The organism is Thioalkalivibrio sp. ALJ7 (genome assembly GCF_000376865.1).
GTDB lineage: Bacteria > Pseudomonadota > Gammaproteobacteria > Ectothiorhodospirales > Ectothiorhodospiraceae > Thioalkalivibrio.
Genome location: NZ_AQXQ01000008.1, coordinates 113,587 through 169,880 on the forward strand (window position 1 = coordinate 113,587; position 56,294 = coordinate 169,880).

At 64.5% G+C, this 56,294-nt stretch carries 55 protein-coding genes and 2 tRNA genes (1 of these 57 running past the window's edge); 14 read left to right on the plus strand and 43 right to left on the minus strand.

Annotated elements, in window-relative coordinates; all coding sequences use genetic code 11:
* Positions 1-111: 111 nt before the first annotated feature.
* Positions 112-1,257, minus strand: coding sequence for a GTP cyclohydrolase II RibA (gene ribA / locus D002_RS0103485; protein WP_018140524.1), 1,146 nt, complete (start codon positions 1,255-1,257; stop codon positions 112-114).
* A 149-nt stretch (positions 1,258-1,406) separates the two neighbouring features.
* On the opposite strand from ribA, the gene D002_RS0103490 reads away from it, so the two are divergent.
* A complete protein-coding gene (locus D002_RS0103490) occupies positions 1,407-2,192 on the plus strand; it encodes a RibD family protein (RefSeq protein WP_018140525.1) in 786 nt (261 codons plus the stop codon).
* 51 nt (positions 2,193-2,243) lie between these two features.
* On the opposite strand, the gene thrC is transcribed toward D002_RS0103490, so the two are convergent.
* The 3 genes from thrC to alaC all read right to left on the minus strand — a co-directional run bounded on the left by thrC (position 2,244) and on the right by alaC (position 6,034).
* Positions 2,244-3,386: a threonine synthase gene (gene thrC / locus D002_RS0103495; protein WP_018140526.1), complete on the minus strand. Its 1,143-nt coding sequence runs from the start codon at positions 3,384-3,386 to the stop codon at positions 2,244-2,246.
* A 38-nt stretch (positions 3,387-3,424) separates the two neighbouring features.
* A complete protein-coding gene (locus D002_RS0103500) occupies positions 3,425-4,738 on the minus strand; it encodes a homoserine dehydrogenase (protein WP_018140527.1) in 1,314 nt (437 codons plus the stop codon).
* Between the two features lie 72 nt (positions 4,739-4,810).
* The gene (gene alaC, locus D002_RS0103505; RefSeq protein ID WP_018140528.1) at positions 4,811-6,034 is read right to left on the minus strand and encodes an alanine transaminase; all 1,224 of its coding nucleotides are present in this window, start codon (positions 6,032-6,034) and stop codon (positions 4,811-4,813) included.
* A 211-nt stretch (positions 6,035-6,245) separates the two neighbouring features.
* Between alaC and D002_RS0103510 the strand changes: the two genes are divergently transcribed.
* Positions 6,246-6,629 carry an Mth938-like domain-containing protein gene (locus D002_RS0103510; protein WP_018140529.1) on the plus strand — a complete coding sequence of 128 codons (384 nt, stop codon included), beginning with the start codon at positions 6,246-6,248 and terminating at the stop codon, positions 6,627-6,629.
* A gap of 27 nt (positions 6,630-6,656) precedes the next feature.
* Here D002_RS0103510 and rpoS read toward each other — a convergent pair whose 3' ends face one another.
* The 5 genes from rpoS to surE form a co-directional block, all read right to left on the minus strand.
* Positions 6,657-7,730 (minus strand): RNA polymerase sigma factor RpoS, encoded by a 1,074-nt coding sequence (gene rpoS, locus D002_RS0103515; RefSeq protein ID WP_018140530.1) that lies wholly within the window; start codon positions 7,728-7,730, stop codon positions 6,657-6,659.
* Positions 7,731-7,753: 23 nt separating this feature from the next.
* Positions 7,754-8,512, minus strand: coding sequence for a peptidoglycan DD-metalloendopeptidase family protein (locus D002_RS0103520; RefSeq protein WP_018140531.1), 759 nt, complete (start codon positions 8,510-8,512; stop codon positions 7,754-7,756).
* A complete protein-coding gene (locus D002_RS0103525; protein WP_018140532.1) occupies positions 8,512-9,096 on the minus strand; it encodes a YqaA family protein in 585 nt (194 codons plus the stop codon). Before D002_RS0103525 ends, D002_RS0103520 begins: the two co-directional genes overlap by 1 nt.
* A 74-nt stretch (positions 9,097-9,170) precedes the next feature.
* On the minus strand, positions 9,171-9,836 hold the full coding sequence (locus tag D002_RS0103530) for a protein-L-isoaspartate(D-aspartate) O-methyltransferase (protein WP_018140533.1): 666 nt from the start codon (positions 9,834-9,836) through the stop codon (positions 9,171-9,173).
* Positions 9,826-10,596, minus strand: coding sequence for a 5'/3'-nucleotidase SurE (gene surE, locus D002_RS0103535; protein WP_018140534.1), 771 nt, complete (start codon positions 10,594-10,596; stop codon positions 9,826-9,828). The genes D002_RS0103530 and surE overlap by 11 nt, the downstream gene beginning before the upstream one ends.
* Positions 10,597-10,707: 111 nt before the next feature.
* Between surE and D002_RS0103540 the strand changes: the two genes are divergently transcribed.
* From D002_RS0103540 to D002_RS0103550, 3 genes are all read left to right on the plus strand, one after another.
* Positions 10,708-11,265 (plus strand): Smr/MutS family protein, encoded by a 558-nt coding sequence (locus D002_RS0103540; RefSeq protein WP_018140535.1) that lies wholly within the window; start codon positions 10,708-10,710, stop codon positions 11,263-11,265.
* 255 nt (positions 11,266-11,520) lie between these two features.
* Positions 11,521-12,129, plus strand: a complete 609-nt coding sequence (locus tag D002_RS0103545; RefSeq protein WP_018140536.1) for a DUF3365 domain-containing protein — start codon at positions 11,521-11,523, stop codon at positions 12,127-12,129.
* Positions 12,130-12,317: 188 nt separating this feature from the next.
* Positions 12,318-12,749 carry a PAS sensor domain-containing protein gene (locus D002_RS0103550; protein WP_018140537.1) on the plus strand — a complete coding sequence of 144 codons (432 nt, stop codon included), beginning with the start codon at positions 12,318-12,320 and terminating at the stop codon, positions 12,747-12,749.
* A gap of 6 nt (positions 12,750-12,755) precedes the next feature.
* Here D002_RS0103550 and truD read toward each other — a convergent pair whose 3' ends face one another.
* From truD to mrcB, 5 genes are all read right to left on the minus strand, one after another.
* A complete protein-coding gene (truD, locus tag D002_RS0103555; protein ID WP_018140538.1) occupies positions 12,756-13,808 on the minus strand; it encodes a tRNA pseudouridine(13) synthase TruD in 1,053 nt (350 codons plus the stop codon).
* A gap of 26 nt (positions 13,809-13,834) precedes the next feature.
* Positions 13,835-14,518 carry a tRNA (adenosine(37)-N6)-threonylcarbamoyltransferase complex dimerization subunit type 1 TsaB gene (gene tsaB / locus D002_RS0103560; RefSeq protein ID WP_018140539.1) on the minus strand — a complete coding sequence of 228 codons (684 nt, stop codon included), beginning with the start codon at positions 14,516-14,518 and terminating at the stop codon, positions 13,835-13,837.
* Positions 14,509-16,497 (minus strand): ATP-dependent DNA helicase, encoded by a 1,989-nt coding sequence (locus tag D002_RS0103565; RefSeq protein WP_018140540.1) that lies wholly within the window; start codon positions 16,495-16,497, stop codon positions 14,509-14,511. Before D002_RS0103565 ends, tsaB begins: the two co-directional genes overlap by 10 nt.
* Positions 16,490-16,978 carry a tetratricopeptide repeat protein gene (locus D002_RS0103570; protein ID WP_018140541.1) on the minus strand — a complete coding sequence of 163 codons (489 nt, stop codon included), beginning with the start codon at positions 16,976-16,978 and terminating at the stop codon, positions 16,490-16,492. The genes D002_RS0103565 and D002_RS0103570 overlap by 8 nt, the downstream gene beginning before the upstream one ends.
* Positions 16,979-17,064: 86 nt before the next feature.
* On the minus strand, positions 17,065-19,419 hold the full coding sequence (gene mrcB, locus D002_RS0103575; protein WP_155996097.1) for a penicillin-binding protein 1B: 2,355 nt from the start codon (positions 19,417-19,419) through the stop codon (positions 17,065-17,067).
* 141 nt (positions 19,420-19,560) lie between these two features.
* Between mrcB and D002_RS0103580 the strand changes: the two genes are divergently transcribed.
* The 4 genes from D002_RS0103580 to D002_RS0103595 all read left to right on the plus strand — a co-directional run bounded on the left by D002_RS0103580 (position 19,561) and on the right by D002_RS0103595 (position 23,410).
* Positions 19,561-21,123, plus strand: a complete 1,563-nt coding sequence (locus D002_RS0103580; protein ID WP_018140543.1) for a bifunctional aminoglycoside phosphotransferase/ATP-binding protein — start codon at positions 19,561-19,563, stop codon at positions 21,121-21,123.
* A 388-nt stretch (positions 21,124-21,511) separates the two neighbouring features.
* Positions 21,512-22,312: a hypothetical protein gene (locus D002_RS0103585; RefSeq protein WP_018140544.1), complete on the plus strand. Its 801-nt coding sequence runs from the start codon at positions 21,512-21,514 to the stop codon at positions 22,310-22,312.
* Entirely contained in the window at positions 22,290-22,853 is a 564-nt protein-coding gene (locus D002_RS13040; protein WP_018140545.1) for a C40 family peptidase, read from the plus strand. The genes D002_RS0103585 and D002_RS13040 overlap by 23 nt, the downstream gene beginning before the upstream one ends.
* A gap of 38 nt (positions 22,854-22,891) precedes the next feature.
* Positions 22,892-23,410, plus strand: coding sequence for a DUF302 domain-containing protein (locus D002_RS0103595; protein WP_018140546.1), 519 nt, complete (start codon positions 22,892-22,894; stop codon positions 23,408-23,410).
* Between the two features lie 122 nt (positions 23,411-23,532).
* On the opposite strand, the gene secF is transcribed toward D002_RS0103595, so the two are convergent.
* The 5 genes from secF to queA all read right to left on the minus strand — a co-directional run bounded on the left by secF (position 23,533) and on the right by queA (position 28,972).
* The gene (secF, locus tag D002_RS0103600; protein ID WP_018140547.1) at positions 23,533-24,480 is read right to left on the minus strand and encodes a protein translocase subunit SecF; all 948 of its coding nucleotides are present in this window, start codon (positions 24,478-24,480) and stop codon (positions 23,533-23,535) included.
* A 16-nt stretch (positions 24,481-24,496) separates the two neighbouring features.
* Positions 24,497-26,365, minus strand: a complete 1,869-nt coding sequence (secD, locus tag D002_RS0103605; RefSeq protein ID WP_018140548.1) for a protein translocase subunit SecD — start codon at positions 26,363-26,365, stop codon at positions 24,497-24,499.
* 21 nt (positions 26,366-26,386) lie between these two features.
* Positions 26,387-26,716 carry a preprotein translocase subunit YajC gene (gene yajC / locus D002_RS0103610; RefSeq protein WP_018140549.1) on the minus strand — a complete coding sequence of 110 codons (330 nt, stop codon included), beginning with the start codon at positions 26,714-26,716 and terminating at the stop codon, positions 26,387-26,389.
* An 83-nt stretch (positions 26,717-26,799) separates the two neighbouring features.
* Positions 26,800-27,915, minus strand: a complete 1,116-nt coding sequence (gene tgt, locus D002_RS0103615; protein WP_018140550.1) for a tRNA guanosine(34) transglycosylase Tgt — start codon at positions 27,913-27,915, stop codon at positions 26,800-26,802.
* A complete protein-coding gene (queA, locus tag D002_RS0103620; protein ID WP_018140551.1) occupies positions 27,905-28,972 on the minus strand; it encodes a tRNA preQ1(34) S-adenosylmethionine ribosyltransferase-isomerase QueA in 1,068 nt (355 codons plus the stop codon). The genes tgt and queA overlap by 11 nt, the downstream gene beginning before the upstream one ends.
* 90 nt (positions 28,973-29,062) lie before the next feature.
* On the opposite strand from queA, the gene D002_RS0103625 reads away from it, so the two are divergent.
* Positions 29,063-29,149: transfer RNA gene (locus tag D002_RS0103625), tRNA-Leu, on the plus strand.
* Positions 29,150-29,189: 40 nt separating this feature from the next.
* Positions 29,190-29,265 (plus strand) — tRNA-Thr (locus D002_RS0103630).
* A 107-nt stretch (positions 29,266-29,372) separates the two neighbouring features.
* On the opposite strand, the gene D002_RS13045 is transcribed toward D002_RS0103630, so the two are convergent.
* The 7 genes from D002_RS13045 to D002_RS0103665 all read right to left on the minus strand — a co-directional run bounded on the left by D002_RS13045 (position 29,373) and on the right by D002_RS0103665 (position 34,771).
* Positions 29,373-29,957 carry an RDD family protein gene (locus D002_RS13045; RefSeq protein WP_026181493.1) on the minus strand — a complete coding sequence of 195 codons (585 nt, stop codon included), beginning with the start codon at positions 29,955-29,957 and terminating at the stop codon, positions 29,373-29,375.
* 161 nt (positions 29,958-30,118) lie between these two features.
* On the minus strand, positions 30,119-30,640 hold the full coding sequence (tadA, locus tag D002_RS0103640) for a tRNA adenosine(34) deaminase TadA (protein ID WP_018875123.1): 522 nt from the start codon (positions 30,638-30,640) through the stop codon (positions 30,119-30,121).
* Positions 30,627-31,136 carry a glutathione peroxidase gene (locus D002_RS0103645; protein WP_018140554.1) on the minus strand — a complete coding sequence of 170 codons (510 nt, stop codon included), beginning with the start codon at positions 31,134-31,136 and terminating at the stop codon, positions 30,627-30,629. The genes tadA and D002_RS0103645 overlap by 14 nt, the downstream gene beginning before the upstream one ends.
* The gene (locus D002_RS0103650; RefSeq protein ID WP_018140555.1) at positions 31,133-31,804 is read right to left on the minus strand and encodes a membrane integrity-associated transporter subunit PqiC; all 672 of its coding nucleotides are present in this window, start codon (positions 31,802-31,804) and stop codon (positions 31,133-31,135) included. Before D002_RS0103650 ends, D002_RS0103645 begins: the two co-directional genes overlap by 4 nt.
* A gap of 4 nt (positions 31,805-31,808) precedes the next feature.
* Entirely contained in the window at positions 31,809-32,822 is a 1,014-nt protein-coding gene (locus D002_RS0103655; protein ID WP_018140556.1) for an MlaD family protein, read from the minus strand.
* On the minus strand, positions 32,819-33,622 hold the full coding sequence (locus D002_RS0103660; RefSeq protein WP_018875122.1) for an ABC transporter ATP-binding protein: 804 nt from the start codon (positions 33,620-33,622) through the stop codon (positions 32,819-32,821). Before D002_RS0103660 ends, D002_RS0103655 begins: the two co-directional genes overlap by 4 nt.
* Positions 33,623-33,625: 3 nt before the next feature.
* Entirely contained in the window at positions 33,626-34,771 is a 1,146-nt protein-coding gene (locus tag D002_RS0103665; RefSeq protein ID WP_018140558.1) for an MlaE family lipid ABC transporter permease subunit, read from the minus strand.
* Positions 34,772-34,903: 132 nt separating this feature from the next.
* On the opposite strand from D002_RS0103665, the gene D002_RS0103670 reads away from it, so the two are divergent.
* The 3 genes from D002_RS0103670 to D002_RS0103680 are packed head-to-tail and all read left to right on the plus strand — an operon-like array spanning position 34,904 to position 38,900.
* Positions 34,904-35,842, plus strand: a complete 939-nt coding sequence (locus tag D002_RS0103670) for a MoxR family ATPase (RefSeq protein ID WP_018140559.1) — start codon at positions 34,904-34,906, stop codon at positions 35,840-35,842.
* Complete coding sequence (locus D002_RS0103675) at positions 35,824-36,849, plus strand: DUF58 domain-containing protein (protein WP_018140560.1); 1,026 nt, start codon at positions 35,824-35,826, stop codon at positions 36,847-36,849. The genes D002_RS0103670 and D002_RS0103675 overlap by 19 nt, the downstream gene beginning before the upstream one ends.
* The gene (locus D002_RS0103680) at positions 36,846-38,900 is read left to right on the plus strand and encodes a DUF3488 and transglutaminase-like domain-containing protein (RefSeq protein ID WP_018140561.1); all 2,055 of its coding nucleotides are present in this window, start codon (positions 36,846-36,848) and stop codon (positions 38,898-38,900) included. The genes D002_RS0103675 and D002_RS0103680 overlap by 4 nt, the downstream gene beginning before the upstream one ends.
* A 154-nt stretch (positions 38,901-39,054) precedes the next feature.
* Here D002_RS0103680 and iscR read toward each other — a convergent pair whose 3' ends face one another.
* The 17 genes from iscR to leuC all read right to left on the minus strand — a co-directional run.
* Positions 39,055-39,534: a Fe-S cluster assembly transcriptional regulator IscR gene (gene iscR / locus D002_RS0103685; protein ID WP_018140562.1), complete on the minus strand. Its 480-nt coding sequence runs from the start codon at positions 39,532-39,534 to the stop codon at positions 39,055-39,057.
* 302 nt (positions 39,535-39,836) lie between these two features.
* Positions 39,837-40,412 carry a L,D-transpeptidase gene (locus D002_RS0103690; RefSeq protein WP_026181495.1) on the minus strand — a complete coding sequence of 192 codons (576 nt, stop codon included), beginning with the start codon at positions 40,410-40,412 and terminating at the stop codon, positions 39,837-39,839.
* 13 nt (positions 40,413-40,425) lie between these two features.
* On the minus strand, positions 40,426-41,934 hold the full coding sequence (gene purF, locus D002_RS0103695) for an amidophosphoribosyltransferase (RefSeq protein WP_018140564.1): 1,509 nt from the start codon (positions 41,932-41,934) through the stop codon (positions 40,426-40,428).
* A 19-nt stretch (positions 41,935-41,953) separates the two neighbouring features.
* Positions 41,954-42,502, minus strand: a complete 549-nt coding sequence (locus D002_RS0103700; RefSeq protein WP_018140565.1) for a CvpA family protein — start codon at positions 42,500-42,502, stop codon at positions 41,954-41,956.
* 73 nt (positions 42,503-42,575) lie between these two features.
* Positions 42,576-43,169: an SPOR domain-containing protein gene (locus tag D002_RS0103705; RefSeq protein ID WP_018140566.1), complete on the minus strand. Its 594-nt coding sequence runs from the start codon at positions 43,167-43,169 to the stop codon at positions 42,576-42,578.
* Between the two features lie 95 nt (positions 43,170-43,264).
* On the minus strand, positions 43,265-44,602 hold the full coding sequence (locus D002_RS0103710) for a folylpolyglutamate synthase/dihydrofolate synthase family protein (RefSeq protein ID WP_018140567.1): 1,338 nt from the start codon (positions 44,600-44,602) through the stop codon (positions 43,265-43,267).
* Positions 44,603-44,607: 5 nt separating this feature from the next.
* Positions 44,608-45,570, minus strand: a complete 963-nt coding sequence (gene accD / locus D002_RS0103715; protein WP_018140568.1) for an acetyl-CoA carboxylase, carboxyltransferase subunit beta — start codon at positions 45,568-45,570, stop codon at positions 44,608-44,610.
* Between the two features lie 36 nt (positions 45,571-45,606).
* Positions 45,607-46,440 (minus strand): tryptophan synthase subunit alpha, encoded by an 834-nt coding sequence (gene trpA / locus D002_RS0103720; protein WP_018140569.1) that lies wholly within the window; start codon positions 46,438-46,440, stop codon positions 45,607-45,609.
* Positions 46,437-47,645, minus strand: coding sequence for a tryptophan synthase subunit beta (gene trpB, locus D002_RS0103725; RefSeq protein WP_018140570.1), 1,209 nt, complete (start codon positions 47,643-47,645; stop codon positions 46,437-46,439). The genes trpA and trpB overlap by 4 nt, the downstream gene beginning before the upstream one ends.
* On the minus strand, positions 47,632-48,273 hold the full coding sequence (locus D002_RS0103730) for a phosphoribosylanthranilate isomerase (protein WP_018140571.1): 642 nt from the start codon (positions 48,271-48,273) through the stop codon (positions 47,632-47,634). The genes trpB and D002_RS0103730 overlap by 14 nt, the downstream gene beginning before the upstream one ends.
* 70 nt (positions 48,274-48,343) lie before the next feature.
* The gene (truA, locus tag D002_RS0103735) at positions 48,344-49,216 is read right to left on the minus strand and encodes a tRNA pseudouridine(38-40) synthase TruA (RefSeq protein WP_369772004.1); all 873 of its coding nucleotides are present in this window, start codon (positions 49,214-49,216) and stop codon (positions 48,344-48,346) included.
* A complete protein-coding gene (locus D002_RS0103740) occupies positions 49,201-49,869 on the minus strand; it encodes a hypothetical protein (RefSeq protein ID WP_026181497.1) in 669 nt (222 codons plus the stop codon). The genes truA and D002_RS0103740 overlap by 16 nt, the downstream gene beginning before the upstream one ends.
* 188 nt (positions 49,870-50,057) lie before the next feature.
* Positions 50,058-52,541 carry a FimV/HubP family polar landmark protein gene (locus D002_RS0103745; protein ID WP_026181498.1) on the minus strand — a complete coding sequence of 828 codons (2,484 nt, stop codon included), beginning with the start codon at positions 52,539-52,541 and terminating at the stop codon, positions 50,058-50,060.
* Positions 52,542-52,630: 89 nt separating this feature from the next.
* Complete coding sequence (locus tag D002_RS0103750; RefSeq protein ID WP_018140575.1) at positions 52,631-53,656, minus strand: aspartate-semialdehyde dehydrogenase; 1,026 nt, start codon at positions 53,654-53,656, stop codon at positions 52,631-52,633.
* Between the two features lie 46 nt (positions 53,657-53,702).
* Positions 53,703-54,776, minus strand: coding sequence for a 3-isopropylmalate dehydrogenase (leuB, locus tag D002_RS0103755; protein WP_018140576.1), 1,074 nt, complete (start codon positions 54,774-54,776; stop codon positions 53,703-53,705).
* 464 nt (positions 54,777-55,240) lie between these two features.
* The gene (leuD, locus tag D002_RS0103760) at positions 55,241-55,885 is read right to left on the minus strand and encodes a 3-isopropylmalate dehydratase small subunit (RefSeq protein WP_018140577.1); all 645 of its coding nucleotides are present in this window, start codon (positions 55,883-55,885) and stop codon (positions 55,241-55,243) included.
* Between the two features lie 3 nt (positions 55,886-55,888).
* A protein-coding gene (gene leuC / locus D002_RS0103765; RefSeq protein WP_018140578.1) for a 3-isopropylmalate dehydratase large subunit crosses the window boundary here: on the minus strand, positions 55,889-56,294 show its end. 1,007 nt of this gene lie beyond the right edge of the window; 406 of the gene's 1,413 nt are visible here — the last part of the coding sequence; its start codon lies beyond the right edge, outside the window — the gene reads right to left on this strand; its stop codon occupies positions 55,889-55,891.

Sequence of the window (56,294 nt, forward strand, 5' to 3'; positions counted from 1 at the left end):
ACCAACGCGGACGTGCGATTAAATCAGCGTCTCCTTAGGGTGTTCAGCTGGCGCCCCTGGAGATCGCCACGGCGCTTCGCGCGTCGCGATGACGGTTGGAACACGGCCGATTTAGCCGCGCTCTGCCTCCGATGCCAGGAGTTCCTGCAGCCAGTGTCCACTGCGATCGGCCTTGGTGCTGAGATAGCGCAGATTGTGCGGATTCAGCTTGCCATGCACCGGCTCGCGCGCCACAACGTCGATGCCACCGGCGCGCATGGCCTCGATCTTGCCCGGGTTGTTGGTCAGCAACCGCACGGAGTCAATCCCGAGAAACTCGAGCATCTCCACAGCCGCGTCATAGCGACGGCCATCGGCCTCGAACCCCAGTTGGCAATCCGAGTCGATGGTGTCCAAGCCCGCGGTCTGCATGGTGTAAGCCCGCAGCTTGTTGGCCAGGCCAATGCCACGGCCTTCCTGGGCGAGATACAACAACACCCCCCCGCCCGATTCGTTGATGGTCTTCACGCCCAGTCTTAACTGGTCACCACAATCGCAGCGCAGACTCCCAAAAAGGTCGCCTGTCAGACAGGCCGAGTGCAAACGCACCGGCACCGCATCCGGCCACTCGCGAGGCTCCCCGATCAGCACGGCGACGTGTTCCAGGATGCCGTTGCCTTCGCGAAACAGCATGAAGCGCGTGACCGGGGCATCCGCCAAAGGTACCGGGGCCTCGCTGACATAGGCCAGTTCCAGGCGCGGATGCTTCGCAACGGCGCGCGCCTCGTCTTCTTCCACGTCGAGGAACATTCCATCCGCAAGTGCGGAACGAATGGCCTCGGGAATGGGTTCGGGCACGGGGGCCGCGATCACCGCAGGCAGCAAGCGACCCGCGCGCACCAATTCGAGCGCGGCGACCTCGGCTGGCAGCGCCCGCATCACCTTCGGCTCACCGAGCGCGGCATCGATGTGTGCCGTCTCATTCGAGGCCTCAGGGGCGCTCGCGAGGGTAAACAGGGCCTCCGGATCGGTATCCGGAGCAAATTCCAGGGCTACGCCTTCCCAATCTTCCTGCAACGGCTGCGACCAGCCCATTGCAGAGGCCCGGTGCGCGGTTAGAATCAGTCGAGGCGCCGACCCGGTCATGTGGGTCAGGCGATCCAGCAAAACGGGGGTCAGACCCTCGACGGCCGCGACGAGTACACTCGATTGCGAACCACTCACCAGGACCGGATGGCCCCGGCGAAGATCAAAGATCCCGCGATCGGCGTTGTGCATCGGGTGCTTCCATACGGAGTTTTATTTATGACCAGCCCGCAATCCGCGAATTCCCCGACCGGGGTCCCCGGCTTGGCCGAGCAGGTGACGGACGTCGCTAGCCTACCCCAACTGACCGGTCGCGGTCCCGTAACCACGGAAATTGCGGCATGACAGCCTATCCCGTGACCGAAGAGCAGGCGTGGCGCTGGCTACTGGCGCAGCGCGACGATCCCGGCTGTTGTCCCCTGCCAGGGCCCCTTGCCCCCGGGGCACACGAGTTGCTGGATCTCTATGGCCCCATTGTGGAAGCCCCCAGTATTACCGTGGCCCAGCTCGGGCAAAGCCTGGACGGGCGCATTGCGACCACCAGCGGTGACTCGCATTACGTAACGGGGCCAGAAGACATCGAACGCCTGCACCGGCTACGAGCGCTGGTGGATGCCGTGATCGTCGGCGCCGGTACCGTGGTCGCCGATGATCCACGACTCACCGTGCGCAAGACCGAAGGCCCGAACCCGGTGCGCGTGATCCTGGACCCTGACGGCCGCATCCCGGCGGATGCCCATGTGTTCCAGTCGGCTGATGTACGCACGATCGTGTTGCACGCGGCCGGGTACGGGCCCTGCGGCCTGCCGGAGCATGTCGAGTGCCTGGAGATGCCGACCGAGTCCGATGGGCGTTTCGGTCCCGCGCGCATCCGCGGTCGGCTCGCGGAGATGGGCCTGCATCGCCTGCTGGTCGAAGGCGGCGGACAAACCGTCTCGCGTTTCCTGGAAGCCGACACCCTGGACCGCCTGCACCTGACCATCGCGCCGATGCTCATTGGCTCCGGGCGCTCGGGTGTCACCCTGCCCGAGATCGACTCGCTGGAGCAGGCCCTGCGCCCGCCCTGCCGGATCTTCCGCCTGGGGGGCGACACCCTTTTCGACCTGGACCTGCGCAGCAAACCCTGACGGGCACGGAGCTGGGTTATACCCCGCTCCGAGGTCGATCGTGCGTGAGCGTCAGCTCAGGTTGTCACGGATCGCGCGGGAGACCGCTTCCAGCTCCGCCGGGACCTTGGTCGGCTGCACCAGGCTCTGAGCAATGGCGGTATCCGGGTCTTTCAGGCCGTTGCCGGTCAGGGTGCACACCACCGTCGAGCCTTCCGGAATCTTGCCCTCACGGATGTCGCGCAGCGCACCGGCGAGCGATGCGGCGGACGCCGGCTCACAGAACACGCCTTCCTTTTCTGCCAGAAGCTTCTGTGCAGCCAGGATCTCGTCGTCCTGACACTCGTCAAACCAACCGTTGGATTCCTCGCGGACCTTCCAGGCCATATCCCAGGACTGTGGGTGGCCGATGCGGATCGCGGTGGCCACGGTGTCCGGATCGTCCACCATCGCACCGCGCATGAACGGCGCGGAACCCGCGGCCTGGTAACCCACCATGTGCGGGCGGTTACCCACCATGCCACCGCCGGCGTACTTACAGTGGCCCTTGCAGTAGGAACACGCCTCGGTCACGTCATCGCTACTCTTCGCGGCCATTTCGCTATAGCCGATCCAGTGCGCGGTGATATTGCCTGCATTGCCCACTGGCAAGCAGTGGTAGTCCGGGGCACGGCCCAGCTCCTCGACAATTTCGAAGGCCGCGGTCTTCTGACCTTGCAGACGATACGGGTTCACCGAATTGACCAGCGTCACCGGCGTATTGGACGCGACCTCCTTCACCAGGCGCATGCCGTCGTCGAAGTTCCCCTCGATCTGGATTACGGTGGCGCCGTGCATCATCGCCTGGGCCAGCTTGCCCATCGCGATCTTCCCGTCCGGGATGACGACAAACGCGGTAATCCCGGCACGTGCCGCATAGGCGGCCGCAGCCGCGGAGGTGTTGCCAGTCGAGGCGCAGACGATCGCCCGCGAGCCCTCTTCCACTGCCTTGGTCACGGCCATCGTCATGCCACGATCCTTGAACGAGCCCGTCGGGTTCAAACCCTCGAACTTCACGTAGATCTCGACCTCGCGGGAGAGCTCGCGCGGGATGTTGTTCAGGCGGATCAGCGGCGTGTTGCCCTCGCCCAGCGAGATGATGCGCGTATCGTCATGCACCGGCAGGCGGTCACGGTAACGCTCGATCAGTCCGGTATAGCGGTGTCCAAAGGCCATGGTGTTCTCTTCGTCGTTGCGGAAGGAAAGACGCTCGTCTAGCGCGCCAGACCCTCCATGCGGATACGGGTAATCGGGGTCAGCAGGTGGTCCAGCGCTTCGAGGGCAGAGATCGCCTCGTTCATTGCGCCCTCGCGGACCTTATGCGTGAGCATGATGATCGTCGCCTCGCCACGTTCCGGATCCGGCTCGCGCTGCAGGATCGCCTCGATGCTGATGCCATGTTCGCCCAGGATGCGCGTGATATCGGCCAGCACGCCCGGACGATCCTGAGTCCGCAGGCGCAGATAGAACGAGGTCTCGACATCCGCCAGCTGCAACACCGGCTTGTCCGACAGGGCATCCGGCTGGAAGGCCAGGTGCGGCACCCGGTTCTCCGGATCGGTGGTCAAAGCGCGCACAACATCGACCAGGTCTGCCACCACCGCCGAGGCAGTCGCCTCGGCCCCGGCGCCGGCACCGTAGTACAGCGTCGGGCCCACTGCATCGGCATTCACCAGCACTGCGTTCATGACGCCGTCCACGTTGGCGATCAGGCGGCGTTCCGGGATCAACGTCGGGTGCACCCGCAGCTCGTAGCCCTTCGGCGTACGGCGGGCGATGCCCAGATGCTTGATCCGATAACCCAGCTCAGCGGCAAAACCGACGTCCTCGCGAGTGATGTTGCTGATGCCCTCGACCGCGACCCGATCGAACTGCAGCGGGATGCCGAAGGCAATGGAGGCCAGGATCGCCAGCTTGTGCGCAGCATCGATACCCTCGACGTCGAAGGTCGGGTCGGCCTCGGCGTAACCCAACGCCTGCGCCTCGGCCAGTACGTCTTCGAAGTCGCGACCCTTGTCGCGCATCTCGGTCAGGATGAAGTTGCCGGTGCCGTTGATAATTCCGGCCAGCCACTCAATCTGGTTGCCCGCCAGGCCCTCGCGGATCGCCTTGATGATCGGGATACCACCCGCAACGGCGGCCTCGAACGCCACCATCACACCCTTTTGCTGCGCCCGCTCGAAGATCGTGTTGCCGTGCAATGCGATCAGCGCCTTGTTTGCGGTCACCACGTGCTTGCCGGCATCGATCGCGGCCAGCACCAGGCTCAGGGCGGGATCGGTGCCACCCATGAGCTCGACAATGACCTCGACCTCGGGGTCGTTCACGACCTCGGCGGGATCGCTGGTCAGCCGAATGTCCGAGCAGTTGCAATCACGCTCGCGGTTGACGTCCCGTGCGGCCGCGGCCACCACCTGGATGTCGCGCCCGGCACGGCGTGCAATCTCGAGCCCGTTGCGCTCCAGCACGTTGACCGTGCCGCAGCCGACGGTGCCCAGTCCCAGAATTCCGATCTTTACCGGCGTCATAGCCTTGCTGTCCTTGACGTCAGGCGCCGCGGGACGCCCGGTGTTGATTGCATTCGTGTGTAGAAGGCCGAGTCAGTTGCCCGAAGCTGGGCTGTCCTCGGTCGCCTCCGACAGGATGGAGTCGGCGCGGAACATCGCCTTGATGCCACGCAGCGCCTGGCGTGTGCGCTGTTCGTTCTCGATCAGGCTGAACCGCACATAATCATCGCCATAGTTGCCGAATCCGACACCCGGCGATACCGCCACCTTGGCGTCGCGCAGCATCTTCTTGGCAAATTCGAGCGAACCCATCTCGCGGTAAGGCTCCGGGATCGGCGCCCAGACAAACATGGTCGCCTTCGGCTTTTCCACCTGCCAGCCGAGCTTTGTCAGGCCCTCGCAGAGCACATCGCGGCGCACGCGGTACAGCTCGCGGATATCGTCCACGCAGTCCTGCGGGCCTTCCAGGGCCGCGATGGCAGCGACCTGGATCGGCGTGAACGTGCCGTAGTCGAGATACGACTTGATGCGGGCCAACGCGGCCACCAGCGTCGGGTTGCCGCACATGAAGCCCACGCGCCAGCCCGGCATGTTGTAGGTCTTGGACAGGGTGTAGAACTCCACCGCGATGTCCTTGGCCCCCGGCACCTCGAAGATGGACGGCGCCTTGTAGCCGTCGAAGGTGATCTCCGCATAGGCCAGGTCGTGCACGATCCAGATGCCGTGCTCCTTGCAGATCGCGACCACCCGCTCGAAGAATTCCAGGTCCACGCACTGGGTGGTCGGATTCGCCGGGAAGTTCAGGATCAGCATCTTCGGCTTCGGCCAGGAGTCCTGGATCGCCCGCTCCAGCTCGGCGAAGAAGTCGACATCCGGCGTCAGCGGCACATGACGCACATCGGCGCCGGCGATCACGCAGCCGTAGGGATGGATCGGGTACGCCGGGTTGGGCACCAGGACCGCGTCGCCCGGACCCAGTGTGGCCAGTGCCAGGTGCGCCAGCCCTTCCTTGGAGCCGATGGTCACGATCGCCTCGGTCTCCGGGTCCAGGTCCACATCGAACTGGGTCTTGTACCAGCGCGTGATCGCGCGGCGCAGTCGCGGAATCCCCTTGGAGACCGAGTAGCGGTGGGTGTCACCGCGCTGCGAGGCCTCGCAGAGCTTGTCCACAATGTGCTTCGGCGTGGGCTGATCCGGGTTGCCCATCCCAAAATCGATGATGTCTTCGCCACGGGCGCGCGCCTCGGCCTTCAACTGATTCACAATGTTGAAGACGTAGGGCGGGAGGCGCTCGATACGGGGAAAGACGTCGGTCACGGGTCTGGGTCCTGTTTGGCCTGGGCAGTCGCTTCGCGGGGCCGTCCCGGTAAACACCGAAAGCGTTTCGCTGGCCCCTCCGGCTGCCGCACCGGAAAGCGCGCCAAAGTATAACCCGGACCCTTCGCTGTCAACGAATCGCGCCGGAGCTCACGCCCGTGTGGGCAACGGAATCTTGAGCCAATCCAGGTCCCGGAGTAGCGTAGTCGACATGCTGTTTTCCGAAGTCACCAGCGAAGAGTCCTACATCGTCACCGGCTACGAAGCCGGACGGGTGGGCATCAATCAGGTCGCTCATTTGCAAAGTCTGATCGTGCGCCCGCACGATCTGCGCACCGCGTGGCCCGTCCAAACCGTCGCTGAACTCGAGGTGGAGCATCTCCAGACGATCCTGGACAGCCCCCCGGAGGTTTTGCTGATCGGGACCGGCGAGGTGCAGGAATTTCCGGACCGGGCGGTCTGGCGCCACCTGCGTTCGCAGGGACTGGGGGTCGAAATCATGGATACCGCGGCAGCCTGTCGCACCTACAACCTGATCATGGCGGAAGGCCGTGACGTTGCGGCCGCACTGATCATCAACGGGTCATCGGATTAGCGCCAGGCGGCCCTGCCGCGCGGCGCTTCAGGAATTTGGCAGGACCTCGTCGCCCTTCATTCCCCGCGCTTCCAACAGCTTGCGCAATCGTTTCAGGGCGTCCATCTGGATTTGGCGTACGCGCTCGCGGGTCACGCCGATCTCCGCCCCCACCTGCTCCAGGGTCGAACGCTCGAAGCCGTGCAACCCGAATCGGCGCACCAGCACCTCGCGCTGCTTGTGTTCCAGCTCGCCCAGCCAAGCATCCACCAGATGATGCAAATCCTCGTCCTCCAGCAACGTGGAAGGCTCGGGGGCATTGATGTCGGCGACGATATCCGTGAGCGAGCGATCCCCTTCCGGCCCCGAGGGGAGATCCATGGAGGTTGAGGGCTCGGACATCGCGCGTAGCTTCTGGATCTCGGCCACGGGCTTGCCCAGGCGCTGCGCCAATTCTTCCTCGGAGGGATCACGACCCAGCTCCTGAGTCAGGTTGCGCGCGATTCGAGCATGCATGCGCAGTTCCTTGCTCACATGCACCGGGATCCGAATCGTGCGCCCCTGGTTCATCAAGGCCCGCTCGATAGTCTGGCGAATCCACCAGGTCGCGTAGGTCGAAAAGCGAAAGCCCCGCTCCGGGTCAAACTTTTCCACGGCGTGCATCAACCCGAGGTTGCCTTCCTCGATCAGGTCAAGCAGTGGCAGGCCACGGTTCATATAGCGCCGCGCGATCTTGACCACCAGCCGCAGGTTGCATTCGATCATGCGCCGACGGCCATCGGCATCCCCGTCGCGAGCCAGACGCGCGTACTTGCGCTCTTCTTCCGGCGTCAACAGAGGGCGGTACTCGATGTCACGGAGATAGATCTGGATGGCATCCAGCTCGGATGCACGGGCATCACGCAGGGTCTTGGGCCGAACCGGAACAACCTCCTCGGCTTCCAGCGCCGCCTCGGGCGCCACGGCCTTCGGTTCGCCGTCCGCATCTTCCGGCTCGTTGGTCGCTTCGCCTGGAATGGCTAGATCCTCGGGAGCGCGGCCCACATCCTCTTCCGCTACTGGATCAGGCGTCAGGCGGTCTTCGTCCAATTCTGGATCCACCGGCTGCGGGGTCTTGGCCATGTAGTGGCGCGCTCCTTATCGAGTCAGCGATCCGGGAGGTATCGCGCGGGGTCCACAGGGGTCCCATCCACCCGGATTTCGAAATGCAGCATCGGACGCTCGGCACCCGATGAGCCCAGCCGTGCGATCGTGTCGCCCGCCTGCACCTGATCACCCTCCGAAACCAGCAGCTCGTCGTTGTGCCCGTAGGCGCTGAGAAAGCGGTCATCGTGTTTCAGGATGATCAATCGACCATACCCCACCAGCCCGCCACCTGCATAGACCACCTCGCCGGCCCGCGTAGCCCGGACGTTATCGCCGCGTTCGCCGCCGATGGACAGGCCACGACGAGTGCCGCTGTTGGAGTATCCACGCAGTACGTCACCATCCGCCGGCCAGCGCCAACCACCGGGATCCGAAGGCGGTGAACTGGGCGCCGACGACGAGGAGGAAGACGAGGATGATCGGGTATCTCCTCCGTCGCCGCTGGAGGAACTCCCCTGGCTCGCCGTTTGCGTGGGCGAACGCTGCGGCGCGCTGGGCGGCGTGGAACGGGCCGATCCCCGTAGCCGTAGCTCCTGACCGGGATGGATCACATAGGGGGCGCCAATGACGTTGCGGCTCGCGAGGTCCCGCCACTCCAGGCCATAGCGCTGGGCGATCCGATAAAGGGTCTCGTTGCGCTGAACCACATGGGTGTCCGGCATCGACGCGCCACTGGGCGCCCTGGCTGCACAACCGGTCATCAGGCCCACCACCAGGACCAGCGCTGCCAGCAGCCCCAGTGCCGTGCCCAACCGCATCAGTCGATTACCAGATAAATCGTCATCGCCACGACTAACAGGATAACGCCGGCCCACCCCAGCCGTTCCATATAGGGTCGCAAATGCTGTTCCGCGCGTGGCCCCGCCCAGGCCATGAACAACGCAACCAGGAAAAACCGTAACCCACGTCCCACGAGCGAGGCGATCACAAAGGGCAACAACGCCATGGAAAGCGCCCCCGCCGTCACCGTAAACAACTTGTACGGAATGGGGGAAAACCCGGCCACCAGGACCACCCATACCCCCCAGATGGCAAACCAGGCCTCGGCCTGCTGCAGTTCATCGGCATACCCGATCTGTTCCAGCCAGGGCCCGATCCACTCGAAGGCCAGCCAACCGATCAAATACCCCAGCACGCCCCCGAGTGCCGAGAACACCGTGGTCAGGGCCGCCAGGCGCCAGGCCGACTTCGGGCGAGCCGCCGCCATGGGCGCCAACATCACATCGGGTGGAATCGGAAAGAACGAAGACTCCGCAAACGACAGCCCGGCGAGATAGCGCGGCGCGTGGCGATGGCGAGACCAGCCCATCACCCGGTCGTATAACGGTTCAAACAGCTTCATCGCCGCGACATCATCCTAGCCGAGTCAAGCACAAGCCGGCCGCGAAGCCGCGTGGGCTGACATTCGGCACCGGTTCACTGTTCGGCCCCTGGCAACATCGGCACAAACATCACAGCATCCAGAATATCGCGTACATAGGCCTCATCCGTACGGGTGAAGCGCACCAGCTGCTGGCGTCCAGCCCCACTCTCCACCGGCGCGACCAGGCGTCCGCCGGGTGCCAGCTGGGTCAGCAACGCCTCCGGTACCTCTTTCGGCGCTGCCGTCAGAATGATTCCATCGAACGGCGCCTTCTCTGGCCAGCCGTCGGCGCCGTCACTGTGGCGAAGATTGACGTTGTTGATACCTAGACGGCTCAGCAACTCGCGCGCACCCCGGCTAAGCGCCTGGATGCGCTCAACGGAGTACACCCGGTCCACGATCTGCGCGAGCACCGCCGCCTGATAGCCCGAACCTGTGCCCACCTCCAGAACCGTACGGACCGGGCCACCCTCCAGCAGCGCCTCGGTCATGCGCGCCACGATGAACGGTTGCGAGATGGTCTGGCGATGCCCAATCGGAAGCGCCGTATTCTCGTAGGCGCGATGACTCAAGGCCTCTTCCACAAACAGGTGGCGCGGGATGCTACGTATCGCATCCAGCACCCGGGGGTCGCGGATCCCCTGCCCCTCGAGCACTCGAATAAGACGGTCCCGCGCACGCTGCGAGGTCAGACCGGCGCCCGCCGCGTCAGGAACCATGCCCCACCTCCGGGAGAGAGTCATCCAGCCAACGCCCAACCGTGTCGATCGCATCGAAGCGGGTCAGATCTACCTGGATTGGCGTGACCGAGACGTAACCCTCGCGCACCGCATAGAAATCGGTCCCGGGGCCGGCATCCTGTTCCGAACCGGCCGGCCCTACCCAATAGATCGGGCGTCCGCGCGGGTCTTCGTCCGCGATCATCGGCTCGGCCCGATGACGATGCCCCAGACGCGTGGCCTGCACCCCGCGGATGGCCTCGCGCGGCAGGTCGGGCACATTGACGTTCAGGATCGTCGACGCCGGGAGCGGCACACGATTGATCCGGTCCAGCAACTCCACGACGACGCTGGCCGCGGCGTCGTAATGTCGCAGCTCGGGGCCAACCAGCGATACCGCAATGGAGGGAAGCCCGAGAAACCGCCCTTCCATCGCGGCCGCCACCGTGCCGGAATACAGCACGTCATCGCCCATATTCGCGCCGGCATTGATGCCCGAAATCACGACATCGGGTTCCTTCTGTAACAGCCCGGTAATCGCCAGGTGTACGCAGTCGGTTGGCGTGCCATCAACCTGCACATCGCCACCTTCCAGATGCCGTGCGCGCAGAGGCCGCACCAGAGTCAGACTGTTGCTGGCCCCACTGCGATCTCGGTCTGGCGCGACCACATGCACCTCGGCAATTCGGCGCAGGTGGGTCGCCAGGCACTGGATGCCCGGGGCGTGGATTCCATCATCGTTGCTTACCAGAATGCGCATGCAGGAACAGGGCCGTTGAGAGGGCACTTAATATACTGGAAACGATTGCGGCCGGACGCTCGCGTATCCATCCGATCGCGTCCGCCCCGCGAAAAGTGCGAGTATCCTGCCATGAACTCCGGGGACGATCCCAACGATTTCGACGAATTCCTGCAGGCGGTTGGCAACGTTCGCCGACTGCACAGCGACCAGGCCGACGTGCGCCCACCGCGTCCGGCCCCGCGGGCACGTCAGCGCGATGCGGACGAGGCCCAGGCCCATGCCGACTGGCTCAGCGATCCTCTTAACGCCGCCGACCTGCAACCGGGCGATGAGCTTCGGTTTGCCCGCCCCGGTATTAGCCAGCGTGTCTTCCGCAAACTCCGCGGTGGACACTATCGCATCCAGGACGAAATCGACCTGCACGGACTTTTCGCCGACGAGGCGCGCCGCGCCATCGGGCTATTCCTCGATGATGCCCGCCGCGAAGGCGCACTTTGCGTACGGATCGTTCACGGCAAGGGCCTGCGTTCGCGCCAGCAAGGCCCCGTTCTAAAGGGACTGACAGACCACTGGCTGCGCCAGCGAGACGACGTCCTTGCTTTTTGCTCCGCGCGCCCTGCGGATGGCGGAACCGGGGCCGTTTACGTACTCCTTAAGCGCCCCCGTAATCCCGCCGCGACACGCTGAAAGGGGCATGCCGAACCCCTCTTCGGGCCAACAAACGACGGCATCACATGCGCCGTTCGATATATTCGCGTTTTCCGATTTAAGTGCCTAAACTGATCCGTGAACTGTGACCCATGCGGTCGTACCCGGCCACCCGGATTGATTCATGGTTTCCTTACGAACATCCTTGCATTTGCGTCATGACCGGTCCATGCTTTGTACAGGTCTTGTACACATACCAGGCTGCAACGGATACTGCTCTGCGAGGTAATTGTCATGAAGAAGTGGAAGCTCGCCCCCCTGGCCTTGGGCCTGATTGCGTTCGGCGCCGGCAGCGGCTCCGCAAGCGCCGACAGCATGCCGCAGCTGAGCCAGGACGATCTGCAAGAAAGGATTGCCGCCAATCGTGAAGCGATCCAGAAGTTCGCCAGCACATTACAGGGCGAACTCATGTCGGCGATGCAGTCCGGTGGTCCGACCGAGGCCATCCAGGTCTGTAACGAGCGGGCCCCCGAGATTGCGCGGGATATCTCCGCCGAGACCGGTATCGAGATCGGGCGCACCAGTCTGAAGCTGCGTAATCAGGACAACGCCCCGGATCGTTGGGAGCGTCTGACCCTGCAGGGTTTCGAGGCCCAGCACGCTGCCGGCACGGCCGCCCCCGACCTGCCCCCGCGCTTCGGCGTCGTCGAATCCGATGACGGCGACCCCAAGTTCCGCTTCATGGCCGCCATCCCGACCGGCGGTGCCTGTCTGGCATGTCACGGTTCCGATATTAGCGGAGACGTGAAGCACGCCCTGGAACGTCTGTACCCGGACGACCAGGCCACGGGCTTCAGCGAAGGCGACGTACGGGGTGCCTTCACCGTCACGCAGGAGATGTAGCGCCCTGTTTCCAGGGTGTTCGCCAAGGCCGCCTCCGGGCGGCCTTTTTTGTGTGCAACCGATCTCACCCGACCGTTCCGATCAACGGAGCTTGAACACGAAGCGCCCGGAACGTGCTATTTTTGTGCCTAAAGCACGAAAATGATGCACCTCCCGCATTTCCAGGCCCGAAACCCGTACCGACCTCTATGACCCGAACGATTGACTCCGAACTCCTTGCCCTCGCCGTCGATGCCTCCAACGACGGCATCGTCATCGCCGAACGCGAAGGCGACGACAACATCCTTATCTACGTGAATCGCGCCTTCGAGGAGCTGACCGGCTATCGCTCCGAGGAAATCCTCTACCGCGACTGCCGCTTTCTGCAAGGCGACGACACCGATCAGGACGTACGCACGGAGATCCGCAACGCCATCGAAGAGAACCGCCCCTGCCGAGTTACCCTGCGCAATTACCGCAAGGACGGCAGCCTGTTCTGGAACGAGCTCTCGCTAACCCCCGTCTTCAACGACGAAGACCGGCTGACGTATTACATCGGTATCCAGAAAGACATCACCGCTCGGATTGAAGCAGAACAACGTGCCGAGCGCGCCGAACAAAAGCTGAAAAGCTCGGCCTAACGCCGCTCAGCCAGGCTCCGAACGCGGCACGCAGATCGCGTCGATCACCCCGGTGGCGTACTCCCCCGCACCCAGCTCGAGCAACAGAACCAGATCATCGGCCTCCCAGCGCCAATCCACCGCGCCCGGCACCATGCGTAGCGCTCTCCGCGCCGCCTTCACATCCGTTCGCACCAAACCTTCGGCCAATTCCGGCTCACGGGTGGCCATCGCGGCCTCGAGCGCTTGAACCTCGCCGTCCGTCTGCGAGGCGCCACTCCCCCAAAGCGGGCCCGTGGGATGGATGTCCAGCGATTGGCAACGCCCCTCCAGTTCGGCACCCACCTCGGCCACGGGGAACACACTCCCCGACCCCTCGAGATTGGCAACATCACCCGGCAACAGACGATCCCAGTCGCCCCGACGAACTCGCTCGGCCAATACGGCATTGAAGATCGCGGAACGCGCAGCGGACAGCAGCAGGCTGCGCTGATTGCGACTCCGAGGGGCTCGGCCACCGCCGAGCCAGGCGCGCGCCTTGGCCAGATTGTCGCGCCCAAAACGCTGCACACCGAAGTAATTGGGGATCCCGCCACGGCGGATGGCCTCCAGGATGGTCTCCGCCGCATCCCGGTCGCCTTCCACATCGCTCAGGCGGATCTCGAATCGGTTGCCCTTCAAGTGTCCGGTTCGCAATTTCCGGGCATGGCGAGCGACCTGTAACACCCGCACGGCTCCGGGCTCTCCCGCCGCTTCACGCGCCGCATTCCAGGCGCTAGCCCGGGTTTCCCAGTCGGGTTCGGACTCCGGCGGGCACTGCACACTGAACCACTGCCGTGTGACCGCCTGACGATCCTTGCGCCCGGCGTAACTCACTCGGCCACGTCCTGCGCCGGACTCGCGCGCCAGCCACACCGCGACATCCTCGCTGTTCAGCAGCGTCTTCTCGATCTCCAGCCAGACATGCTCCCCGGAGCCCTCGGGTAGCGTCGCCGGGATCTCCTCGACCCGGAAGTCCTCCGGACGTGCCTTGATCGTCGCCGTCAGAGGCGCCTGCCAGGGATAAGGTGTCTCGTGCATTCGGGCGGAGCCTCCAGGGCAGGCGGTTACGACGCGCCCGCCGGGCGCGCCACATCATCACGGACGTAGACCGGTTGGGCATCCTCGGGCGCCACGGCCTCGCCGCGTTCCCAGGCATCCACACCCAGCAGCGCGACCTCGCGGGCATCCGGCAGGGCGTCGGCAGCAACCGCCCCTGCGGACAGTCCCTGTGAGGCGGCCAGCTCGGGAAAGGCAGCAAAGGCAGACCCCAGCGCAAAGCGCTCGCCCTCGGGCCACACCACCTCAAGGTCCTCCGGCGCACTCACCTGCTCCACCCCCAGCAACACCCGTTCTCCCTGAACCGGGCAAAGGCTCCAGTAGACCTCCCCCATGCGCGCATCCAGGGCCGCAAGAACGGCCGCCGGGCGCCGTTCGGCGGTCAACGCCTGCTGAGCCAGAACCTGAAGACTGGAGATTGGAACCACCGGGCAATCCAGTGCGAACGCAATGCCCTGGGCGACCCCCAGCCCCAAACGCACACCGGTAAACGCGCCCGGCCCCCGACCCACCGCCACACCATCCAGGCTGCCGCGCGGCACATCGGCCTCGCGCAGCAACTGCTCGATCTGTCCCAGGATCAACTCGCCATGGCGGCGGGCGGCCCGCTCACGCAGGGAGAGGATCTCGCCATCCAGATAAAGCGCCGCCGAACACTGCTCGGTCGCGGTCTCCAGCGCGATCAGGCGCATACGTCACGTCCTCGTGCCTGTTCCAGAAAGCGAAGTGCGGTCGCCGGCTCCCGGGTGCGGTAGAACGGCGGCAGACTGGCCAGGAATCGCCGACCATAGGATTTTCCGGTTAGCCGTGGGTCACAAAGCGCGAGGATACCGGCATCCTCGGCATCCCGAATGAGGCGGCCGGCCCCCTGCTTGAGCGCGAGCACCGCCTGCGGCAGGGTGAACTCCATGAACGGCGATCGCCCCTCTGCCTCCAGGGCCGATGCGCGGGCCTGGAGCACAGGGTCGTTCGGGGCGGCGAACGGGAGGCGGTCGATAATCACCACCGACAACGCCTCACCGCGTATATCCACGCCTTCCCAGAAGCTGTGAGCCCCCAACAGCCAGGCATTTCCGCTTTCACGAAAACGCGCCAGCAAATCCCCGCGTGGCTGCTCGCCCTGGACCAGAAGCTCGCGCTCCGGCGGGAGTTCGGCGCGCAGGATCGCCGCCGCCTCCTGCAACGCGCGGTGACTCGTAAACAGGAAGAAGCCGCCGCCCGGATTATCGCGCAACAAGGGCCAGGCCCAGGCGATGCAGGCCCGGGTGTAGCCCGGCGCGTTGGGGTTGGGCAGCGGTGGCTGCGGGTGCACCAGGCAGGCCTGGTTGGGGAAATCAAAGGGGCTGTCCAGGCGCTCGCTGGCGACATCGGCCGGCAGCCCCAGCCGGCGCGCGGCGTGACCAAAGTCGTCCCCCACCGCCAGGGTCGCGGAGGTAAACACCCACGCCGCCGGCCGTGCGGCCCGACGCTGTGCCAGGGGCCGCGCCGCATCCAGCGGCGTGCGATGCAGGATCAGGCTCTGGCTGAAGCGTTCGGCCCAGGCAACGGTATCCGGGGTCTCCTCGCGCCACTCGCGCAGCCGCTCCAGCAGCAGGGCACTGCGTCCACGCAGCTGCTCCAGGCCCGGTGCGCGCGCGGCCGCCACCTCCAGGGCGTCGCCCACAAACCCGAGGTTGGCGTCCATGCGATCCAGCAACGGATCCAGCTCTCGGTCGGGATTAACCGCATCCCAGCTGGAACGCCCCTCCCAGGTGCGCGAAGTCTCCAGCAATTCAGCGACACAGGCCTCCAGCTCGGCCATCCGCTGCGGGATATCCAGCATCTCCGGCGCATGCTGTTGCTGCTCGCGGCGAGCGTCCCGCGCCAGCTCGCGCAGCGCACGGGTACCGAATGCCACCCCAAAGAACGACCCAGCGATATCCGGCAGCTGGTGCGCCTCATCCACAATGACCGCATCGACCTCGGGCAGGAGCTCGCCAAAGCCTTCTTCCTTCAGTGCCATGTCAGCCAACAGCAGGTGATGATTGACCACCACCACCTCCGCCTCTTGGGCCCGCTTGCGCGCCTGGACCACGAAACAATCGTTGTAGTTCGGGCACTCACCAGCGAGGCAGTTATCCACGGTTGAGGTCACCTGCGGCCACAACACCGAATCCTCCGCGAGGATCCCGGCCTGGCCCAGATCGCCCGATTGACTCGTGCGGGCAAAGCGCTGCAGCGCCTCAATCACTTCCAGCCGATCGCGCTTTACTCCGCCCCCGATCGCCCCGCCGGCCTCGGCGGCTGCCAGCTCCAGACGGTAGTGACAAAGGTAGTTGGCGCGCCCCTTGAGCAAAGCCGCCTTGGGGCGATAGCTCAGGGCCTCGCAGACCACCGGGAGATCCCGGTCGAACAGTTGGTCCTGCAGGGTCTTGGTCCCGGTCGAGATCAACGCCCGCCGGCGCGACTGCAGGATGGGCACCAAGTACGCAAAGGTCTTGCCCACCCCGGTCGCAGCCTCGACCAGCAACGCGGTGGGTGCGGTCGCCAGCGCCTCTTCCACCGCGACCGCCATGCGCTGCTGCGGCTCGCGCGGCCGGAAGCCATCGACTGCGACCGCCAGATCTCCGCCTGGGCTGAGGGCTCGGACGGCCGCCGACCCTTCGGCTGCAAAACCCGGCGTGTCAGACAACGTCGGATTCCAGGCGACGGATCTCTTCGCGGGCCTCCTCGGCCCCAGCGGTATCCCCCTGCGCCTCGCGGGCCGCGAGGATCAGGCGCCAATTTTTCAACGCCAGTTCGCGATCTCCACTGCCGGCCACCTGCAAGGACCGACTGGCCAGCCTTTCGGCCTGTTCGTAGCGCTCCTGATCCATCCTGATAACCGCCATTTGGTGCCACAGCTGCGCATCCCGCGGAGCAATCCGCAGGGCACGCTCCAGACGCTGCTCTGCCCGGGCCGTATCCCCGGCCTCTCGTGCCGATTCCGCCTGTTGAGCCAGATTGAGGGCGGCAGCCGGTGTGGGCTCGTGTTCCGGTTCGGGTGCCCTCTCCGCTTCGTCACGGGTTGGTGAGCCATCTTCCGCAACGCCCTCATCGTCTCGCTCGACCGAACCCGAATCGCGCGGAGCCGGTGTGGCACAGGCTCCTAGCACCAGGGTCAACGCCACCATCACAAGCCATTGTGCTGGCCGCACCCGTCGCCCCCGTGTCGATGCCCGGCCCCGGGCCCGTGCTGTGTTGGTGATCCTGAACGTCTTCAACGGAATAGCCTCTCGAACCAGCCTTGCGAACCGGAATCACTGCCCAGATCACAGTCGGCGCGCGTCTCGGGGCTCGAATTCTGCCAGAACGGGAGCGTCTTCACCGCCTCGCAGGAGTGATCGTCACTCTCCACTCGCAGGCCGGACGCCAGATCAATGCCTTGGTAATCCACACCGGGATGCCCGTCCAGGCGCAGCGACTGCACGCCGATCCCCGCCATGATCTCCGCCCACACTGGAGCGGCCGATACCCCGCCGGTCAGGCCGGTCGGTTGATTATCGTCCATGCCCAGCCACACCACGGCCACATGGCGATCGTCGAAGCCGGCAAACCAACTGTCACGAAAGTTATTCGTCGTGCCCGTCTTGCCGGCCACCACCTGACCGTTCAGGCGTGCATCGATCCGGCGCCCGGTCCCTTCCCGGGTCACATCGTGCAAGGCATGTGTCAGCAACCGCACCGATCCATCCGACACCGCCCCTTGCAAGGACAATCCGTAGTGCGACAGCACCTCGTCATTCTGATCCAGCACATCGCGAATCACCCGCGTACCGGTTGCATAGCCGCCATTCGCAAGCGCCTGGTACAAGCCGGCGACCTCCAGCGGCGAAAGTTCGATCGCACCGAGCGCGAGGGACGGCAAGGGGGCGGGCGTCCGCTGCAACCCAAGGGTCTGCAGCAGGCTGACAACTTGCGAGATACCGATATCCTCGGCAAGGCGAACGGTCGCCACGTTGTAGGACTGCACCAACGCTTCCCAGGCCGTCACTTGACCCCGATACTCCCGGTCAAAGTTACGCGGCGTCCAGGGCTCCCCATGCGGCAGCTGCAGCGTCAGTGGGCTGTCGTCCAACAGTGTCGCCAGGGTATAGCGATCCGGATTGGTCAGGGCGGCGAGATACACAAATGGCTTGATGACCGACCCTACCTGTCGCTGGGACTCCACGGCACGGTTGTAGCCGGGATAGCGTGGGTTGCGATCCCCTACCACCGCCAGCACTTCACCGGCCTGCGGATCAGTCACAACCGCTGCGGCCTGCAAGTCTTCGAGGTCCCTCCCGCCCGCGCGGCGTTGCACCAGGTCGTTCACGCCACGAACCAGCCGGTCTTCAAGGCGCTGCTGGACCACTGGATCCATGGTGGTGAAGATCCGCAGGCCCTCGCTGCGCAGGTCCTCATCGGCGTAGTCGGCACGCAGTTCTCGGCGCACCAGGTCCAGGAACGCCGGGTAGCGGCTGCGCCCTTCCGGCATTACCGGCGAAACATCAAGGGCCGAGGCCAGGGCCCGATCCACTCGATCGCGCTCGGCCAGGCCCGTCTCGGCCATTGCCCCCAGCACGCGATCCCGGCGTTGTTGCGCACGCTCCGGGTAGCGCCGCGGATCGTAGTAGCTGGCACCCCGTGCCAAACCGACCAGAAGCGCTAGCTGGTCCAGCCGCAATTCGTTCAACGGTCGCTGATAATAGAACTGCGCGGCCTGACCAAACCCATGGATCGCGCGTTCGCCTGCCTGCCCCAGGAACACCTCGTTCAGATACGCCTCGAGAATCTGGCGCTTGTCGTACCGATGCTCCAGCAGCAGCGCCATCACTGCCTCGTTGAGCTTGCGGGTTAGCGTCTGATCGCGGGTCAAGTAGAAGTTCTTCACCAACTGCTGGGTCAGGGTACTGCCACCCTGCACGGTGCGGCCGGCGCGCAGGTTGGCGACCATCGCGCGGCCGATGCCCACAGGATCGACCCCCCGGTGCGACATGAAACGCCGGTCCTCGATCGCCAGCAAAGCCCCAATTAACTCACGCGGAACCTCGTCGATGTCGACCAGGATGCGATCCTCGCCGTGGGTCGGGTAAATGCTGCCAATCAACAGCGGCTCGACCCGCATCAGGTCCACATTGCGCCCGCTGGACTGTTCCGCAACCGTCTGCACGCGCCCACCGGACAGGCTCACCCGTACCGAATGTGCCGGCTCCAGGCCATCCCCGAAGGTGAAGGGCCGGGTCGTGAACCGAACCGTATTGCCGCTGCTATTGAACTCGCCGGGACCGTCACCCGCCGGCGTCTCGCGATAATTCAGCGCACGCAGCTCGGCTTCCAGCGCGTCCACCGTCAGCGACCGCCCAGCGTACAACTCCAATGGACGCGCATAGACCCGCGCGGGCAACGCCCAGCGCTGGCCTTCGAACTGTTCTCGGATCTCGCGGTCCAGTTGATGGACATAAATCCCGCCCACCGTCATGCCTGCGAGCAACAGCCCGACGAGGGTCCAAGCGCCCGCGCCAAACAGGCGCCGCAGCGGTCCCTTGCGGGACGCAGATCGCTTACGGGAACGTGTAGAAGGCTTTCGCGGCATGACGTGACGTCGACGGGGTAACCGAAACGGCTGCAATGGTAACCTGAGACCTAATCAAAAACGGGTGCATACCCGGCGATTCCAGCAAAAAGACCCCAAGCGCGAAAACACCCCCCGCGCCGCAGCGGAAGCGGAGCCCTGATGACCGAACTGCAACAGCACCACAAGCGTCTGCGCCAACTGGTCGAACACGGCGGCTTTCCGGATCCGCAGCCGGATCCAACCACCGTGCGCACAATCGAAACCCATATCTCGACGGTGATCCTCGCCGGTGAAGACGCCTACAAGTTCAAGAAGCCCCTTAATCTCGGCTTCCTCGACTTCTCAACCCTCGAAGCTCGCCGGCAGTACTGCGAGACCGAACTGGAAGTCAATCGCCGCCTGGCGCCCCAGATCTATTTGGAGGTGGTGACCCTCAATGGTGACAACGGCCACCCCCAAATCAATGGCACCGGACCGATCGTCGATTATGCGGTGCACATGCGCCGCTTTGACCGCAAGCGCCAGCTCGATCACCTGCTCGACAAGGGCCGCTTGCCGGCGGCGGCCATGGATGCGCTAGGTCACTACATTGCCGCCTTCCACGAGCGCACCGAACGCACCGATGCGCAATCCGAATACGGCACGGCCGAGGCCACCACCCAGCCCATGCTGGACAACTTCCCCGCGCTGTCCGAAACCGTCACCGGCGCGGCTGACCGGGCTCGACTGGACCGACTTGAGGCCTGGACGTCGAAGGAAATCCATCGCATGCACGATTTATTGAAGAAACGACATGACGAAGGCTTCGTGCGTCACGGCCATGGCGATCTGCATCTGGGGAACCTGGTCTACGTCGATGACGAACACGGCAACGAAGTCCCGGTCGCCTTCGATGCGATCGAGTTCGATCCCGCCCTGCGCTGGATCGACGTCATCTCCGAGATCGCCTTCACCACCATGGACCTGCTGGCGCGCAAGTCCCGTGCCCACGCCTGGCGACTGCTCAACGCCTATCTCGAAGGTCGCGAAGACCTCGACGGACTGGCCCTGCTCCCGCTTTACCAGGTCTACCGGGCCCTGATTCGGGCCAAGGTCCAGGGAATTCACGGGTCCGAGGCTCAACTGCCGTCCGATGAACAGGCCGCACACAAGGCCGAGATGGGGCGCTACCTTGCGCTGGCCGAGCGCCTGACCGAACGCGGTGAGCCGCGCCTGATCCTGATGCACGGCGTCTCCGGAAGTGGCAAGACGGTCGTCAGTACCCAAGTCCTCGAGACCCTCGGCGCCGTGCGGCTGCGCTCTGACATTGAACGCAAACGCATATCCAACTCCGTCTCGTACAGCGAATCCGCCCGCGCACAGATCTACGACCACCTGCGTGAGCGTACCAATCACCTACTGACCCTCGGCCTGACCGTGGTGGTCGATGCCACCTTCCTCACCCGTGCCCAGCGGACGCCATTCCAAGACCTCGCCCGCGAGCACGGGGCGGGGTTTGCCGTGGTGGCCTGTCAGGCCAACGAAGCCATCCTGCGGGACCGGCTGAAGGCGCGCGCCCAGGCCGGTACCGACGCCTCCGATGCCGGCATCGAGATCATGGAACAACAACAACCGACACAGGAATGGCCAGCCCCCGAAGAGCACCCCATCGAGGTTGCCCCGGAAGCCCCCCTGGACCCGGACGCCCTGGCCCATCAGCTGTTAAAACCCGTCACGCCCTGAGCGAAGGGATACAATGGCAACCAGGGAAACACTGATGAATGTACACACTCGCGTTGGTACCCCAGGTTTTCCGAGACAAGGCGCGTCGCGTAGCGGGTAGTGGTTCTACCCGCCCGTTTTTGATGGACTGGGGCGCAACGCCGGATCGGGGAACCTGGGGTACCAACCCCTCAAACCATTGAAAGCAGGGGCTCGGCCGCCCTTTGTTGTCGAAAACGGGCATGCGCACGGCGTTGCGGCTCCTTTGTGCAGAATGACTGCACGGCAGTCACCTCGCCTTGTTCGCACGCAAAAGCGACTCGAGCGCGAGCGTGTACATTAATCAGTGTTTCCCTGGGGTGGACATCCTCCCGCCGCAGACCGACACCGACCGATCGTAGGAGCCTTCATGCCTCATCACTGCCAACGCCCCGCGTCCCGCATCCGTCACGCCCTCCTGGGTCTCGCCACCTGCGGCTTGCTGGCGGTCGGCTCCAGCGCGCAGGCGGACGCCATGCTGCATTATGTGGATGACGAAGGACTGGAAAGCCAGATCCTGGTACGGGGCGAAATCGTGCGCATGGAGCTGAACGAAGCCATCAGCGGCACCTCCGGATACATGCTGTTCGATGCCACGACCGACACCCTCACGGTGGTGGACGACAGCGAACAGACCTTCACCCCGCTGACCCGCGAGGTCATGGACGAACAGATGCGGGCGATGACCGACATGGTCAGCGACCTACGCCGACAGATGGAACAACTCCCGCCCGAGGTTCGCCAGCAACTGGAGGAGCAACTGGGCATCGGCGAGGAAGGCTTCGACGCCGACATCAGCACACGCGACACGGGCGAGCAACGCGAGGTCGGCGACTTCGTTTGCGACGAACACGAGGTTTTGATTGGTGGCGAGCCGCAAAGCATCGTATGCGTGGCTGAGTCCGACTCGCTCGGCCTGTCCGAGGCCGACTTCCAGACCCTTGGGGCGCTAATGGATCGCCTGTACGAGCTGTCCCTGAGCGCCCTGGAGGCCGGCGGGCCCATGGCCTCGCAAATGGGCGCCTCACTGCTGCCTCGCGTCGACGGCATCCCGCTTGAGGTCAGCGAACGCGACGGGGTTACCACGCGCCTTGCCGGACTCTCCACCGACGAGCTGAGTTCGGACCTCTTCAGGGTCCCCGATAGCTATGCCGAACAAGACCTTTTCTGACATCGCCCGCGTGCACCTGCCGGTTGCTTTGGCCGGCGCCGCGTTTCTTCTGCTGATGGGTTGTAGCACGGGCCCCGAACCTCGTGGCACGGAACCCACCGCGGCTCCCAAACCCATTACCGACACCGCCCCCCCGCCTCAAGGCCCGATGAGCCTTGCGCCGGCGGCGGGCCTGGAGCGCTCCGAGGTCGTGCTAACCGCTCTCGGCCATCTTGATGCCCCATACCGCTATGGCGGAACCGACGCCTCCGGGCTGGACTGCTCGGCCCTTGTCCAGCGCGCCTATCGCGAAGCCGGGCGCGACGTCCCACGGACCACGCGTGACCAGGCTCGCGCTGCCACGCGCAGCAATGGTTCCCCCACGCCGGGCGATGTGGTGTTCTTCGCGATCAACGGGAATCAAATCGACCACGTCGGGGTCTACCTGGGAGATGGCCGTTTTGTGCATGCCCCCAGCTCCCGCGGGCAGGTCCGCATCGAACACCTGGACAACCCCTACTGGCAGCCGCGCAAGCGCTTCGCCGGACATTTCTTCGACTGACCGGGCATTAGGCCCACTCCATCACTGAGGACGGAACCATGAAGACGTTTCCCCGTATCACCCGCGCCGTACGCAACACCGGCATCGCCGCCACCCTGGGCCTTGGCCTCGCCATTGCTGGCACGGCAAACGCGTACGAGACCCACATGGAGACGGACGAGCGCATCATCTACAAAACCGAAGGCGAGTTCGATTTCTACTTCGAGATGATCGAAGAGGCCATCGGATCCGAAGGACTGGTCATCAACAACGTCGGCCACATCGCCGACATGCTCGATCGCACCGGCGGCCATGAGAAGGGCGAAGGCATCTACCTGAACGGACGTTCCGTGGACTTCTGCAGCGCCACCTACTCGCGCGCGACCATGGAAGCGGACCCGCACAACATGCTCTTCTGCCCCTACATCATCACCGTCTACGAGCTGAGCGACGAGCCTGGCACCATCTACATCGGCTACACCCCCGTGCCGGAGATTGGCGACAAGGATTCGAAGAAGAGCCTGCGCGATGTCAACGAACTGGTCGACCGCATCGTGAAAGAGGCCCTGGCCTTCTAAACGTTCCAGCCACGGGTGTCCAGATCCAGGGCCCCATAAAAAACGCCCGGAGCCTATGGCTTCCGGGCGTTTTTTATGCACGCAACTTCGGAGGCTAAACCGCGCACGTGGCGCGGAGTCGCCTATGGCGTCTGGTCTTCCTCGGCCCCTTCTTTCTTCACCGGGAGCAGCACCTGACGGTCGACCCCCAGCAAAAAGGCTGCGGTCGCCGCGATAAAGATGGACGAGTACGTCCCCACAATCACCCCGATAATCAGCGCGATGGAGAAGTTTTGCAGGGCGGCGCCACCGAGAAAAGCCAATGAAAACAGCACCAGCAGCGTCGTCGTACTGGTCACAATGGTACGCGCCAGCGTTTTGTTCACCGCAATATTCATGACCTGCTCTGTACCCTGCTTACGCAAAATACGGAAGTTCTCGCGTATTCGGTCATACACGACGATGGTGTCATTCAACGAGTAGCCAATCACCGCCAGCACCGCGGCCAGCACACCCAGGTCGAATTCCATCTGCAGCAAGGAAAAGATACCGAGCGTAATCAGCACGTCGTGGATCAACGCCAGCACCGAACCGATGGAAAAGCGCCACTCGAACCGAACAGCCACGTAGATCAGGATGCCCGCCAAGGCATAGATCATGGCCAGCCCGCCCTGCTCACGCAGCTCTTCTCCCACCGCCGGCCCGACGAATTCCACCCGACGGAGGTCCGGATCATCCGGCCCACCGTCCTGCAAGGCGTTCAGCACCCGGTTGGACAACGTCGCCGGATCATCATCGTCCTCGCTTGGCGGCAGACGGATCAGGACATCACGCGACGTCCCGAAGGTCTGCACCTGGGCCCCGGAAAAGCCACCGGCCGAGAGCGTCTCGCGGATGGGGTCCAACTCAACCGCTTCGGGGTAGCCGACCTCTACCAGCGTGCCCCCGGTGAAGTCGATCCCGAAATTAAGGCCTCGGGTCGCCAGCAGGGCGATGGAGATCAGAATCAGGACCAGCGAGATCGTGAGGGCAATCTTGCGCTTACCCAGGAAATCGATATTCGATTCGGCGAAATTCAGATGCGGAAGCATGCGTCTATCTCCGCCTTCAAATAGACAGGCGCGTCAGCCGACGCTGGCGCCCGTATGTCAGGTTAACGATCGCTCGGGTCACGATGATCGCGGTAAACATGGACGCGATAATCCCGATCGATAGCGTAATGGCGAAGCCCTTGATCGGGCCGGTGCCGAACAGGAATAGCACCAGCGCCGCGATCAGGGTGGTGACGTTCGCATCGGCGATCGTCGTGAACGCACGGTCATAGCCAGACGATATCGCCGCCTGTGGAGACAATCCGTTGCGTATCTCCTCGCGTATGCGTTCGAAGATCAGTACGTTCGCGTCCACCGCCATACCCACGGTCAACACGATCCCCGCGATACCCGGCAGCGTAAGTGTCGCCTGCAGCATGGACAACACCGACACGATAAACACCAGATTCAGAGCCAACGCCACGTTCGCGATCAACCCGAAAGTCCGGTAGTAGAGAATCATGAAAATCATGACCGCAATGAAGCCGATGACGACCGACTGCATCCCGCGATCAATGTTTTCCTGACCCAGGCTCGGGCCGACCGTGCGCTCTTCCACAATCGACATCGGTGCCGCCAGTGCCCCGGCCCTCAGCAACAACGCCAGATTGCGTGCCTCGCGGGTACTGTCCAGACCGGAGATCTGGAAGCGTCGGCCCAAAGGCTCATTGATGCGCGCAACGTTGATGACCTCTTCGCTGCGCGAGGTCCGCAGGACCTGCTCGCCGTCTTCCTCTACCGTTTCGGTGGTGGTCTCGATGAACACCGAAGCCATCAAACGGCCCACGTTGTCCGACGTCACGCGCGAGAAGATACGCGCGCCCTGGCCATCGAGATTGATGAACACCGCCGGACCGCCGGTATCCTGTGCGATCCCCGACGAGGCATCGGTGATGTAGTCACCCGTCAGCATGACCTGACGCTGCAGGAGTACGGGCGTCCCATCCCGCTCGTAGTAAAGGCGAGTACCGGAAGGCGCCCTTCCCGTCGAGTCGGCTTCTTGCGGATCACCCGCTTCCGACACCAGACGGAACTCCAGGGTGGCCGTCGCACCCAGCACTTCCTTGGCGCGTGCCGTGTCCTGCACACCCGGAAGCTGCACTACAATGCGGTTCTCGCCCTGCTGAGCAATGATGGGCTCGGCCACACCCAGCTCATCCACCCGCGAACGCAAGGTAGAGATGTTCTGCTGCAGCGCCTGGCGGCGCAATTCGGTCAGGTGGTCATCGTCCAGCGTGGCAACCATACGGATCGTGTCGCCCGAGCCGCGTACTTCCCAGTTCAGTTCGTCGCGATATTCGCGGTTCAGCCAGCTTTCGGCCGCTTCGAAATTCTCCTCGTTCGCGAACATCACCGTGAGATCGCTGGAACTGCGCTCGATCGTGTCGAAGCTCATGCGTTCGTCACGCATGCGCCCGCGCAGCTCGTTGGCGTAGCGCTCCATCGCTGTGCCGATCACTGCCTCCAGGTCCACCTCCATCAGGAAGTGCACACCCCCGCGCAGGTCGAGCCCCAACGCCATCGGCTGGCCATTGATTGCTCGCAGCCAGTTGGGCGTGGCCGGAGCCAGGTTCAGGGCGACCGTGTGGTTGTCATCCAGGGCATTGCGCAGGATCTCCGCCGCCGCGGACTGCTCGTCGGTGGTCTCGAAGCGCAGCAGGATCTGGCCATCGTCCTGCTCCTCGGCCTGCTTCGGCGTCACCCCCTGAGCCCCCAGAATGGTGCCCATCAGCTCACGGATGTTTTCGTCAATCTCGCCGGTGACCGGGTTGCCAATCTGCACCGACGGGTCTTCCGGGAACAGGTTGGGCGCGGCATACAGGCCCGCGCCCAGGATGACCACGACGATCAGGGCGTAGAGCCACGCCGGATAGGAATTGCGCATATGGAAAACCCTGGAGGGCGATTAAAGGTCTTTGAGCGTGCCCTTGGGCATCACAGAGGCAACCGACTGCTTTTGCACGGCTACGTTCACACCGTCGGCGATATCCACCTTGATGAAGTCATCCGCGACCTCGGTGATCTTGCCGGCCACGCCGCCGTTGGTCACGATCTCGTCACCCTTGGACAGGGCCTCGACCATGGAGCGGTGCTCTTTGGCGCGCTTGCTCTGCGGCCGGATGATCAGGAAGTACATGATCGCGAAGAAGATGATGATCATGATCAGGAACTCGATCATGCCACCGCCACCGGCTCCACCTTCCTGGGCATGCGCTGCTGAAATCAGAAAGTCCATCGAAACACTCCGTCTCTTGGTTCAGGGGGTGCGCGGGGCCCGGTGGAAACCCGTGGCCGAAGCGCTAAAAAATAACGCGCGGATTATGGCACAGGCGGCACATCCATGCCGCGCCGACCGTAGAAATCGGCGACGAATTCGGCGAGCTGCGCGCCCGCGATCGCCTCGCGCAACCCGCGCATCAAATCCTGGTAGTAATGCAGGTTGTGGGTCGTTGCCAGGCGCGAGCCCAGGATCTCGTTGCACTTGTCCAGGTGCTTTAGATAGGCCCGCGAATAATTCCGGCAGGTGTAGCACCCGCATTCCGGGTCGATCGGGCCGATATCGTCGCGGAAGCGCGCATTACGGATCCGAAGCACACCCTCGCGGGTGTACAGGAAGCCGTTGCGCGCATTGCGGGTCGGCATCACGCAGTCGAACATGTCCACCCCTCGACGCACGGCCTCCACGATGTCCTCTGGTCGACCCACACCCATCAGGTAGCGCGGCCGATCCTGCGGCAGCAGCGGCAGGGTTGCGTCCAGCGTGGACAGGCGCTCGTCCTCCGGCTCGCCCACCGAAAGCCCGCCAATCGCATAGCCATCGAAGCCGATCTCCTGCAGGCCCGCCGCCGACTCGCGGCGCAGCTCCGGGTACATCCCGCCCTGAACAATGCCAAACAGTGCCGCCGGATTGTCCGCATGGGCCTGGCGCGAACGCGCGGCCCAGCGCAGGGAGAGCTCCATCGACCGCCGCGCCTCTTCCGGCGTCGCCGGATACGGCGTGCACTCGTCGAAGATCATCACGATGTCCGAGCCCAGCTCGCGCTGCACCTGCATGGAAGACTCCGGCGTCATCAGCACCTTCGAGCCATCCACCGGGGACTGGAAGCGAACACCCTCCTCGCTGATCTTGCGCATCTCGGCCAGCGAGAAGACCTGGAAGCCGCCGGAGTCCGTCAGGATCGGCCCCTCCCAGTGCATAAAGTCGTGCAGATCACCATGCGCCCGGATCACTTCGGTCCCCGGCCGCAGCATTAGATGAAACGTGTTGCCGAGGATGATCTCCGCACCCAGTTCGCGCAGCTCCTCCGGCGTCATCGCCTTGACCGTGCCGTAGGTGCCCACCGGCATGAACGCCGGCGTCTCCACGCTACCGCGCGGGAAGTGCAGGCGCCCCCGCCGTGCAGGGCCGTCCTGGCCCAGGTATTCAAACTCCATCGACGCCCTCCCGAGCACTCGGCGGCAGATCATCGGGGTCGCCGGGTGCCAGCCACATCGCATCCCCGTAGCTGAAGAAGCGGTAGTGCTCTGCCACCGCATGCGCGTAAGCATCCAGTATCCGGCGATAGCCGGAGAATGCCGCCACCAGCATCAGCAACGTGCTCTGTGGCAGATGGAAGTTCGTCACCATCCGGTCCACTACCCGGAATCGGTAGCCTGGCTGGATGAACAGCCGCGTCTCGCCCTGGAAAGGCTGGAGCTCGCCACCCGCCGCGGCGGTCTCCAGCGAGCGCACGCAAGTCGTCCCCACCGCGACCACGCGCCCGCCGCGCGCCTTGCAGGCCGCCACCGCCGCGCACGCCTCCGGCCCCACCTCCAGCCACTCCGAATGCATTTCGTGGGCCTCTGTGTCGTCTACCTTTACTGGCTGGAAGGTGCCGGCCCCGACATGCAGCGTCACGGTCGCCGTCTCCACACCCGCCGCGCGCAACCGGTCCAGCAGGGCATCGTCAAAATGCAGGCCCGCGGTCGGGGCGGCCACAGCCCCTTCGCGGCGTGCAAACACCGTTTGATAGCGATCCGCGTCGTTGCCCTCGTCCGCGCGTTCGATATACGGCGGCAACGGGATATGGCCGTGCTGCTTCAACTGCTCCAGCACGTCCCCGCCATCCACGAGGCGCAGCCGGAAGAAGGGACCCTGGCGGTCGGTGACCTCCACAGTGAACGCATCCGCCAGGCGCAGGCGCGTGCCCGGCTTCGGTGCGCGGCTCGCACGCACCATCGCCAGCACCTGCTGCGGCGACTCGATGCGCTCGACCAGCACCTCCACCTGCCCGCCACTCTCCTTTTGCCCAAACAGCCGCGCCGGAATCACGCGGGTATCGTTCAAGACTAAAAGATCACCCGGTTTCAGCAGGCGTTCGATCTCCGCAAAGCGGGCATCCTGTGCCTGTTCGTCTTCCAGAACGAGCAGGCGCGAGCCCGCCCGATCCGGCAATGGATACTGGGCAATCAGCTCTGCAGGGAGCTCGTAATTGAAATCGGCAACACGCATGGCGCGCGATCCTACCACGCAGCGTAGACTCGGGAACGCTGGAATCCCTTGTCTCAATCCCTACGTGCGCTACACTACGCCCCACCCGATGCCGGGATGGCGGAACTGGTAGACGCGCCGGATTCAAAATCCGGTTCTGGCAACAGAGTGCGAGTTCGATTCTCGCTCCCGGCACCATTCATTTTCAGGCCCCGACGCGGGCCACCCCCGCACCCAAGCCGGTGTAGCTCAGCTGGTAGAGCATCTGATTTGTAATCAGAGGGTCGCAGGTTCGACTCCTGTCGCCGGCTCCAATTGATCAAGCGCTTTCGCTCTCCACCTTTATTCAGTATGCCCTGAGCCACCCCCTGTGGCGCACACAGTGGCGAACACGAACCGTCAACTGCCAGCCCCAACCCGATCAGCGCTTGAGCACGAGCGTCGAGGCGATCAGGTCGTGCAGGGCCTGTTTACGGCGGGTAAAGGCGGCCATCAGGTAGCCGATCATCAGGATCAGGGCGGAGAGGATCTTGGACCAGTAGCGGGCATTCGCCCGGCCGAAGCCGATGCGTTGACCGTCTAGGTCGGTCACGCGCAGGCCCAACATCCGCTTGCCCGGAGTGGCCTGCCATTCGGATGACTCGAAGATGGTGTAGTACAGCCACGAGATGATGATGCCCAGCAGGTTGCCCAATCCCTGCCCGGCTGCCTCGATGGTGTGCATGTCCGAACTGCCCGCCATGGACGCACCCATGATAAAGGCCAGTGGCATGACGATCACGAGCGCGAGAATCGTGACCAATACCCAGTCGATCAGTAACGCCAGGGCGCGATACCAAAAGCCGGCGTAACGCACTTCGTCCGGAACAGTGCCCAGGCCACTGGATTCCCCCGTCACGCTTGTAGCGGCTGCAGGCGCTTGCGGTGCCGCACCCATCCGCGCGCCGCAAGCGGAACAGAACTGGGCATTGGGTGGGTTTTCCTGCCCACATTGCGTACAGAACATGCGTTGCTCCCTATGCTCGCACCGCTCGCGCGGCATCCCTGGCTTAAGCTCCTGACCGCAATATCCCGCTCATGGCTCGCCGTGTCGAGCCCCGACCCACGTCCTGCACATCCGTGGCCCATGTTGCCGTTACGGCTTCTGCCAGGGGGCGCTCCTTCAATTCAGCCCTCGCGGCGGCCACGGCGGGCGCGGAAAAACGCGCGCAGAAGGTCACCGGCCTCCTCGGCCCGGACGCCGCTGACGACTTTGATGCGGTGGTTGTGCGTGGGGTGACCCAAGAGGTCAAGAGCGCTACCGGCCGCGCCCGTGCGGGGGTCGGTGGTGCTGTACACCACGCGCTCCACGCGGGCATGGATCATCGCCCCGGCGCACATGCTGCAGGGTTCCAGGGTCACGTACATCGTGGTGCCAGGCAGACGGTAGTTCCGCAGGCGTTGGCCGGCGGTGCGTAACGCCCGAATCTCGGCGTGGGCGGTGGGATCGTGAGACTCGATTGGGGCGTTGTGACAGGCCGCCAGGCAACGGCCGTCGGCCGCGACAAGGACCGCGCCCACCGGCACCTCGCCCGCATCTGCTGCGTGCGTGGCCTGCTCCAGGGCTCGGGCCATCCAGAAGTCGTGCGCCTCTGGTTGCTCCGGGCGGGGGCCTTCAGGCGTGGCCGCCGACGGGCTACTGGCCACCATCGGCCTGCGGCTTGGGCACGGCCAGGGCCGCTTCGATGGCCGGGGCCAGGTCGGCCGGCTTCTTTTGTGGGGAGAAGCGGTCGATCACCCGGCCATCGCGCCCAACCAGGAACTTGGTGAAATTCCACTTAATGCCCTGGGTACCCAATGCGCCGGGTGCCTGGGCCTTCAGGTGCTGGTACAGGGGATGCGCGCCGTCGCCGTTTACCTCGATCTTAGCGAAGACGGGAAAGGAAACGCCGAACTTGAGTCCGCAGGCCTGGATCTCGTCCACGCCCCCGGGCTCCTGACCCCCAAATTGGTTGCAGGGGAAGCCCAGAACCCGGAAACCGCGGTCGGCGTAGCGATCGGCCAGGGCCTGCAGCCCCTCGTACTGCGGGGTAAAGCCGCACTCACTCGCGACGTTCACGATCAACAGGACATCACCTCGCCAGTCCGCCAACACCTGTTCACCGCCTTCGGATGTCGGTGCGGAAAAATCGAAGACGTCGGTCATTCGCGGGCCTCCTGTTCTGCTTCGCGCAGCAGTTCGCGCTCCAGTTCCAGTAGTACTTCGGCCGTGGCCTGGGAGAGTGCCGCCACCAGGCGTGAGGCGGAGCGGCGATCAATGGAACGTTCCGCGTCCATGTGTGCCAGCCGGGACCGTTGATCCGTCCTCAGCTGGGTTCTCAATCCGACGCGCCCCATCCCACGCACTGGCGTATCGGCGTCCACGTCGGCCAATTCCGAGAGATTGGCCTCGTCCAGGTCGCCATACAGGGCGGTGACCAGGATGTGTAGCTGTACCGCGGGTCGGCCTTCGCGACGCGCATCGGCCGCGTTGTCGACCAGTTCGATGGCTGCATCGCTACGCGTCCAGCGTTCGCGCAGCAGTTGCTCGATCTGCTCGGCCGGCGCAAGAAACCATTCGTTGTAATAATCCGATTCGTAGCGATGATTACCCAGCCGATACACCAGCCCTTTGCCCGAATAGGCCGGGGCCACACGGACCGAACCCAGCTCGACGGCCAGCGGACCCTCGGAATCAGCCTGAAGCGGTGCCGGCTCCGCCGGCAGCTCCAGAAGGAACCACGAGCGGTCGACCGCCTCGCGCTCCGGAATCAGCGTGCAACCCGCCAGGAACGAGGCAAAGATCAGGGTTGCGGGTAGTGTCCATCGGATCATCGGTCTACTCCTCGTCCATCGTGCTGCGCGGTGGCGGGGCGCCAAACAGGGCGCCACCCGGATTACGGCGCACATCATCCGACAGGCTGCGGATCCCGGAAATTGCGGCCTGCAGTTCGTCCAGGGTTTCCAGCAGCTTGGTCTCGCTGACGTCCATACCGCGATCCAGCCGCTCCACCATCGAATCCATGCGATCGACCAGACGGCCGACATCTGCGGCTTCGGCCGTCTCGCGCAGTTCGCGCAGGGCCGCCCGGGTCTCGCTGGGGAGCGCCTGGGTATCGGGATGGTCAACGATGCGTTCCACTGATTCCATCACCCGGTTGGCGGTGCGCGTGGTGGTTTCCAGCTCGGCGATCAGGTGATCGGCGCGGTCCGCGATGGCCCCCGTATCCAGCTCCGCAATGGTCGTTTCGACGGTCACCAGGAGCTGCGTCAGGTTATCCACCACGCCCTCGATATCCAGCTCATCGATGCGCTTGAGCAGGCTTTCCGCGTATTCCAGGAACTGCATGGCCGTGCTGGGTGCCGACGGGATGTAAAAGGCTTGCGGTTCCCAGTCATAGTCCAAAGGCGGATGCGACTCCGGGTCGGAAAAGTCCGCTTCGAGGTAGTTCATGCCAGTGATGCCCTGGGCGGCCATGCGCACCCGCAGACCCGACTCGACCAGGTTCTCCAGGATCTGCACCTGGAACTCCCCCTCCCGCGCACTGGCGGCAAAGCGATCGGGATAAAGACGGGCCCGCACCATGACATAGCGTTTACGTTCGCCAGGGCGGATGTCGGCCTCATACTCCACGGAGGTAAAGGTCAGATCGGTGACCTCACCAATCGTGACGCCGCGAAACTTCACCGGCGCCCCGATCTCCAGTCCCTGGATGGAGGAATCCATATAGGTCTCGATCTGGATGGAGGGGCGCAGCAGATTGCCTGCCGTCAAAATCAGCAACGCCACCACCAGAGCCGCCAGGCCCCCGAGGATGAACAGCCCCAGGCGGAAATGATGTCGGGCACTCATGCGGGCCTCTCTTCGTCGGAATCCGTTCGCCGCAGGAACCGCTGTACCCACGGATGAGTCGATGTGTCACGCAGTACGGCGGGGTCGCCCTCGGCCGCGATGCCCTGACTCTCCTTGTCGAGCATAATCACCCGATCCGCGATCGCAAAAATACTGGCCAGTTCATGGCTGACGATCACGATGGTCATGTCCAGAGTGCGCGCGAGCCGCTGGATCAGCCGGTCCAGGTCCGCCGAAGTAATGGGATCGAGACCCGCCGAGGGCTCGTCCAGGAACAGGACTTCCGGGTCCAGCACCATCGCCCGGGCAATCGCCGCGCGCTTTTGCATGCCACCGCTGACCTCGGATGGCATAAAATCCGCAAAGGCGCCCAATCCGACCAGCTGCAGGCGCGACCGTGCGATCGCGTCCATCGCCTCGCGCGGCAAATCGGTATGGACCTCCAAGGGCAAGCGCACGTTTTCCAGAAGTGTCATCGAGCCGAACAGCGCACCCATCTGGTACATCACCCCGACCCGCTGCAGGATCGCCTCGCGCTCGGCACCTTCCGCCGCGGTAATATCCGACCCCGCCACCCAGATGTGCCCCGCCTGCGGCTGGAGCAGCCCAATCATGTGCTTGAGCAGCGTACTCTTGCCACTCCCGGACCCGCCAAGAATCACGAAGATCTCGCCCCGGCGGACCTCAAAATCGAGATCGCGCATCAGTACGAAGTCATCGAAGCCCATGGTCAGGCCCTGGACCCGGATCACAACGTCGCGGTCCAACGTTTTCGCGTTGTCTACGCGAGCTTCACTCATGCCTCAGACCCCCAGGTGGTAGAACAGCACGGCAAACACGCCATCCAGCACCACGATCAGAATGATGGAGGTCACGACGGCACTGGTGGTGGACAGACCCACCGAGGCCGCTCCACTGCCGGTCTGCAAGCCACGCAGACAACCGACGGCGGCAATCACCAGGCCGAACACCACGGCCTTGACCAGCCCGGAGAACAAATCGGAGGCCGATAGCGCCGAAGTCACCTGGTTAAAGAAAGCCACCCAGGGAATCCCGAAGCCCTGCATCACCACCGCCGCGCCAATCAGGCCGATCATGTTCGCGTACAGGGCCAGCAGGGGGGCCACCAACAACCCCGCCAGGACCTTGGGCAGCACAAGAAAACGCACCGGGTCCAGCCCCATGGTCTTCAGGGCGTTGACCTCTTCGTTGACCTTCATGGTGCCGATCTCGGCCGCGAACGCGGCCCCGGAACGCCCTGCCAGCAAGATCGCCATCATCAGCGGCCCCAGCTCGCGAAACAGCGACACCGCCACCAGGTTGGCCACGAAAATCTCGCCGCCAAACTGGCGCATCGCGATCGCAGACTGGAATGCGAGGATCACCCCCAGCAGGAAGGCGATCAGGGAGACAATTGGCAGTGCCTGGAAACCCGCGGCCTCGGCGACGCGCAAGGTATCGCCCCAACGCACTTGGCGCGGGTGACGTAGCGCACTCCCGATGGCGCGGGTGAGCTCGCCAACAAATCCAAACAGGGAGTAGGCCGCACGGCCCACCGAATCCACCCCATCCAGGAGACCCGACCCCCCACCACGCCCGCTGCCATCGCGCGCCGGCTCCATGTCGTCCAGTTCGCGATAGGGCGTCAGCTGCTCCTGGACCATGCGCCCCACGCCCTCCATCCGGACCTCGGCGCCCGCGCGTGCCAGGTCCTGTTCCAGGGCATGCAACAGCGCCGCCCCAGCGCCGTCGCAGTATTCGACCCCCGACACATCCACGACTACGGGAGAGCCACCCGCGCCGAGCTGTTTGGCTTCGCGGCGCAACACACCCCAGACGTGCTCCACCGCATGCACATCCAGCCGCCCACCCAACCGCAGACGGGATGGCGATCCGGCTGTGGCATCATATTCGAAGGGCTGGCCCGATCCGGCGGCGGGAGGATCCATCAGGTAACTCGCTGGACGATTGCCGCCATGGTAGCCGCAACAAGGCCCCGGGAACCATTCGGGCCCGACAAACTCTTCTACGGGAGCCGACCCAAGCGGTACTCCTTACTCCATATCGACCAAGAGGTTCGCATGCCACCGGCAACGGATGCCCTGCAGCAGGTGGAACACGCCCTGAACGAGATCCTTCTCGGGAAGCCCGAGCCGGTACGGCTAGCACTCGCCTGCCTGCTCGCCAACGGGCACCTGCTGATTGAGGATCAACCCGGGGTCGGCAAGACCACCCTGGCCCACGCGCTCGCGCGCGCCATGAACCTCGATTATCGTCGGGTCCAGTTCACCAGCGACCTGCTGCCGGGCGACGTTCTGGGCGTCTCGGTATTCGAGCAGGGCAGTGGGGAATTCCGCTTCCATCCGGGCCCGATCTTCACTCAAGTCTTGCTGGCCGACGAGATCAACCGTGCCCCACCGAAAACCCAGAGCGCGCTACTGGAGGCCATGGAAGAGCGCCAGGCCAGTGTCGAGGGCGCCACGCGCGAGTTGCCGGTGCCCTTCTTCGTGATCGCCACGCAAAACCCCGAAGAACAGGTCGGCACTCATCCGCTGCCGGAGTCCCAACTGGACCGTTTCCTGATGCGCATCCAGCTCGGCTATCCGGACGCCCGTGCCGAGCGCGCCTTGCTGGAACGGGGAAGTCCCGCGCAGTCCGCGTCCCCTCTCGCCGACAGCCATCCGGCCCCACCCAGCCTGGTTGCCCCACATCAACTGCGGCAGTGGCAGGAGCAAGTATCGGACGTTCACGCCGAGGGTGCGGTACTGGACTATCTGCAAGGGCTACTGGCCGCCAGTCGCGACCGCGCCCATTTTGCCCACGGCCTGTCGCCGCGCGCCGGCCTGGGACTATTGCGTGCCGCGCGCGCCCACGCCTTCCTCGATGGTCGTGACTACGCCACACCGGATGATATTGCCCGCGTACTTCCGGCCGTGGCCGGGCACCGCTTGCGCGCCCGCGAGCCGGAAACCCCCGAACGCAGTGTCGCCCGCCTGATGGAATGCGTCCCGACTCCGTGAGCGTCCCGTCCCGTTCGCGCCGGCGCATGGCGCGGCTGCGCGACGATGCCATCCGCTGGATCACCCGCCGCCATGCGCACGACGGCGCAGCGGCGCACCTAGGGCGTGACCGCATCTACATCCTGCCCACGCGCGCCGGTTACACCCTGCTCGGGATCATCCTGGTGATGCTCCTTGGATCCATCAATTACTCGAACAACATGGCCTTTCTGCTGACCTTCCTGCTGGTCGGCATCGGCCACAACGCGATGTGGTACACCCATCGCAACCTGCTGGGCCTGCGCATTGCCACCCTGCCCGTGCCGCCGGTGTTTGCCGGGCAGCCCCTGCAAATCCCGTTACGCCTGGAGGAGGCCGCAGGCCGCGCCCGTGAGGCGCTAAACCTGCGCGTTGGGCCGCAGGCAACCAAGCCCCTGGCGATCCCGGCGCAGGGCTCGACCACGGCCACCCTGACGCTCGCCAACCCAGGGCGCGGCATCTACTCGTTACCGCGCCAGCGCCTGGACACACGCTACCCCCTCGGCATCCTGGAAGTCTGGTCCTGGCTTACGCTCGCACCGGAAATCGTCGTCTATCCCGCGCCCATTGATCCGGGCGACCCCCAAGGCGGGGGCGGCGACCAATCCGAACAGGGCTTGGCCCGTCGCGAGGGCGAGGCGCCGGACCAGATCCGCCCCTACCGCCCCGGGGACCCACCCGGACGCATTGTGTGGAAGGCCTACGCCCGCAGCGGCAAGCTGCATGTGCGCGAGGCTGCCAGCGGCCAGGGGGATCGCCTGTGGCTGGACTGGGAGGCCATGCCCGCCAGCGACCCCGAGACACGGCTGTCCATGCTGTGCCATCAAGTCCTGGCCGCGCATAACGAGGGTCGGATCTACGGCTTGCGCCTGCCTGGCCAGACACTCGAACCCGCCCAGGGCCCCGCCCACCGCGCACACTGCCTGCGCAGCCTGGCGCAGTTCCAGACGGAACCCGTCGAGCTTCAGCCACAGGCCCGTGGGGCATGACACCAACGTTCGCAGCAGCCTACGCCAACCCCAACCTACGGGGCCTCGAACTCGCCCTGATCGCATTGCCGGTCGCCGCGCTGCCTCACATCTGGCACCAGCCGATCTGGATCAGTGTGCTGGTGGCGCTGGCCATCGCCGTTCGTGCCTGGCTTCTAGTAAGCGGACGCCAGGCACCCTCGCTGGGCGTGATGAGCCTTCTGGCCCTGATGGCCGGTGGACTCACCTTCGTGCAGTACGGCACGGTCTTTGGGCAGGAGCCCGGCACCGCCCTGCTGTTGGTGATGATCGCATTCAAACTGCTGGAGACACGCAACCGGCGCGACATCGTCATTGCGTTGTTCCTGGGCTATTTCGTCGTCGTCACCACCTATTTCTTCGACCAATCCATCCTGATCGCGGCCTACTCCCTGTTGGCCACCGCGCTGCTCACGGCCGCCCTGATTCAAGTGCACGCCGAACGGTTCATCGCGCGGCGCCAACTCGCCCGCCAGGCGGGCACCATGCTCCTGCATGCCCTGCCCTTCATGTTGATCCTGTTCGTGGTGTTTCCCCGCATACAGGGACCGTTGTGGGGAGACCCCCAGCGTGACCAAACGGCCCAGACCGGCCTGTCCGGCGAGCTCAACCCAGGCGACATTGCCCAGCTCCTGCAGGACGAATCCACCGCCCTGCGCGTCGAGTTCGACACCGACGTACCGCCTCTGCGTGCCCAATACTGGCGCGCCCTGGTCATGACCGACTTCGACGGCCGCCGCTGGTCCGTCGACGAGGGCCGGTCTACCATCCAGCCAACTGCAGTCGATCACGACACTCTGGTGCATTACACCGCGACCCTGGAACCCACTCGCGCCCGCTATCTACCCGTACTCGACTACCCGGCCGTGTTGCCCGATGACGCCGACCTGCGGGCGAACCACCAAGTCCTGCGCGATCGGCGTATTACCAACCGTATCCAGTACAGCGCTGCGGCGGACCTCACCACCCCGCCGGGGGCAGGCGAGGCAGAGCTGGACCCCGAAGAACGCGAACGGGCGCTGCACCTGCCCCCCTCCGCCGCGCCACGGTCGCGCGCGGAGGTCGCCCTGTGGCGGGCTACCCACGGCGACGATGATCGCGCGATCATCCAGGAGGCCCTGCAACGCTTTGGTGCCGAGCCCTACCGCTATACCCTGCAACCCCCAACCCTGCAGGACGACACCACCGATCAGTTTCTGTTCGAGACCCAGGCCGGCTACTGTGAGCACTACGCCTCGGCCTTTGCCGTCTTGATGCGCGCAGCCGGCATCCCCACACGGGTTATCACCGGCTACCAGGGGGGCGCCTGGCAGACGCGGGGCGAGTACCTGCGCCTGCGCAATGCGGACGCCCATGCCTGGAACGAGGTGTGGCTGGATGGCGAAGGCTGGGTGCGGATTGATCCCACCGCCGCCATCGCGCCGGAGCGTATCGAACAGGGTCTGACCGGGTTGGCACAGGACACCGGTGAGGATATTCCCGGCTTCCTGCGTGATGGCGAAGGATTGTCGTGGATGCAGCGCGCCCGCTTCGGGCTGGAGGACTGGCGCGACTTTGCGCAGTTCCGCTGGGAGAGCTGGGTGCTCGCCTTTGATCCGGAGCGCCAGCGCGAGCTGTTCGCTCGCCTGGGGCTGGATTCACAGGATTGGCGCTCTATTCTGATTGCGTTGGCGGTCGGGTTTGGCAGTCTTGCGGTGCTGGCGATCGCCTGGGTATGGCTGCGCACGCCGCGGCGGCGACTACCCGCGGCCGAACGACTGCTGCAACGCCTTTCACGCCGCCTCGCGCGACATGACCGGACGCTTGCGCGACACCCCCATGAGCCGGTGCATGTCTGGTCACGCCGAGTGGCGCAGGCACGGCCAGACCTGGCGGACACCCTCAGGGCCTTCGCCGAGGTCTATAACCGGCAGCGTTTCGGCAAGCTTTCGTCCAATCAACGCGCGGACGAACTCGAACGCCTACGGGACCTGTTGCGCGACGTGCCTCGCGGATCACCCAGGCAGGCCGTCCATACGCCCATCCATCAGTAGGGAAACGCTACTGATCGAATCGCACGTGCATGCTGGTACGCGGGCCTTCCGGGTGTGCGTCGCACCCGCCAGAACGACTCGGGGCCACTTGGTCGTACAAACCCAGGCGGCCCCGTTCCATGTCTGCGCCCCCCGATGGGGGACACCCGGCGAATTACGCCGCGTCGTTACGGAAGATGAAGTGGTGACGCGCTCCGCGGCGCTCATCCTGACGACGTGCAACCTTCTGCACTTCGGGACGGTTGGCAAACTGCGACAACGTAATCCCGTCCAGGAAGTCATAGAGCTGCTGGCTGAGGTCATCCCACAACTCATGGGTCAGGCAGCGATCACCATCCTGGCAGTCCTTGTGGCCCTTGCAACGGGTCACATCCACCGATTCGTCCACCGCGGTGATGATATTGGCGATACTGATCTGATCGGCACGCTTGGCCAGGCGGTAGCCACCACCGGGTCCGCGCACGCCTTCCACCAGTTCGGCCTTACGCAGCTTGGCAAACAGCTGTTCCAGATAGGACAGCGAAATACCCTGGCACTGCGAGATGTCGGCAAGCGTAACGGGACCAATCCGGTCATGGATTGCGAGATCCATCATCGCGGTCACCGCGTAGCGGCCCTTGGTTGAGAGTTTCATATGCCTTGCCTCCGAAATACCGTGTATATGTGTCCTGCTCGACATCCGTTCGCAGGCTTGAATCCGTTCTAATTTCCTGACAACGCTTGTCAGGAATAATTCCCTTCTTACCTGACCACCAGGGTCGGGAATAATTCCCCTATTCTAGCAGGCGAATGAGCAAAGATCACGGAATGCTAACGTAGATGTTCAGACCCCCCACCCACGGTAAGTTCCCGCACGACCACAAATCGCGTGGGGGCGCGTCTTAAAGCGGTCGTTCGGAATGGGAGTCGAACAGGTGGCCGGGCACGGCCAAACGGTCAGGAAAGATCCGGGACCTCAGGGCCATCAAGGATGGTCACCACCGTCCCCACGGGCAGACGCGGAAACAATTCGATCACGTCGTCGTTGCGCATGCGCACACAACCTTCTGAAGCCGGCTCGCCAATGCGGCCTTCCTCGTCGGTGCCATGGATGTAGATATAGCGCCGGAGGGAATCGACATTCCCGCCCTGGTTGATGCCAGGCTCCAGCCCGTCCAGCCAGAGAATGCGCGAGGTGATGTTGTCGCGGGGGCTGCGCGCGCCCGGTTCGGTCAGGATATCCGCGATCTGGCCGGTGTCACCCCGGGCACGGAAAATGGTGCCGCGTGGGGCATCCTCGCCAAAACGTTCGGCAATGCGGTGCAAACCCAATGGGGTCTTGAATGTCCCCTCCTCGAAGCCGATACCCCGTTCGGATGTCGACACATCGAAGATGTCGGTCACCTGCCCGCGCTCCCAGACATACAGCCGTTGCTGGTCGACCCGTACCACCACGATCGGGACATCAACGGCATCCGGGGCACGCTCCTGCGCATCCCGGATCACGGGTTCGATCCATTCCAGGCTGGGCAAGCTCACCTCACGTCTACTTCTTGTTGGCCAGATCCAGCACCTCGCCGGCTACTGGGGTATTCACCAGCCCATCACCCCGCAACGCGGCCAGGTGCTCCAGGTAGTCCGGGGGCAGTTCCGTCACGTACTCGCCCGTGAATACGGAACAGTCAAAGGTACTAATGTTTCGGTTGCCCCGACGCACGGCCTTTTGCAGATCTTCGAGATCCTGATAGATCAGACGATCCGCCGCGATCGCCTCGCATACAGCGTCCTCGTCGCGATCGTGGGCAATCAGCTCCTCCGCGGCGGGCATGTCGATGCCATACACGTTGGGGTAGCGCACCGGCGGTGCAGCCGAGGCGAAATACACCTTCTTGGCCCCCGCTTCCCGCGCCATCATCACGATCTCGCGCGAGGTCGTACCCCGGACGATGGAGTCGTCCACCAGCATCACGTTCTTGCCACGAAATTCCAGCGAGATCGCGTTCAGCTTCTGGCGTACGGATTTCCGCCGCTTGGTCTGGCCCGGCATGATGAACGTACGACCGATATAGCGGTTCTTGATGAACCCCTCGCGGTACTTGATGTTCAGCTCATGCGCCATCTCCAGCGCCACGGTGCGGCCGGTGTCGGGGATCGGCACGATCACGTCGATGTCGTGATCCGGCCAGATGCGGCGGATCTTTTCGCCCAGCGCGGTACCCATGCGCATGCGCGCGCGATGCACGAAGACGTTATCGATCACCGAATCGGGTCGAGCAAAATACACGTGTTCGAAGATACAGGGGTTGAGGGCCGTCTCTTCCGCGCATACCCGCGTGCGGACCTCACCCTCGGGCGTGATGAACAACGCCTCCCCCGGCGCTAGATCACGCTCCAAATCGAAGCCCTGAGAGTCCAGGGCCGCGCTCTCCGACGCCACCATCCATTCACGTCCACCCTCTTCCGCCTCACGCGAGCCATAGACGATCGGACGGATGCCGTGCGGATCGCGGAAAGCCAGCAAGCCGCCACCCGCAATCATCGCCACCACCGCATAGGCGCCCTCGGCGCGCTGGTGCACGCGTTCAACCGCGTCGAATACGGAATCGGGGGTCAGCCCATTGTCGAGAAAGCGCAGCAATTCCTGCGCAAACACGTTCAACAGGATTTCGGAATCCGAATCCGTGTTGATGTGCCGGCGATCCGTGGCAAACAACGCCTGCTTCAGCTCGCGGGCATTGGTCAGATTGCCGTTGTGCCCCAATGTAATCCCGAACGGCGAGTTCACATAAAACGGCTGGGCCTCGGCCGAGCTGGATGAGCCCGCCGTCGGGTACCGAACATGGCCGATACCCATGTTTCCGGTCAGGCTCTGCATGTGCTGGTTGTTGAAAACGTCGCGCACCAGACCATTGTCCTTGCGCAGATGCAACCGTCCATCGTCGTCGCAGGTCACGATGCCGGCGGCATCCTGGCCACGGTGCTGCAACACCAGCAAGGCGTCATAAAGGGGCTGGTTCACCGGGCTGCGCCCGACGATTCCGACAACTCCACACATACAGTTCAGAACTCCAGGTTTACGGCGTCGATGCGTCGCCGTCGGGGATCACTTCTTCGACCGGTTCGTCGCTAGCCAGCAGGTCGTGGATCTGTTCCTGCCAGCCCTCCGGTAACTGTCCGATTAGCCAGTCCACCAGGCGCTCGAATTCGGGGATCAGGCGACTGCTCTCCCACCAGGGCTCGTCCGGCATCAGCGTCAACGAGGCCAGGAACACCAGCACCGCCACCAGAAGCACGCCACGTAGCAGGCCGAAGATCACACCCAGCGAGCGATCCGTGCCCGTCAGGCCGCTTCCCTTGACCAGACGATTGGCGAGCACCCCGAGGATGCCACCCACAATCAGGACCGCAATAAATACCAGCGCAAACCCAATGCCCAGACGCAGCGTCGCATCCGATATCGCCTGCGGAAGCTGTTCCGCCACCTCGGCTGCATAGCGAATGCCCAGCCACACCCCCACGATCCAGGTCGCGAGCGAAAACGACTCACGCACGAAGCCGCGAAACAGGCTTATGAGCCCCGATACAACGATCAGGGCAATGATGATGAGATCAATCCAGTTCACGGAGCGGGCTTCGCATGGTGAAAGGGCGCGTAGTTTACCGTAGCCGTGCGGCGTTCGCAGTCCATTGGCCACATCATGGATGCGCCACCACGATCCCGGATAACTCGAGCTCTTCCGCGAGGCGCTCACCCAGCGCCACGGCGTCCTCGCGCTGGGCCAGCGGGCCCACCTTCACGCGGTAGATTGCACGCCCATCCGCCGTGGAATCGTCGATAAAGGCAGGCCATCCGGCTTCGCGCAGGCGCTCGCGCTGTTCCCGGGCGTTATCCTCGTCACGAAAGCTGCCAATCTGCACGGCCCAGCCGGCTTGTACAGGCTGATCGGGCTCCACCGGCGCGGCCGCCTGGGGCGTCGCGTCGCTGGACTCGCGCTCGGCGTCGGCTTCGGGACCGCCATTGTCCAGGCTGCGCAACTCGGCCACCAACCCATCCCGTTCCGGCACCGGCGTCGGCGGGGAGGCCTCGGCCTCTCGTCCCGGTCCGGGACGTTCCGACGGCAGGGCAATGTCCGGCTCGGCGAAGGTTGGGGGTGCAGGGACCGGGTTTTCGACACCGCTCATGTGCTCATAGCCGGCACCATCGAACAGCCACGGCAGAAAGATGACCGCCAGCACGATCAGGATCACCGCACCGACGAGGCGAAAGCGGATTGGATTGTCGCTATTCATGCAGCCATCCGTGTGCGGATGTTGAAGGGGTACAACAACGTCCTGACATTACGCTCGCGCCCGGTCCCGCCGCAAGCAAGCCATTGCCGGAGCGCTCAGACCGCATTCGCGACTCCGCGACCCGGCCCACCCACGTGCGCACACCCCGACAAGGCCGTCGCGGCCAGTTCGGGTGTCAGCTCCAACACAGCGGCCACGGTATAGAACGAGCCGAAAACCACGATCCGGCCGTCCGGCCCGGCCAGTTCGGCCGCCACGCGCATACAGGCCCGCGCGTCATCCAGGCGCTGCACGCGCGGCTGCCCCGCCGCCTCCAGCTCGTCCGCCAGGGTGGACGCGGGAAGCGCGCGGGGTAGCGTCAAGGGTATCGGTACCCAGGCATCCATGTGGCCCGCCAGGGCCGTCCACATGGGAGCGCGTTCCTTGTCGGCCATCACCGCAACCAGGGCCACCGTCGGGCCAGATACCGGGTGGGCGCCCAGCCACCGGGCCAGCTCGCCAACGGCATGGACATTGTGGGCCACGTCCAGCAACCACTGCGGCTCGCCCGGCAACACCTGCAGGCGCCCCGGCGCCGAGGTGCCCAAGGCCAGGCTGATGGTGGTGTCCGTCAAATGTTCGGTCACACCCAAGGCCTCCACAACCGCCAACGCGGTCGCCGAATTCTGCAATGTGGCCCCGTCCAGCATCCCAGCGGCACCCTCCACCTTCCATTCAGAGACCCTGTCCCCGAATCGCCATAGCAACCGGCCGTCCTCCCGCTCCAGCCCGAAATCCTGGCCCGCACGCAGCGACTTCGCCCCGAGGCGTTCGGCGTGTTCCAGAACACTGGCAGGTGGCTCGAGCTCGCCCAACACGACGGGGCGCCCCGCCCGCATGATCCCCGCTTTTTCACGGCCGATCGCCTCGCGGGTATCCCCCAGCCAGGTCTGGTGATCCAAGTCGACCGCAGTGATGGCCGCCACGTCGGCATCCCAGATGTTAACCGCATCCAGACGCCCGCCCAGACCGACCTCCAGGACCTGGACCGCGGCGCCCGCCTCTCGAAACAACCAGGCGGCGGCCAACGCACCGAACTCGAAGTAGGTCAGGGAATCATCGCCGCGGGCCTGGTCAATGGCCTCGAAGGCGCGACACAGAGCGGAATCGGAAACTGGATCGCCATCCATGCGGATGCGTTCGTTGTAACGCAGTAGATGCGGCGAGGTGAACAGCCCGACGCGCAGCCCCTGCGCCTGCAGCAGCGCCGCCGTGCGCGTGGCGACGGTGCCTTTGCCGTTGGTCCCGGCGACGATCGCGCTGCGCGGCCCGGTGTCATCACGCAATCCCAGACGGTCGGCAACGACCGCAATCCGGTCCAGCGTCAGGTCCATGCCCACGGGATGCAGCTGTTCCTGAAAGGACAGCCACTCCTCCAGGGTGGAGAACCGCACGGTGGTCAGTTGCGGTGCGACGGGGTCGTGCTCTGGACGTCCCCGCCATTGTCGGGACTAATGACCTCGACGTTCGTGTCTTCGTCGTCCGTCGGTTCAACGTCCGAGACCGGGGCTGGACCATGGGTCAGCATCCCCAGCACCGAAGCCAGTCGACCCCGCATGTCGCGACGGTCCACGATCATGTCGACTGCCCCATGCTCGAGCAGGAATTCGGAACGCTGGAAGCCCTCCGGAAGTGTCTCGCGAACCGTCTGCTGAATCACGCGCGGCCCGGCAAAACCAATCAGGGCATTCGGTTCGGCGACGTTCAGGTCGCCCAGCATCGCCAGACTCGCCGAGACGCCACCCATCGTCGGATCGGTCATCACTGAAATAAACGGGATCCGCTCTTCCTGCATCCGCGCCAGGACGGCGCTGGTCTTGGCCATCTGCAGCAACGAGAACAACGCCTCCTGCATGCGTGCCCCACCCGAGGCGCTGAAGCAGACCAGTGGAATACCCTGCTCCAGCGAACGATTAGCCCCCCGGACGAAGCGTTCACCCACTGCGGAACCCATCGACCCACCCATGAAGCGGAAATCGAAGGCCGAAGCCACCAGCGGGCGTCCCAGCAACTGGCCCTGCATCACGACCAGGGCATCGCGCTCTCCGGTCGCCTTCTGAGCCGCCACCAGACGATCCTTGTACTTCTTGGAGTCACGGAACTTGAGGACATCGGAGGATTCGATATCGGCCGCGATCTCCTCACGACCCTCGGCATCCAGGAAGGTTTCCAGACGGCGGCGGGCACTCATGCGGCGGTGATGACTGCACTTCGGGCACACGTCGAGGTTGCGTTCCACCTCGGGGCGGTACAACGTCGCATCACAGCCCTCACAACGCACCCAGAGACCTTCGGGTACACCCCTCTTGGTCGCGTTATCGGTGCGGATGCGCGAAGGCATCAACTTCTCGAACCAGCTCATGCCGTCTCCCTGTAATCCGAATCGGCGCCGCGCATTCTACACTGTGGCCGCCGCACCCGGGGAACGCGCCACATCCATCGCGTCACGCATCTCCCGCACCACCGTCGCTGCAGCCCGGGCAAAACCATCGGCATCGCCGTCATGTTCCTCGGCCAGGCGTACGATAGCGCTGCCCACCACGACCGCATCGGCTACCTGCGCCACCTGGGCGGCGGTCTGCGCATCGCGGATGCCGAACCCGACGCCCAGCGGCAACCCGGTGTGCCGGCGCAATCCCTCCAGGCGCTCGGCCAGGGCCGAGGTATCCAGCGTCTGCGACCCGGTCACGCCCTTCAGCGAAACATAGTAGACGAACCCGCGCGCGGCCCTGGCCACGTGATCGATGCGGGCGTCGGAGGTGGTCGGCGCGACCAGGAAGATCGGATCGATCCCGGACGCCTCCAACAGGTCGACGACCTCCTCGCTCTCCTCCGGCGGCAGATCGACGGTTAGCAAGCCATCAAGGCCCGCCGTCTTCGCGGTAGCGGCAAAGGCCTCGTAACCCATGCGCTCCACCGGATTCAGGTACCCCATTAGTACCACCGGCGTCGTGGTGTCGGTCTTGCGAAACTCCGCGACCATTGCCAGCACGTCACGCAGGCTGGTCCCGAAGCGCAGTGCACGCTCGCAAGCCTTCTGAATCACCGGACCGTCCGCCATCGGATCGGAAAACGGCACGCCCAGCTCAATCAGGTCCGCGCCCGCCGCGACCAGTGCATGCATCAGGGGCACCGTCGCGCCGGGTTCCGGATCGCCGGCGGTCACGTACGGGATCAACGCAGCCCGGTTCTGCTCGCGCAATTCGGCAAAGCGCTGTTCGATGCGGCTCATAACGTAATCCCCTCGCGTTCGGCCACGGTGTTCAGGTCCTTGTCGCCACGCCCGGACAGATTGATGATGATGCTCTGATCCGGGCGCATCTGCGGTGCCAGATCCAGCACATGCGCGATCGCATGGCTCGTCTCCAGCGCCGGGATAATGCCCTCGGTACGCGTCATACGGTGGAAACCGGCCAATGCCTGGTCATCCGTCACCGAGACGTAATTCACCCGACCGATGTCCTTCAGCCAGGCATGTTCCGGCCCGACCCCCGGATAGTCCAGCCCGGCGGAGACCGAGTGCGTGCCAATGATCTGGCCGTTCTCGTCCTCCATCAGATAGGTCCGGTTGCCGTGCAACACCCCCGGCTGTCCCGCGCACAACGGCGCGGAGTGCCGGCCCGTCTCGACGCCGTCGCCACCGGCCTCGACCCCGATCATTTCCACCGACTCGTCGCCCAGGAATGGATGGAACAGCCCGATGGCATTCGATCCACCGCCCACGCAGGCCACCAGGGCGTCCGGCAGCTTGCCGGTCATCTCCAGATGCTGTTCGCGGGCCTCACGGCCAATCACCGCCTGGAAGTCGCGCACCATCGCCGGATACGGATGCGGCCCGGCCACCGTGCCGATGATGTAGAAGGTATCGTCGACGTTGGTGACCCAGTCTCGCATCGCCTCGTTCAAGGCATCCTTCAGCGTGCGGGTCCCGGACTTCACAACGACCACCTCGGCCCCCAGCAAGCGCATGCGATACACGTTCTGCGACTGGCGGCGCGTGTCCTCCTCGCCCATGTACACCACGCATTCCAGACCGAGACGCGCGGCCACGGTCGCGGTCGCCACACCGTGCTGCCCTGCGCCCGTCTCGGCAATAATGCGCGTCTTGCCCAGCTTCTTCGCCAGCAACGCCTGTCCGATGGTGTTGTTCACCTTGTGCGCGCCGGTGTGGTTCAGATCCTCGCGCTTGAGGTAGATCTGCGCTCCGCCCAGTTCGCGCGACAGACGCTCGGCGTGATAAAGCGGGTTGGGCCGCCCCACGAACTGCTTCAGGTCGTGATCCAGCTCCGCCATGAAATCCGGGTCGTTGATGTACTGCTCGTACACCTGCTGCAACTCGTCCAGAGCCCCCATCAGGGTCTCCGAGACAAACCGCCCCCCGTAGGGACCAAAATGCCCGCGGGCGTCCGGGAACGCCGCCCAGTCAATCTTGCTCATTCGTTTCCACCTCGCATTGGCGTACGGCCCCAACAAAGGCCTGCATACGCCGTGAATCCTTGATCCCGGGCGCCGATTCCACGCCGGAACTCACATCGACCCCATACGGGCGCAGGTGTTCCAGCGCCTCGCGCACCGAGTCCGCATCCAACCCCCCGGCCAGCAGCCAGGGCCGCTCCAACGCACCTGGCACCTGCCCCCAGTCGAAGCGATGACCCGACCCACCGCTGCGCCCGGCACCGTGGCTATCCAGAAGAAAGCCCTGGGCATCGGGGTGTTCGTCCATGTGGGGTCGTGGGTCCTGCCCTTCGCCCATCGCAATGGCCTTCAGGTACGGCCGACCGAAGCCCGCGCAAAATGCCGGCGCCTCCTGCCCATGGAACTGCAGACAATCCAGCGCCACGGCCTGCAGTACCGCCTCGACGCGGGATGCATCGGGGTCCACCAGCAGCCCGACGGTGGTCACAAAAGGTGGCAGCGCGGACGCAATCAATGCAGCCTGCGCAGGCTCCACGAACCGACGGCTCGCTGGATGGAACACCAGTCCGATCGCATCGGCCCCGGCGGCCGCCGCCGCCACCGCCTGCTCCGGCGTGGTGATCCCACAAATTTTGACCCGATAGCGCATCCGAAGCCGGCCCTGTTGATCAAGCCGCAAAGCCTACCAGAAGCGAGCCACCCGCCCGATGTTTCCGCAATCAAACCGCTCCATTCCCCGGTACCCCGTCGAAGACCGGACCCGACGTGATCGGCAATTCGAACTCGCCCGGGTAATCCACATGCACGAAGTACAGCCCACCAGCCGGAGCGGTGATCCCCGACGCGCGACGGTCGCGGGCGGCCAGCACCTTCACCGGCCAGTCCACCTCGGCACGCCCGTCGCCGACGGCCAGCAGCACCCCGGCAATGTTGCGCACCATGTGGTGCAGAAAGGCGTTCGCGTGAATATCCAGCACCACATGGGCACCGCGGCGCACCACTGCAAGGGAATGGACCTGGCGCACAGCGGATTTTGCCTGACAGGCGGCAGCCCGCAGGCTGGTGAAGTCGTGCTCGCCAACAAACACCTGCCCGGCGTCGTGCATACGCGAAGCATCCAGTGGCCGCCGCCACCAGGACACCCGCCCCGCCTCCAGCGCCGGCCGCACCGCTCGGTTCGCAATTACATAGCGGTACCGCCTGCCAAACGCACCAAAGCGTGCATGAAAGTCGTCCGCCACCGGCCGCGCCCAGGTCACCGCAATCCCATCCGGAAGGCGACTGTTCGCGCCCAGCACCCAGGCATGGGTGTCGCGCCGCGATGGCGTATCGAAGTGCACCACCTGTGCAGTGGCATGGACCCCCGCGTCCGTGCGCCCCGCACAGGTCAGTTCCACCGAATGATTGGCCACAAATCCCAGTGCCGCCTCCAAATGCCCTTGCACACTGGGTCCATCCTTCTGGCGTTGCCAGCCCAGCAGGCCGCGGCCGTCATACTCCACTCCGAGGGCCCAGCGCTGGGATCCCGCGCCGGCCAGCTCATGCCCCGCTCGTTCTTGATACTCACTCAAGCCCGTCACCCCAGCCACCATGCCACCCATGCCGCGATCACCCCCGCCCACAACACGACCACCGGCCAATCCGACCTCAACCATGTTCCCGCAGCAGGCTCCTGTGTATCCGCCGACGGTTGCATTGGCCCGCCCCCCGTGAGGGCCCGATCCAGCTGCACCACCAGCCATTCGTGCACCGCGCGCAACCGATTGCGTCGGGAACCGTCGAGCCCGGCGCGCCGCGCCTCCACCGACGGCCGCTCACTTTCGAACAACGCCAGCGCCAGAAACAATCGCCCGGAAAAGCGCTCGCCCCAGCCGCCCAACATCTGCCGCGGCCCACCCAATAGCCGCCCCAAGCTGCGGACAAGCACGGTACGGGGGAAATGCTCGGTCAACCAGACCACTAGGAACAGCACCAAAACCAACGCCAGGATGCGGCCACCGGCCTCCAGAAGCCCTGCAGCCAGACTTTCCCCCTCGGTCGGCCAAAGGCCATAGAACACCAGCAGCGACAGGTAGAACCACTTCATGCGCAGAATCAGTCGCCCCGCCCGTCGCCACGGCAATCCTTCAGCGGCAGCCAACCCCAGAACCACGGCGGCGATCACGGCCAAAACCCATGGCAATGCCGTCACCAGAACCGCGGAAGCCCCGAGCACCCCCAGCAAGCCCCAAATCCCCAGCCTCACGGCATGCGGGTCAGGCACCGACGCGGTCGGCGATGCAACGGTCTCGGTCTCCACCACTGGCAACGATCCATCCAATCGAAAAAGGCCCCGCCCGGAGCTTTACCCTCAGGCGGGGCCTTCATTCTACCCATCCGTTCAATTGCTAAGGCGATCGCCATTGCGTCGCCCAACTCCCGGCCGAGCCGTGATCACGAACCCTTGATCTGGTCCCTGATCGCTTCAGCCTCGCGCTTCTGCTCATCGGTACCGGTGGCCAGGACCTCGTCGATCAGTTCCTGGGCCCCTTCCTGGTCGCCCATGTCGGCGTAGGCCTGGGCCAGACTGAGGCGGGTCACATTCTCGTCCGTGTCAGCGGACTCCGTGACATCGTCGCTTTGACCTTCCGTCGGCTCTTCGGCCGCACCCCCGCCGAAGAGGTTCTCGTCCAGATCCAGTCCCGGCTCCTGCTCGGCCGTCTCACCCGACTCCGACTCGGCGTCCATATCCGGAAGTTCGGCGTCGTCGAGATCGAAAGCCAGGTTGTTGAGGTCATCCATAGCCTCATCACTTTCCGCATCACCCTGCGCGGCACTGGCCAGATCCGACTCCAGGTTTTCGTCGATATCGAAGGAAAGGCCTTCGTCACCTGTCACCGACTTGGTGTCAGCGCTCTCGGTCCCTTCATCGGTTTCCGGCAACTCCAGGCCGGAGAAATCGATCTCGTTGCTGTCACTGCCTTCCGGAACGCCGCCGGCGTCCGCAGTCTCGCCGAGGTCCTCAGCCGCCGCTCCACCTGCCGCAGCGGCGCCCAACCCCGCGACACCGATGCGCGACTCCAGCTCGGAAAGGCGGTCACGCGTATCCGTGTCGTTCGGATCCAGTCGATCACGCAGCGCGGACGCCGCCTGACGAGCCCCCTCATCGTCCTCCTGCGCCAGATACGCCTCGACCCGTTTCAGCTGGTACTCGGTGTTTTCGGGATTACGTTCGATCGCCGCATTCAGCGTTTCGAGGGCCTGATCATTCATGCCGTACGCCAGGCAGACGTCGACCTCGGCCAGCACATCATCCGCTGCCTCGCCGTCCTGAGTCGCACTGGCCACAACGATCTCGCCCACTGCCTCCTCCGGATCGGCCGGAGGATGCGCGGACTCTTCCTGCTGAGTGATGGAACGGTCATCGTCACCGGATGCCGCCGTCGTGGCGATGGCGGCCGCCGTACCGGCCGCTGCAGCGCCCGCGGCTGGCCCACCGGACGTCTCGTCGACTTCTCGGGCCTCATACCCGCTAGCCGCATCGCCCGCCGCTTGAACCTTGCTGTTATCCGCCCGCGGCTGCAGGCCGGCGCTGCGGTCGTCCACGATCACCTCGCGGCGTCCACCGCGTGCAAATGCCAGCAGCACCAGCAGCAGCAGGATGACCAGGGCGATGGCCATCATCAGCAACAACGGATCATTCATGATCCGCTCGTGCAGCGGCGCATTACGCTCGGCATCCGCACGATCCAGACGGCTCATCAACTGTTCGCGTTCGGCGCGCAATTGGCTGAGCTGGTCTTCCAACTCCGCCATGTTCTCGCTGGAGATATCCGCCAGGCGCCCGCGCTCTCCGAGCTCCTCACGCAGATCGGAGATCTGGTCACGCATGCCCTCCATCTCGGCACGCTGTGACAGCAAGGCCTCCTGCAGCAACTCTTCCGAACCGCCCTGGGTCACTCCCGCCTCGGCGTCTTCCGGCGTCAGGTCGGCCACGATTTCCAGACGATCTTCCGCCACAGCTTCTTCGGCCGCGACATCATCCTCCGCCGGCGTCGCTTCTTCGGTCGCGGCGGCATCGACTTCCACTTCAGCGACCGCGGCCTCTTCGTCTTCAATGGCTGCCGCCGTCTCGTCCTCGGCAGCTGCCTCATCCTCCGCTGCCACCGCCTCTTCATCGGCAGCAGCCGTGACCTCCTCTTCCGGAGCCTCCTCGGGTGCCTCGCGAGCAGCCTGGGTGGACGCCTGCCAGCTCTGCGTCTGCTCGACCACCTCGGTTCGCGCCTGCGCGGTGCTGCGTGCTTCTAATTCGGCGCGCGAAGGCGTGCGCAACTCTGCGTCGGCACGCAGGGCATTGATGTTATTGCCCATGAATGCCCGCGGGTTGGCGTCCAGGAAAGCCAGCATCACCTGCTCGTCGCTGTAGCCGGAGATACCGCTACGGCGCACGACGGAGTACAGGGTGTCACCGCTGCGCACCTGGATGGTCTCACCTTCACGCGGGGTGCGAGGTACATCCTCGGACGGTTGGCTCACGGTAGGGGCCGAGACACCACTCGGCATCGTCCCGGGGGGATCGAGCAGCAAGGAGACTTCACGCATCGCGCGGCCACCATCCCAGCGCGCTTCCAGCAGAATACCCACGTAGGGCTCGCGCACCGGCCGTCGCGTCGTCAGGATCACGCGATTACCTTCAAGCTCAATATTCAGGTCGCCAGGCACCCCGCCACGATTCAGCCCGGCACGGCGATAGGCATCCTCGGAGGCCTGCCGGATTCGCAAGGAATCGCCAACGGCATCCACCCCACGCAAGGGGATCTCCGCCTGCAAGGGCTGATTCAGGAAGGACTGAAGATTGGTTTCACCGAAGCCCACAGAATTCGAGGACGCCGGGGCCACCAGCAGCAAGAACAAAAACCCAACCAATAGCTTGCGCACGAATTCCCCCTGAAAGTGCCGCGTGGCCCCAATGCCCCTGGCCACGGATATATCGGGGGAAGGTTCCCCCGACGTTTTCCCGGATTAAATCACAGGTAATCCCGGATCAAAACCTCCGCGATCTGGATCGTGTTCAGTGCGGCACCCTTGCGCACGTTATCCGAGACCACCCAGAGGTTCAGACCGCGCGGATGCGAGATGTCCTTGCGGATGCGGCCAACGAACACCGCATCCTTGCCAGAACCCTCCGTGACGGCCGTGGGATAGCCCCCGTCTTCGTGCTTGTCGAGCACGGTCACGCCCGGTGCGGCGGCCAGAATTTCGCGCGCCTTATCGGCGGTGATCTTCTCCCGCGTCTCGATATGCAGGGCCTCGGAATGGCCGTAGAACACCGGGATACGCACCGCGGTCGGGTTCACCAGGATGGACTCGTCGCCCATGATCTTGCGGGTCTCCCAGACCATTTTCATCTCTTCCTTGGTGTAGCCGTTGTCCTGGAAGACGTCGATGTGCGGGAGCGCGTTGAACGCGATCTGCTTGGGATAGACGTTGCACTCCACCGGGCGGCCATTCAGCAGTGCCGCCGTCTGGTGGGCCAGTTCCTCGATCGCCTCCTTGCCGGTGCCGGAGACGGCCTGGTAGGTCGCGACGTTGATGCGCTCGATTCCCACCGCATCGTGCAATGGCTTGAGCGCCACCAGCATCTGGATGGTGGAGCAGTTGGGGTTCGCGATAATCCCGTGCTTCGTGTAATCGCCCACCGCGTCCGGGTTTACCTCCGGCACCACCAGCGGAATTTCCGGGTCGTAGCGGAACTGCGAGGTGTTGTCGATCACCACACAGCCGGCCGCCGCAGCCTTCGGTGCGTACTCCGCTGAGACGGACGCGCCCGGCGAAAACAGCCCGATCTGTACAGTGGAGAAATCGAAGGTCGCCAGATCCTCCACGTCCAGCTCGCGCCGACCGAAGTTGACCGTCTTGCCCACCGACCGTGAACTCGCCAGCGCATGCACCCGCCCCAAAGGCAGGCCGCGCTCGGCCAGAATGGACAGCAGGGTCTCGCCGACGGCGCCGGTCGCACCCACCACGGCCACGTCAAACTTGCGGTCACTCATTGTCTATTCCCGATTGAACTTTATTCGTTAAGTAGCTGTATTCTATTTAATCGTCGAGCGCAGAAACCAACGCGTCGCCCATACCCTGAGTACCCACCAGGGTCATACCATCGCCGAAGATGTCCGGCGTACGCAGGCCCTGATCCAGCACTCGACCCACGGCCTGCTCGATACGCTCGGCCAGGTCATTCCGGTTCAGACTGTGGCGCAGCAGCATCGCCACCGACAGCACTGTTGCCATCGGGTTGGCCTTGCCCTGCCCCGCGATATCCGGTGCCGAACCGTGGATCGGCTCATACAGACCAACCCCCTCACTGTTCAGCGAAGCCGACGGCAACATACCGATGGAACCCGTTAGCATCGCCGCTGCATCCGACAGGATGTCACCGAACATGTTGCTGGTCACCATGACGTCGAACTGCTTGGGGTCACGCACCAGCTGCATTGCCGCGTTATCCACATACATGTGGGACAGCTCGACCTCGGGGAATTCCTGGCCGACCCGCTCGACCACCTCGCGCCACAGCTCGGAGACCTCGAGCACATTGGCCTTGTCCACCGAACACAGGCGTTTGCCCCGCTTCATCGCAGCCTCGAAGCCGACCCGCGCGATGCGTTCGATCTCCGATTCGCTGTAAGCGGCGGTATTGAAGCCGTAGCGCTCGCCATTGCGCTCCTCGATCCCGCGCGGCTGGCCAAAGTAGATCCCGCCGGTCAGCTCGCGCACGATCAGGATATCCAGCCCGCTGACCACCTCCGGCTTCAGCGTGGAGGCTGAGGCCAGCTGCGGATACAGGATCGCCGGGCGCAGGTTTGCGAACAGACCCAGATCCGAACGGATGCCCAGCAGCCCGCGCTCGGGGCGGAGATCACGTTCCAGCGATTCGTACTGCGGGCCGCCGACCGCCCCCAGCAGGATCGCGTCGGCGCGGCGCGCCGCCTCGCGCGTGGCCTCCGGGTAGGGGTGCCCGGCCGCATCGTGCGCCGCGCCCCCGATCAGGCCCTGCTCGATCTCCAGATCCAGCCCGCCGATCTCGCCCACACGCTCCAGCACCTTCAGCGCCTCGGCCACAATCTCGGGCCCGATCCCGTCCCCGGGCAATACCAGAATTCGGCTCACAAACCTCTCCCAATCATTTCAATTCAAGTCCTTGACCGTCAGTCATTGCGAGGCCCCGCCAGGGGCCGTGGCAACCTCCCAACGAAACCCCAACGTTCACCCGACCCGGCGCCGGGGCCACCCACAGAGATCGCCACGTCGCTTCGCTTCTCGCGACGACGGTGCGCCCCGGCCCCGTCGTTGCGAGGCCCCGCAAGGGGCCGTGGCAACCTCCGGAAGCTGCCAGAGCGCCGGCACATGGATCCGGTGGTTCCGGACGGAGGTTGCTTCGTCGCAGCGCTCCTCGCAATGACGGCACCTCTACCTCGTCATTGCGAGGCCCCGTAGGGGCCGTGGCAATCTCCGGACGAAACCACCGGATCCCGGTACCGGCGCTCGGCCATTGTTTGGGAGATCGCCACGTCGCTTCGCTTCTCGCGATGACGGTGCCCGGGTTCAGGTCGCCCGCGCCATCTCTATCGTTTCTAACGTTGCTCCGCCATCCACGGCCATTCGCGGCGCTGGCGTTCTTCGAAGGCGCGGATGTCATCGCCGTATTTCAGCGTCAGGGCGATGTCATCCAGGCCGTTCAACAGGCGGTGGCGCCGGTCCTCGTCCAGCGTGAAACGGAACACGGTACCGTCCGGCGCCGTTACGGTCATTTCTTCCAGATTCACCTCGACCTGCGCACCCGGGTTCGCCTCCACCTGATCGAACAGGGTTTGCACCTCACCCTCCGCCAGCACCACCGGCAGCAGGCCGTTTTTGCAGCTGTTGGAGAAAAAGATATCGGCGAACGACGGTGCAATGACCGCGCGAAAGCCGAAGTCGGTCAATGCCCACACCGCGTGCTCGCGCGAGGAACCGCAGCCAAAATTCTTGCGAGCCAGCAGGATCGTCGCCTGGTCATAAGGCGCCTGATTGAGTACGAAATCGGGGTTCGAACGGCGCTGCGAGCTATCCATGCCGGGTTCGCCCGGGTCCAGGTAGCGCCAGTCATCGAAGGCATTGGGGCCAAAGCCCGTGCGCTTGACCGACTTCAGGTACTGCTTCGGGATGATCGCGTCGGTATCGACATTGGAGCGATCCAGCGGCGCGACAATCCCACGGTGTACGGTAAAGGCCTGCATCGCTTACGCCTCCTTCAACGCGGACGGTTCAATGAAGTGCCCGGCCACGGCGGCCGCGGCGGCCAGCGCCGGGCTGACCAGATGGGTACGCCCACCCTGCCCCTGGCGGCCCTCGAAGTTTCGGTTCGAGGTCGAGGCGCAGCGCTCGCCCGGCTCCAGTCGGTCCGCGTTCATCGCCAGACACATGGAACAGCCCGGCTCGCGCCACTCGAAGCCGGCGTCCAGAAAGACCCGGTCCAGCCCTTCCTGCTCCGCCTGCTGCTTCACCAGCCCGGAGCCCGGCACCACCATCGCCAGCTTGATGTTGTCGGCCTTCTTGCGGCCCTTGACCACCTCGGCGGCCGCACGCAGGTCCTCGATCCGCGAGTTCGTGCAGGAGCCGATGAACACCTTGTCCGGACGAATCTCC

What these genes read in the sequence shown, in the direction of transcription:
- D002_RS0103500 (WP_018140527.1), bottom strand. Translation starts at nt 4,738, where the DNA reads ATGACGCCGGTAAAGATCGGAATTCTGGGACTGGGCACCGTCGGCTGC.
- trpA (WP_018140569.1), bottom strand. Translation starts at nt 46,440, where the DNA reads ATGAGCCGCATCGAACAGCGCTTTGCCGAATTGCGCGAGCAGAACCGG.
- truD (WP_018140538.1), bottom strand. Translation starts at nt 13,808, where the DNA reads ATGCACGAGACACCTTATCCCTGGCAGGCGCCTCTGACGGCGACGATC.
- D002_RS0103490 (WP_018140525.1), top strand. Translation starts at nt 1,407, where the DNA reads ATGACAGCCTATCCCGTGACCGAAGAGCAGGCGTGGCGCTGGCTACTG.
- accD (WP_018140568.1), bottom strand. Translation starts at nt 45,570, where the DNA reads ATGAGCTGGTTCGAGAAGTTGATGCCTTCGCGCATCCGCACCGATAAC.
- queA (WP_018140551.1), bottom strand. Translation starts at nt 28,972, where the DNA reads ATGCGTGTTGCCGATTTCAATTACGAGCTCCCTGCAGAGCTGATTGCC.
- D002_RS0103510 (WP_018140529.1), top strand. Translation starts at nt 6,246, where the DNA reads ATGCTGTTTTCCGAAGTCACCAGCGAAGAGTCCTACATCGTCACCGGC.
- D002_RS0103665 (WP_018140558.1), bottom strand. Translation starts at nt 34,771, where the DNA reads ATGGATCCTCCCGCCGCCGGATCGGGCCAGCCCTTCGAATATGATGCC.
- D002_RS0103530 (WP_018140533.1), bottom strand. Translation starts at nt 9,836, where the DNA reads ATGGTTCCTGACGCGGCGGGCGCCGGTCTGACCTCGCAGCGTGCGCGG.
- ribA (WP_018140524.1), bottom strand. Translation starts at nt 1,257, where the DNA reads ATGCACAACGCCGATCGCGGGATCTTTGATCTTCGCCGGGGCCATCCG.
- D002_RS0103730 (WP_018140571.1), bottom strand. Translation starts at nt 48,273, where the DNA reads ATGCGCTATCGGGTCAAAATTTGTGGGATCACCACGCCGGAGCAGGCG.
- D002_RS0103650 (WP_018140555.1), bottom strand. Translation starts at nt 31,804, where the DNA reads ATGATCCGATGGACACTACCCGCAACCCTGATCTTTGCCTCGTTCCTG.
- secD (WP_018140548.1), bottom strand. Translation starts at nt 26,365, where the DNA reads ATGCGCAATTCCTATCCGGCGTGGCTCTACGCCCTGATCGTCGTGGTC.
- D002_RS0103595 (WP_018140546.1), top strand. Translation starts at nt 22,892, where the DNA reads ATGAAGACGTTTCCCCGTATCACCCGCGCCGTACGCAACACCGGCATC.
- yajC (WP_018140549.1), bottom strand. Translation starts at nt 26,716, where the DNA reads ATGGACTTTCTGATTTCAGCAGCGCATGCCCAGGAAGGTGGAGCCGGT.
- iscR (WP_018140562.1), bottom strand. Translation starts at nt 39,534, where the DNA reads ATGAAACTCTCAACCAAGGGCCGCTACGCGGTGACCGCGATGATGGAT.
- D002_RS0103585 (WP_018140544.1), top strand. Translation starts at nt 21,512, where the DNA reads ATGCCTCATCACTGCCAACGCCCCGCGTCCCGCATCCGTCACGCCCTC.
- D002_RS0103660 (WP_018875122.1), bottom strand. Translation starts at nt 33,622, where the DNA reads ATGAGTGAAGCTCGCGTAGACAACGCGAAAACGTTGGACCGCGACGTT.
- D002_RS0103525 (WP_018140532.1), bottom strand. Translation starts at nt 9,096, where the DNA reads ATGAAGCTGTTTGAACCGTTATACGACCGGGTGATGGGCTGGTCTCGC.
- D002_RS0103680 (WP_018140561.1), top strand. Translation starts at nt 36,846, where the DNA reads ATGACACCAACGTTCGCAGCAGCCTACGCCAACCCCAACCTACGGGGC.
- thrC (WP_018140526.1), bottom strand. Translation starts at nt 3,386, where the DNA reads ATGGCCTTTGGACACCGCTATACCGGACTGATCGAGCGTTACCGTGAC.
- D002_RS0103580 (WP_018140543.1), top strand. Translation starts at nt 19,561, where the DNA reads ATGACCGAACTGCAACAGCACCACAAGCGTCTGCGCCAACTGGTCGAA.
- D002_RS0103520 (WP_018140531.1), bottom strand. Translation starts at nt 8,512, where the DNA reads ATGCGGTTGGGCACGGCACTGGGGCTGCTGGCAGCGCTGGTCCTGGTG.
- D002_RS0103750 (WP_018140575.1), bottom strand. Translation starts at nt 53,656, where the DNA reads ATGAGTGACCGCAAGTTTGACGTGGCCGTGGTGGGTGCGACCGGCGCC.
- D002_RS13040 (WP_018140545.1), top strand. Translation starts at nt 22,290, where the DNA reads ATGCCGAACAAGACCTTTTCTGACATCGCCCGCGTGCACCTGCCGGTT.
- D002_RS0103645 (WP_018140554.1), bottom strand. Translation starts at nt 31,136, where the DNA reads ATGACCGACGTCTTCGATTTTTCCGCACCGACATCCGAAGGCGGTGAA.
- D002_RS0103540 (WP_018140535.1), top strand. Translation starts at nt 10,708, where the DNA reads ATGAACTCCGGGGACGATCCCAACGATTTCGACGAATTCCTGCAGGCG.
- purF (WP_018140564.1), bottom strand. Translation starts at nt 41,934, where the DNA reads ATGTGTGGAGTTGTCGGAATCGTCGGGCGCAGCCCGGTGAACCAGCCC.
- secF (WP_018140547.1), bottom strand. Translation starts at nt 24,480, where the DNA reads ATGCTTCCGCATCTGAATTTCGCCGAATCGAATATCGATTTCCTGGGT.
- rpoS (WP_018140530.1), bottom strand. Translation starts at nt 7,730, where the DNA reads ATGGCCAAGACCCCGCAGCCGGTGGATCCAGAATTGGACGAAGACCGC.
- D002_RS0103705 (WP_018140566.1), bottom strand. Translation starts at nt 43,169, where the DNA reads ATGAATAGCGACAATCCAATCCGCTTTCGCCTCGTCGGTGCGGTGATC.
- surE (WP_018140534.1), bottom strand. Translation starts at nt 10,596, where the DNA reads ATGCGCATTCTGGTAAGCAACGATGATGGAATCCACGCCCCGGGCATC.
- D002_RS13045 (WP_026181493.1), bottom strand. Translation starts at nt 29,957, where the DNA reads ATGTTCTGTACGCAATGTGGGCAGGAAAACCCACCCAATGCCCAGTTC.
- D002_RS0103550 (WP_018140537.1), top strand. Translation starts at nt 12,318, where the DNA reads ATGACCCGAACGATTGACTCCGAACTCCTTGCCCTCGCCGTCGATGCC.
- D002_RS0103570 (WP_018140541.1), bottom strand. Translation starts at nt 16,978, where the DNA reads ATGGTGGCGTTGACCCTGGTGCTAGGAGCCTGTGCCACACCGGCTCCG.
- truA (WP_369772004.1), bottom strand. Translation starts at nt 49,216, where the DNA reads ATGGTGGCTGGGGTGACGGGCTTGAGTGAGTATCAAGAACGAGCGGGG.
- tsaB (WP_018140539.1), bottom strand. Translation starts at nt 14,518, where the DNA reads ATGCGCCTGATCGCGCTGGAGACCGCGACCGAGCAGTGTTCGGCGGCG.
- D002_RS0103655 (WP_018140556.1), bottom strand. Translation starts at nt 32,822, where the DNA reads ATGAGTGCCCGACATCATTTCCGCCTGGGGCTGTTCATCCTCGGGGGC.
- D002_RS0103545 (WP_018140536.1), top strand. Translation starts at nt 11,521, where the DNA reads ATGAAGAAGTGGAAGCTCGCCCCCCTGGCCTTGGGCCTGATTGCGTTC.
- D002_RS0103675 (WP_018140560.1), top strand. Translation starts at nt 35,824, where the DNA reads ATGCGTCCCGACTCCGTGAGCGTCCCGTCCCGTTCGCGCCGGCGCATG.
- mrcB (WP_155996097.1), bottom strand. Translation starts at nt 19,419, where the DNA reads ATGCCGCGAAAGCCTTCTACACGTTCCCGTAAGCGATCTGCGTCCCGC.
- leuD (WP_018140577.1), bottom strand. Translation starts at nt 55,885, where the DNA reads ATGCAGGCCTTTACCGTACACCGTGGGATTGTCGCGCCGCTGGATCGC.
- D002_RS0103670 (WP_018140559.1), top strand. Translation starts at nt 34,904, where the DNA reads ATGCCACCGGCAACGGATGCCCTGCAGCAGGTGGAACACGCCCTGAAC.
- tadA (WP_018875123.1), bottom strand. Translation starts at nt 30,640, where the DNA reads ATGGTGGCCAGTAGCCCGTCGGCGGCCACGCCTGAAGGCCCCCGCCCG.
- trpB (WP_018140570.1), bottom strand. Translation starts at nt 47,645, where the DNA reads ATGAGCAAGATTGACTGGGCGGCGTTCCCGGACGCCCGCGGGCATTTT.
- tgt (WP_018140550.1), bottom strand. Translation starts at nt 27,915, where the DNA reads ATGGAGTTTGAATACCTGGGCCAGGACGGCCCTGCACGGCGGGGGCGC.